We start from the raw sequence: 50064 nt of genomic DNA, 5'->3' as shown, positions 1-50064 counted from the left end.
GGCGCTGGATCGGCTGCTCATTGCAACTCGGCCGGGCTCGATGGCGGACACCCTGGCCGACGCGGGAGCCCAGCTGCGGCGCCTGTCGACCCAGGTGGATCGCCACATGCCGGACATCGGCCCGACGGAGGAAGTCGGGGCGCCCAGGCAGGCGCTTTTCGACGCCTTGACCGGTTTTTTGCGGCGCCTGGCCATCGATCGTCCAATCGCGTTGATCCTCGACGACCTGCACTGGGCGCAGCTGCCCACCCTCGTGATGCTCGAACGCGTCCTGATCGGCTGCGCCGATGTCCGGATGCTGGTGGTCGCCACCTTCCGGTCGACCGAACCGGACCGCTCCGACGAGCTCACCACCCGGCTGGCCGAGCTGCACCGCTTCGACGGGGTGCGGCGCCTGGACCTCGCCGGGCTGGACACCGAGGCGATCGCCGAGTTCGTGAGGCGAACCCAGCAGCTGGCTCCCGCGTCGGCGCGCACGGCCGCCGCCCTGCTGCGCGACAAGACCGGCGGCAATCCGTTCTTCCTGACCGAACTGGTCAGCGACCTCGAGGTCCGCGGCGGGCTGGCCACGCTGGGCGCGCAGCAGACCGTCCCGGCGTCCATCGGCGACGCCATCACCCGCCGCCTGAGCGGGCTGGGCGCCGGCGTCCGGGCCGTGATCGAGCAGGCGGCGGTCCTCGGCGAGACGTTCGACCTGCCCGCGCTAATCGCCGCCAGTGAAACCGATCTCGCCGCGACGCTGGCGGCGGTCGATTCGGCCGAAGGCGTCGGGCTGATCCGGCCGGTCCGCGACTCCGACGGCGAGTTCTCGTTCGTGCACGCCCTCACCCGCGAGGCCGTCGTCGGCGAAATGGCGGCGTCGCGGCTGCGGATCATGCACGCGCGGGCCGCCGAGGCGCTCGAGGCCCGGGCGGACCCGTCGGTCGTTCCCCGGCTGGCGAACCACTACCTGCGGGCCCACGTGCTCGGCTACCACGAGCAGGCGCTGCGCTACGCGCACCAGGCGGCGCGGATGGCCGAACAGAGCCTGGCGTACGAGGACGCCGCGAGATGGTTCGAGCGGGCGGCGTCGCTGCCGGAGATGAGCCGCGCCGATCGGGCGCGGCTGGACCTCGATGCGGCCGCCAACCACGTGCGCGCCGGCGATTTCGCGCGGTCGCGGGCGATCTACGAACGCCTCAGCGCGATGGACGATCCGCTGATCCGGCTGGGGGCGGCCGTGGGCTACGAGGAAGCGAATTGGCGTCGGGGACAGTCGGACTCGAAGGCGGCCGACCTGCTCGCGTCGGCGCTGGAATCCTGCGGACTGGACAGCGACGACCCGCGCTATCTGCAGGCACTCGGCAGCTTTGGGCGCGCCCTGGCCTTCGCCGGGGAGGCGGCGCGCGCGCGCGAGGTGGGCACCAACGCCATCGACCGCGCGCGGGCCACCGGCGATCAGGCCGTGCTGATGCACACGCTCAAGACGAGTTTGTGGCAGGGGCTGACGCCGGAGATGTGTGGCATCCAGGCGGAGCGATCGGCCGAGGTATCGCTGATGGCGCTTCAGCGCCGTGACTACGAGGTGCTGGGGGCTGCCGCGCATTTTCGCGCCATGGTCAGCTATCTGGCCGGCCGGCCCGACGACCTGGCGGCGTCGACCGCGGACATGCGGCGGGCGGGCCAGGCGTGCGGACAACCGGTCTTCGGCTTCGTCGGTGCCTGCGTCGAGCAGGCGCTGGCCTATCTGCGCGGGGACTTCACCGGCGCCGAGCGGTGGGCCGACATCGCTTTGCGCGCAGGCGATTTGTTCGACGCGGACGACACCGCGGGCTCGAACGGCGTCCAGATGTTCATGATCCGCCGCGAGACCGCGGGCCTGAAGAGATTCGCCGGGTTCATCGACGGCAGCGAGACATTCGCCGGGCGTTGGGTGCCGGGCCTGCTCGCGTTGTACACCGAGCTCAACTGCGAAGCGGGCATGACCCGCGCGCTCAACCATCTGCTCAACCGCAAACTCCGCGATCGCACCGACGAGGCGCAGTGGCCGATGGAGCTGGTGTTCATGGTCGAGGCGGCGTTGGAGCTGGGCAACCGCGAGGCGCTGCATTCGCTGCGCCCGTACATATCGCGCTATGCCGGCAAGAACCTCGTCGCCGGCCAGTTCGTCGCCCTCTTCGGTAGCGCCGACCGTTACCTCGCCCGGATCGCGGCACTCGACGGCGACACGGCCGCGGCCGAGCGGCATTTCGCCGTGGCGCTGGAGATGGACCGCCGGATGGGCTCGGTGGTTCACGTCGCCGAGACGCTGGCCCGGCACGCGCTGTTCGCGGCGTCGCGCGGGCACACCGAGGACGCGCGCCGGCTGGGCGACGAGGCGCGCGCCATTGCCACCTCGATCGGCCAGAATCGCGTGGTCGAGTTGGTGGACGCGGTGCTGACGACCGGCCCGGACGGCCTGACGGACCGGGAGGTCGAGGTGCTGCGGTTGCTCGCCGAGGGGCTGAGCAATCGGGCGATCGGCGAACGGCTCTACATCAGCACCAACACCGCCGCCAACCATGTGCGCAACATCCTGATCAAGACGGGCGCCGCGAACCGCACCCAGGCGGCGATGTACGCCGCCGATCACGAGCTGCTCGGTTGACAGTCCTCAGATATCGGAGAGCCCACCGTCGGGCATGACGCGATCGCGCACCTCGACGATGACGTCGGCGGGCAGGCCGGCCCGCGCCGCCGCGGTCCTGATGGCCTCGGGTGAGGGCGCCTCGTACAGGCAGTAGGTCTTTCGCTTGTCCGCCGACAGAAACGAGTACATCCAGCGAACGCCCTCATGGTCGTTGATCCGGTTGATGCCGTCGGCTATCTCGAAGCTCGGTTCCATTTCCTCGGCAAAGTTGCGCTCGACCATGAAGATGGGCACGACGGACTCCTGTCATTGTCTTGGGTCGAACCTAGCCCCGCGTGACGCTCTACACCAGCAAATTCGTGGCCGGTGTCAGTCGCCCGCCGTGTCCGCCTCGGCGGACAACAACATCTCCAGGGTGTCCCGCAACTCCCCCAACCGCCGGGGCCCGAGGAGCTCCGCCCAGCGGCTCTCCAAAGCGACTGCATTGGAACGCATCACGCGCAGCGCCTGCCGGCCGCGCGGCGTCAGCTCGATGATGCGGGCCCGGGCGTCGGCGGGATCGGTCACCCGCGTCACATACCCGTGCCGCTCCAGGCTGGCTATCCCCTGGGCCACCGCCTGGCGACTCACCTTGAGCCGGTCGGCCAGATCGGATGCGTGCAGGCCACCGGCCGCCAGCGGCACCAGCGCAACGGCCTGAGCCGGGCGGATCCCGTCGAGCCCGGCCGCGGCGAAGGCCGCCCTCAAATGCGGCGCCCCCGAGGCGGCCACCAAATTCACCAGCGCCGGGACGGTGGGCTTCCACCCGGCATCGGCAACGCGTCGCATGCAGATGAGTGTGCCACCCCGAGCATCTTTGACAAGTTACTTGTCAAATATCGCTGCCGGTGCCACGATGGCTTCATGCGATCGGTGCGGGCTCGGGTGTTCGGTGTCTGTCTCGTCGCGGCCCTGGCGGTCGCGCTCGGCGGTTGTGTCGGCGGTGGGCACGCGCTGGGATCGCCCGGCTCCCAATCGATTCCGATCGGGCAGTCCACCCAATCCATCGACTCCGGCGGAGTCAGCAGGACCTTTCACGTGTACCGGCCGCAGGGATTGCCCGACGCGGCGCCGCTGGTGGTGATGCTGCACGGCGGCTTTGGCAACGGCGCGCAGGCCGAGCGGTCCTACAACTGGGACGCCGAGGCGGACAACGGGCATTTTTTGGTCGCCTACCCCGACGGCCTCAACCGCGCCTGGAACGCCGGGACGTGCTGCGGCGAACCGCAGCGCGCCGACACCGACGACGTCGGTTTCCTCACCGCGATGGTGGGAGCCATCGAGCGGGAGATCCCGATCGATCGCGCGCGCGTCTACGCCACCGGCATGTCGAACGGGGCCATGATGGCGCTTCGACTGGGTTGCCAGAGCGACACCTTCGCCGCGATCGCCCCGGTCGCCGGGACGCTGCTCACCGACTGCTCCCAGGCGCGACCGACGTCGGTGCTGCAGATTCACGGCACCGCCGACGAGCGAGTGCCCTACAACGGCGGGCCCGGAAAAGCCTTCGCGATCAACGGGAATCCACGCGTCGACGGCCCGTCGGTCGAGTCGGTCAACGCCACCTGGCGATCCATCGACGGGTGCGGGCCCCCGACCTCGACCACCGCCGCCGGCGTAACCACGCAAACGGCCGGATGTCCCGACGGGCGCACCGTCGAGTTGATCTCGGTGGCCGGCGCCGGCCATCAATGGCCCGGCGGGCAACCCAGTCCCCTCGCGGAACTCGCCGGGATTCCCGAACCTTCGACGGCGCTCAACGCCACCGACGCCATCTGGCAATTCTTCGCCCAGAGCCATCGCTGACAATCCGGCGAGCGTCGACTTGTTTGGGCGATCGTCGCGTTTTCGCTGCAACAAGTCGACGCTCGCCGGTTTACTTGTCACGTGGAGCGCTTGCTGGAGCGCGACACCGTCCTGGCCAAGCTGGCTGCGCTGACGCGCGCAACGCGGCGCGGCAGGGGTCAGGCGGTGTTGCTGCGGGGAGAAGCCGGCGTGGGCAAGACCGCCGTGATCAGCCGGTTCACCGCCGGCCTCGACGCGGAGGTCCGGGTGCTGCGCGGGTGGTGCGACCCGCTGGCCGCGCCGCGACCGTTAGGGCCGCTACTGGACGCGCTGGGCGGGGTGGGCCCGAGGGCGGCCCGGGCCCTGGACGACGCCATCGAATCAGGCGACACCGGCGCGCTATACCGCAGGCTGCTGACGGTATTGCGCGACGGTCACCGCTGGGTCTGGGTGATCGAGGACGCCCATTGGGCCGACGGGGCGACCCTCGACCTCCTGCGTTTCTTGGCCCGGCGCATCGACTCCCTGCCGCTGCTGCTGGTGGTGTCGTACCGCGACGACCAGGTTGACCGGCAGCACCCGCTTTCGGTCGCGCTCGGGGATATCGCGACATGTGCCGGGGTCAGCCGCGTCGGATTGGAGCCACTGAGCCGCGAGGCGGTCGCGGTGCTCGCCGCCGGAAGCGGCGTCAACGCGGACCAATTGCACGAGCTGACCGGCGGCAACCCGTTCTACGCCACCGAGATCCTGGCGGCCGGCGCGCAAGCCCTGCAGCGAAATGCGTTGCCGCGCACGGTGACCGAGGCCGTCTGGGGCCGGCTGGGACGACTGTCGCCGGCCGCTCGGGAGACCGCCGACGCCGTCGCCGTCTGCGGCCCCCGGGTACACCCGGCGCTGTTGGACAAGGCGTGCCCGGCCGCGGTCGTCGGGCTGGCCGAATGCCTCGATGCCGGGGTGTTGCTCAGCGAGTGGGACGCGATCGGGTTTCGCCACGAGCTGGCCCGGCGAGCGACGCTGGACCAAATCCCCGACCATGAGCGCAAGGCCCTGCACTCCCGCGCGCTGGTCGCACTCGCCGAACCGCCGGTCGACCCGAACACGTTCGCGGCGTTGGCGTTTCACGCCGACCACGTCGACGACGCCGATGCCGTGATCCGCTACGGGGTGGCCGGGGCAGAGAGGGCCGCGGCCCTGGGAGCGCATCAACAGGCCGCCGACTTGTTCGCGCTGGCGCTGCGGCGCGCCGGGGCCGAGCCGGCCGAGCCGCGGGTCCAGTGGCTCGAGCAACACGCGGTGGCCTGCTACCTGTGCGGGCGCGGCGAGGCCGCGGTCTCGTCCTGGCGCGAGGCGATCACGCTGCGCCACGCGGCGGGCGATCGGCTCGGCGAGGGTGACGACTTGCGCTGGCTCTCCCACGGACTGTGGGGGCTGGGCCGTGTGGGCGAATCCGCCGACGCGGCGCGTGCTTCCCTGTGCCTGCTGGAGGGCGCCGACCCGTGCCCGCAGCTGGCCTGGTCGCTGGTGAACATGGCCGAGCAGGGCCTGTGGAACTTCGACCCTGCCTGCGCCGATTACGCGGCGCGGGCGATCGCGGTCGGCACCCAGCTCGGCGACGACGCGGTGGTGGTCCGCGCGCGTGGCTACACGGCGCTGGCCAACGTGGTCCGCACAGACTCCGGGTGGGAAGCCCTGGAGGAGGTCTGGCACGACGCGATGGCGGCCGACGCGCGCGGCGAGACCGCCGCGTTCTTCGGCGCGGTGAACAGCTACATCGCGGCGATGCACTACGACCCCGATCGGGCGGATCGCTACATCGCCGGCGCCGTCAGCTATTGCCGTGACCGGGGGATCTATCTCTTCGAGGGCATCGCCGCCAGCGCCGAGGCGCAGGCCTGCCTGCATCGCGGACACTGGACTCGCGCCAGTGCAATCTCGGAGGACATGCTCAGTCGCCCCGGGCTGACGCGGGTAACCCTGATCGCGGCGCGGCTCGTCCTGGCCCTCGTCAACGCCCGCCGCGGCGAACAACCCGTCGTCTCGCTCCTGGATGACATCGAAGCCAGTTCGGAGCTGAACCAACAGCGGTTCTTTCCCGTCTGGGCCGCGCGCGCGGAAGCCGCCTGGCTGGCCGGCGACGACGAACTAGCCCGCAGCCTGGCGGAGAGCGCGTTGATCAAGATGGGCACCGACCGCAATCCATGGCTGATCTGGCAGCTGCGCCGGTGGTCCCGACTTCCCGACGGCCCACCCGAGGACGTCGCCGGCGGTGGCCCATTCACCCCGTTCCAGCTGGAGCTTGGCGGCGACTGGCGGTCGGCCGCGGCGGCGTGGACGGACCGCGGCTGCCTTTACGACGCGGCCATCGCCCAACTGGGCGGCGACATCGCCGCGGTCGAGTCGGCGCTGGCGACGTTCCGCCGGCTCGGCGCCCGTGCGGCGGCCCGCCGCGCCCAGCAGCGCCTGGCAACGCTGCGCGGTGATGCCCGCCGCGGCAGGGGCGCGGGAACGGTGTCCGACCCCGACGGGCTGACCCGGCGGCAACGCGAAGTGCTCACCTTGATCGCCGCCGGGCACAGCGACGCCGAGGTGGCCACCAAACTGTCCATCAGCCCCAAGACCGTCGGCCACCACGTCGCCGCGATCCTGGCCAAACTCGGCGTCGACAACCGCACCCAGGCCGCTGCCCGTGCCCGAGGTCCCAGATCCTAGGGCCGCAAATATAGGGAAAATTCCCGATCCGCGAGGCATTCCCGCCGGCGCACACTTCGACGGTGACGTGATCATCGCGGCGCCCCAGTACACGGCACGCGCGCGCGGCGGCGGCGGGCGCTACGGCTAGGAAGGCATGGTAATGAGCTTTTTGACGTTGCCGCCCGAAATCAATTCTCTTCTGATGTTCACTGGCGCCGGTTCGACGCCGATGCTCGAGGCGGCCGCGGCCTGGGAAGGCTTGGCCGCCGAATTGGGCAGCGCTGCTTCCTCGTTCGGGTCGGTGACGTCGGGCCTGGCAGGTCAGGCGTGGCAGGGTCCGGCGTCCCAGGCGATGTCGGCCGCGGCCGCCCCGTATGCGGGATGGCTGAACGAGGCGGCGTCGCAGGCGGCGGCTGCGGCTGGGCAGGCCCGGGCTGTGGCGAGTGCGTTCGAGGCCGCGCAGGCCGCGACGGTGCAGCCGATGCTGGTGGACCTCAACCGGACTTCGTTGGTGCGGATGGCGATGTCGAACTGGTTCGGCCTCAACGCCCCGACGATTGCTCAGCTGGAGGGCGAATACGAGGAGATGTGGGCCCAGGACGTCTCGGCGATGTCCGGCTATTACTCGGGGGCCTCGGCGGCGGCCGCGCAGTTGACGCCGGCGCAGAGTCTGCAGCAGGTGCTGGCGAGCCTGCCCAATCTCGGCGTCGGCAACAAGGGCAACGCCAACGCGGGCAACGGCAACACCGGCAACGGCAACGTTGGCAACGGCAACACCGGCAGCTCCAACCTGGGCGGGGGCAACTTCGGCAACTCCAACATCGGCAGCGGCAACAACGGCAGCTCCAACTTCGGCGCGGGAAACGCCGGTTTCGGAAACATCGGCTTCGGAAACGCGGGCAGCACCCCAACCACCGGCCAGAACGTGGGCATGGGCAACACCGGCAACAGCAATGTCGGCTTGGGGAACAACGGCAACGGGAACTACGGCGGCGGAAACAACGGCAGCGGCAACATCGGCGGCGGCAACACCGGCGACGGCAACATCGGTTTCGGGCTTACGGGCAACGACGAGATCGGAATCGGGAACACGTTTTTCGACAGGGCAACCAACCAGTTCCACTTCGGCGGGCTGAACTCGGGCGGCGGCAACCTCGGCTTCGGCAACTCCGGCACCAACAACATCGGCTTCTTCAACTCGGGCAGCGGAAACGTCGGCATCTTCAACACCGGCAACAACGCGCTCGTGTCAGGGGCCCTCAACAACTTTGGCATCGGAAACTCCGGCATCGGAAACTTCGGCTTCGGAAACGCGGGAGCGGTGAATACCGGCATCGGGAATGCTGGCGAATTCAACACCGGTTTTGGGAATTCGGGCCAGTACGACACGGGCGCCGGAAACACGGGCTCCGCCGATACGGGCTTCGGGAACTCGGGCGGTTTCAATACGGGCAACGGGAATTCGGGCGACACGAACACGGGTTTTTGGAATTCGGGCGACGTGAACACGGGCTTCGGCTCCGCCACGAACACGGGGCTGGTGAACTCAGGCTTCGGCAACACCGGGACGGGGGACTCGGGCTTTTTCAACACGGGCGCGACGATGTCGGGCTTTGCCAACACGGCCACCGGTGGCCTTGAAAACGCTGCGATGTCGGGCTTCTTCAACACGGCCACCGGCGGTTCGGACATCGACGGCGCGACCTCGGGCTTCTTCAACATCGGCGTGCCCGCTCCCATCTCTGCCTTCCCGAGCGGCGCCTTCAGCGGGGCCAACTCGGGCTTGTTCAACATCGGCACCGGAATCGCCGGCCTGTTCAACCTCGCCCGCCTGTAACGGATCGGCTCACCAACGGCACAGCTTGTTTTCGCGATCTGGTGTTCGCGCTGATCGAGCCGCTTTACGGGAGTCCCAAGCGTGCCCGAAACGGGCGGTCGCGGTCGGCGGCGCCGGCGGCACGGGCAGCCCCAACGGCGTCACCGGACAGACCGGCGCCCTCGGGAGCACCGGCGCGAGCGGCACGGCCGGGCCCGACGGCAGCCCCGGCCACCGCTGATTGCCAACGCGCCGAAGGCTATTCGTGCAGCATCGCGTCGATCAGCCGGTGGAAAACCTCCCCGATCTCGCGGCGGGCGCGTTTCGGGTCGTCGGCGGTGGCGATGACCATGGCCGCCTCGTCGAGGGCGCCGATCAGGATGTGGGCCAGCGGCCGCATCGGTTGGTCGGCCAGCTGGCCGGCGCGGACGGCCTCGGTGAGCAGCTGTTCGGTCATGCCCAGGCTGTAGCGCTGGGCGACGTCGCGGAAGGCCGGCCACCCGAGCACGCTGGGCGCGTCCAGCAGGATCAGCTGGCGCACCTCGGGATCGCCGGAGACGTCGAGCCAGGCGTCGACGGCCGCCCGGATCGCCTCGGCGGGCGTCGTCGCCCCCGACTCGGCCACGATGGTGCCCATCCGGGACATCACATCCTGCTCCACGGCCTCGACGACCTCGGCGAAAAGCGCTGCCTTGTCGGCGAATTGGTGGTACATCGCGCCGCGGGTAACGCCCGCGGCCGCGGCGATCTCCGGCGTACCCACATCGGCGTACCCGCGGCGGCCCCACAGCTTGCGGGCGGCCGAGATCAGCGCGTCGCGGGTCGCCGCGGAGCGCTCCTCTTGAGTTCGTCTCTTGATTTCCATACAGCCTGTTGGTAACTTACGAACAGACAGCCTGTTTGTAAATGTACCCTTCCGAGTAGGAGCTAGCCATGTCGACGATCGACATTAGTGCCGGGACCATCCACTACGACGCAACCGGACCCGAGAACGGCAGGCCCGTTGTCTTCGTGCACGGGTACATGATGGGCAGCCAACTGTGGCGCCAGGTCAGCGAGCGCCTCGCCGACCGCGGGCTGCGCTGCATCGCCCCCACCTGGCCCCTGGGCGCCCACCCCCAACCGCTGCGGCCCGGTGCCGACCGAACCATCTACGGCGTGGCCGGCATCGTCGCGGAAACGCTCGCCGCCCTCGACCTCCAGGACGTGGTGCTCGTCGGCAACGACACCGGCGGGGTGGTCACCCAACTCGTCGCGGTGCACCATCCCGAGCGGCTCGGTGCACTCGTGCTGACGAGTTGCGATGCGTTCGAACACTTTCCGCCGCCGATCCTCAAGCCGGTGATCCTGGCGGCCAAGTCCAAGACGATGTTTCGGACCGTCGCCCAGGCCATGCGCGCGCCGGCCGCGCGCAAGCGCGCGTTCGACGGCCTGGCGCATCGCAACATCGACGACCTCACGGAGGCCTGGGTGCGCCCGGGTCTGTCCGACCCGGCGATCGCCGAGGACCTGCGCCAGTTCACCCTCTCGATGCGCACGGAGGTCACCACCGGTGTCGCCGCGCGGCTGCATGAGTTCGACAAGCCGGCGCTCATCGCCTGGTCGGCAGACGACGTGTTCTTCGAGCTCGGCGACGGCGAACGGCTGGCCGCCACGATTCCGAACGCCCGCATGGAGGTCATCGACGGGGCGCGGACCTTCTCGATGATCGACCAGCCGCAGCGGCTGGCCGACCTGTTGTCGTCGATTGCGGTGCGCACCTAGCGCGGGCCGGCGCCTGGTGGGCGCTACGCTCGCGGCATGCAAAACGTGCTGCAAGGCAGGCGGATCCTGGTAACCGGCGGAGCGACCGGTATCGGCGCGGCGGCCATCGGCGTCCTCACCGACGCCGGTGCCGAGGTCGTCGCCACCTATCACCAGACCCCGCCGCCAGCTGAACTCAAGGCCACCTGGCTGCAGTGCGACGCGCGGGATGCCGACGCCGTCCCGGCGATGACGCGCCGAGCCGCCGAGCACCTTGGTGGGCTCGACGTCCTGGTGAATGCCGCGGGGCTGTGGCAGGCCGGGATCCCGGGCTACATCGGCGTCGACGAGATTTCGTTCCTGTTGGACACCAACGTGAAAGCTACCATCCTGACCAACCAGGCGGCCTACACGGTGATGAAAGAGCAGAATCCCAAGGGCGGCAGGATCATCAACTTCGGGTCGTCCGAAGCCGTGCAGGGCAGCGCGATCTCGGCGGTCTACGCCGCAACGAAGGGCGCGGTGCAGGCCTGGACGCGATCGGCCGCGAAAGCCTGGGGCGCCGACCACGTCACCGTCAACGCGTTGGCTCCGGCGGTGCAGACACCGGGATCGGACCGCTTCCGGGATTTCCTCGGTCCCGATGCGAGCGCCCTCATCGATCAGCAGATGCAGCTGATGATCCCGATCGGCGGGAAACTCGGCGAGCCCGCGCGGGACGTCGGGCCGATGCTGGTCTTCCTGGCCGGACCCGGTTCGGGCTTCATCACCGGGCAACTCCTGGCCGTCGACGGCGGCCTGATGATGGTGGGCGGATAGGCACTCCGCCCACCGATCGGGATTCTGAGATCTCACGACGGAATTCGCGCGCTCGATTCCGGAGCAGGACGAGCGATCTGTGGAGCTCAAACAGCACAGGGCGATGATGGCCCTTGGATGCGAACGCACCGGTTATACACGCGGTCTGCAATAGGGAATCCTTGGCGACATAGGCATGAAAACTTCCACAACACACGGTGGTGCCCGGGCGCGATCCGTCAGAACTGCGAGCCGAGGCTCCCGCTACGATAAGACGGACCGTCTCGTCTCGTAACCGAAGGTGGACCGATCCGATGGCTGACGACACGATTCAGGCGCTGCTGCGCAAGCGCCTGTCCGACCCCGCGGTCGCCGTCAAATGCGGCCAGCTGCAATGGAGTTGGGATCGATACCTGACCGACGCGACGGCGCGGGCCGCGGCCCTCATCGCCGCCGCCGATCCGCGGCGACCGATGCATGTCGGCGCGCTGCTGGGAAACACCCCCGAGATGCTTGCCCAGATGGCGGCGGCCGGGCTCGGCGGCTACGTGCTGTGCGGGCTGAACACGACCCGGCGCGGCGAGGCCCTGGCCGCCGACATCCGGCGGGCCGACTGCCAATTCGTGGTCACCGATCCCGAGCATCGGCCGCTGCTCGACGGTCTGGACCTCGGGGGGACGCGAATCCTGGACACCTCGACGCCGCGGTGGGCCGAATTCCTCGGCGGCGCCGGCGAACTGGTCCCGCACCGCGAGGTCAGCGCGACGGACCCGTTCATGATGATCTTCACGTCGGGAACCAGCGGTAATCCCAAGGCGGTCCAAGTATCCCACCTGATGGCGGTGGTCGCCGGGCTCAGCCTGATGGGGCGCTTCGGGCTGACCGAGCGGGACACCTGCTACGTGTCCATGCCGCTGTTTCACTCCAACGCGGTCGTCGCCGGGTGGGCGCCCGCGGTGGCCTCCGGCGCCGCGATCGTGCCGGCGAAGTTCTCGGCGAGCCACTTCCTCGACGACATCCGCCGCTACGGGGCCACCTACATGAACTACGTCGGCAAGCCCCTCGCCTACATCCTCGCCACCCCCGAACGCGACGACGACGCCGACAACCCGCTGCGGGTGGCGTTCGGCAACGAGGCCAACGACAAGGACATCGAGGAGTTCGCGCGCCGCTTCGGCGTTCAGGTCGAAGACGGATTCGGCTCAACGGAGAATGCGGTCATCGTGATCCGCGAACCCGGGACGCCCAAGGGGTCGGTCGGCCGCGGGGTCGACGGGGTCGCGATCTACAACAGCGAGACCGTCACCGAATGCGCCGTCGCACGCTTCGACGCCAACGGGGCGCTGGCCAACGCCGACGAGGCGGTGGGCGAGTTGGTCAACACCGCGGGATCGGGTTTCTTCACCGGCTACTACAACGATCCCGAGGCCAACGCCGAACGCATGCGCCACGGCATGTACTGGTCCGGGGACCTCGCCTATCGCGACGCCGAGGGCTGGATCTACCTGGCCGGCCGCACCGCCGACTGGATGCGCGTCGACGGCGAGAACCTGGCCGCGGCGCCCATCGAACGGATCCTGTTGCGGCACAGCGCCATCAATCGCGCCGCGGTGTACGCCGTCCCGGACGAGCGGGTGGGAGATCAGGTGATGGCCGCGGTCGTCCTCAACGACGGCGCCGAACTCGACCCCGATTCGTTCGAAGCGTTCCTCCGCGCCCAACCCGACCTGTCGCCGAAGGCCTGGCCGCGCTACGTCCGGGTCGCCGCCGACCTGCCCAGCACCGCCACCCACAAGGTGCTCAAACGCCAGCTGATCGCCGAAGGGGCCGCGGCCGGCGAGGGCGAAATCCTTTGGGAGCGCGAAGCGCGCGGCACCGCCTACCGGCCCAGTGCGGCTAGCTCGGGTCCGCGCGTGCCCGGCGGCGGATCTGCCCCTTCGTCCGTCGCACCCGTTTGACGGGGTCTCGGCTGGTGCCGCGGGCGATCTCGTCGCGCAGCTGCGCGATGTTGGAGATCTCCGCATACAAACCGCGGATCGCGTAGTCGAGCACCGCGAACAAGCAGCGCTGGTCCGGGTCGTCGGCCAGCCCGAGGTCGTGGGAGCGCTGCCGCGACCACAGCGCCTCGTCCAGGCGGGCGCGGGTCGCCTCGAGGTGGCGGTCCAGGGTGTCGACCACGTGTTCCGGATCGTCGCCGCGCGCGAGCCAGGTCTTGAGGATGACGGGGTGTTTGATGACCACCCGTTCCTGAGCCGGAAAGTGCTGGACCCACCGGCGCAGCGCATCCAGCCCGGAGTCGGTCGTCTCGTACAGCGTGATCGACCGCTTGCCGGATTGGGCGCCGATCTCGCTGACCATCCCCCGCTCCAGCAACCTGTTCAGCTCGCGCCGCACGTGGCTCACCGACGGCGACCAATAGAAGTGGCCGACCGACAGTTCGGCACGCATCTTGATCTCGCCTGCGGTGAGTTGCTCGTCGTTGGCGGCCAGCACGCCCAGCACCAGGTAGGCCGTCACCGGCAGGTCGTCGCTGGATCGCGCGGGATTCATTGCGACCCGGTGAAATACGGCAGGGCCACGTCGGCGCCGACGCCATGGAATTGCACGCGAACGCGCATGCCGATGGCGAGGTCTTCCGGGGTCACACCGACGACGTTGGTCAGCATCTGGTAGCCCTCGTCCAGCGTGACGATCGCCGGCGCGTACGGCGGTGCGAACTCCGCCGTGACCGGGCGATGCACCACGGTCCAGCTGTAAATCTCGCCGACCCCGCCGCTGCGCTCCCACCGCAATTCGGCCGAAAGGCATTGGCGGCAATGCTCGGTCGGCGGAAAGTTCGACAGGCCGCAGGCCTCGCAGCGTTGGTAGCGCAGTTCGCCCGCCCCGCAGCCCTGCCAGAAGGGGACGCTGAGCTCACTGCTGGCGTGGGGCACCGGCCCGGCCTGGGGCCGCAGCGGTTCATGTGTCATCGCGGCTCGTCTCCCAGGATCAGGACGGTGGTGAACAGGGCGCCGGCTCCGCCGTTGCTGCAGAACGCGACGTGCGCGTCGGGCACCTGGAGGTCACCGGCCTCGCCGCGCAGCTGCTGAACGGCCCGGACGGCCCGCTGCATCATCTGTGGGTTGGAGCCGGCGTGGCTGAAGGACATGGTCCCCCCGTCGGTTGTGACCGGGTGGCTACCGTCGATCGCGATGTGGCCGTCGGCGACGAACGGCCCGCCCTCGCCGTCGCCGCAGAACCCGAAAGCCTCTAGCTGACGGATGATTTCGAAGGAGAACGGATCGTAGAGTTCCAGCACGTCGATGTCGTCGCGCCGCAGTCCGGCATGGGCGAACGCGCGTTCGGCCGCGCGCCTGCCGACCACGCCGTTCACGTGATCGCCGCGCCGGCCGGCGAGGTCCCACGCGGGTGGATGCTGATACGACGGGCCGTGAAAGTCCGCGCCGCTGCCCAACATGTAGATCGGTTGGCCGGCCACGTCCACTCGGTCGATGTTGGCCACGACGAGGGCGCAGCCGCCCTCGGACGTGGTCGCGCAGTCGAGGAGGTGAAACGGGTCGGCGATGGGCCGTGACGCGGTGATGTCCTCCGGGGCGAACGGTCCACGTTGGTAGTAAACGGCTTCGGGGTTTCGCGATCCGTTGTTGCGAATGGTCGCCGCGACGATCGACAGTTGTTCGCGCGTGGTGCCGTAGACGTGCATGTGGCGCCGGGCGATGAGCGCGAACTCGGCGGTGGTGAACATGCCCCAGGGCGCGACGAATTCGTTCTCGGGCCGGGTCCACGGCGCGGTGGCCTGGTGGTCGCGGTATTCACCGGCCTGGGCGGCGACCAGGACGACGACGTCGGCCATGCCGTGCTCGATCGCGGCTGCCGCCTCGGTGATCATGCCGACCCCGAACGCCAGGCCCTGCCAGGCCGGCCCGAGACGCAGGTCGTAGATCAACGTGGTGGAAAGCGGGCCCGCGCTGATCCCGTCGACGTCGTCGAGGCTCAGGCCGGCGTCGGCGAGCGCCCCGTGAATGGCGTTGAGCGCCAAACTTCGTGAGGTCTCGCCATCCAGTCGGCGGCCCTGCCGGGTGTTGTGCACCCCGACGATCGCCGCGGTTCGCTTCGCCGGACTAGTTCTCATCCGCGACAACTCCCAGGTAGGTGCCGATGACGTCGTATTCCCGCCCGTCACGGTCGATGGTGCCGATGGCAGTGGTCCGCGCTTCGGTGCGTGCGGCGCCTTTTTCGACCACTTCGATGCGCACGTCGATCGGCCTAGCCGTTTGCGGGTCGGTGATCTCGACGACCATCGCCACCGCGCGTTCGTTCCCGTCCCATTCGACTCCGGTGATGCGGTGGCGTGCGGTCAGTTCCATCACGACGGAATCCTCCCGCAACAGAAACCGGACCGGTGCGCACAACTCGCCGGCGCGCGGCGGGACGCACAGCGTGACCGGCACGTCACAGTCCCGCCGGCCGCGCGCTGGTGGCCCCCGAGGCTCGCAATTCCGACAGCTCCCGTTCGCTGCGCCCCAGAATTCCCGTCAGCACCTCGTCGGTGTGCTGGCCGTACAACGGCGCGATCCGTCGGATCCAGCGTCGTGGTTTCCCGAGGAATGCGAAGGGCATGCCGGTGCACAGGAACGAGCCGGCGACGGGATGGTCGACCGTTTCCCAGAATCCGCGGGCGAGCAGTTGCGGGTCGCTCAGCAGCTCCGCGGGCGCCGTGACGCGCGCCGCCGCAACGCCGCCCGCGCAAAGCGCATCCACCGCTTCGGTCGCGGAGAGTCGAGCGGTCCAGCCGGAGATCAGCTTGTCGATTTCGTCGGCCCCGTCCCGCCAAGCGGCGCCGTCCGGGCCGAGGTCGGGCCGGTCGATGAGCGCCGCCAGCGAGGCGCGCGCGGCATCTTCCATCGCGGCGAGCGCGACCCATTCGTCGTCGCCGCGGCACGGATAAAGGCCCTGCGGCGTTGCGCCGGGGCCCTTGTTCCCGTTGCGGCGCAGCTCGATTCCGTTGCGCGAGTACTCGACCACCATCTCGGCGGCCACGTTCAGCGCGGCCTCGACCATGGTCGACTCGACATGCATCCCGGTTCCGTCCCGGTCGCGGATCGCCAGCGCCGCAACCGCGGCGAACGCGGCATGTAGCCCCGCCATCGGATCGCACACCCCGCGTGGAATCACCGGCGGGCCGTCGGCATGCCCGGTCACCCAGGCCATGCCGGTCGCCTGCTCCATGGTCTGGGCGAAGCCGACGCGGTCGCGCCACGGGCCGTCGAGGCCAAACGCCGGCATCCGGACCATGATGGCGCGCGGATTGGCCGCCCTCACCGCAGCCCAGTCCAGGCCGAAATTCTCCATCACCCGCGGCGAGAAGTTCTCGATGACGAGATCGCTTGCCGCGATGAGCTCCAGCGCGATGGCGCGGCCGGCGTCGAGGCTGAGTTCGACGCTGACGGCGCGCTTGTTGTTGTTGCTGCACAAGAAAACCGGGCCCCACTCCCACCATTGGTCCCAGTCGGGAGGGCGGCCGGCGGAGAACCTCATGCCGTCGGGCCGGCGCACGCCCTCGAGCTTGATCACGTCGGCGCCGAGCGCGCCCAGGAACTGGGTGGCGACGGGCCCCGCCCAGAATGCGGTGAAGTCGGTTACCCGTATGTCGGACAACGGGAGTGCGCCCGCATCGGTAGCCCGCGGCGTTGGGGGCCGCGGCGGCCAGGCGACGCGGCCGTTGTCCGCGCCCAGCGCGGGAGGGGTTCCGGGCGGGCTGGTCGCCATCGCGTCGCTCCGATACGGCACCCGCGGCTGCAGCCCGCCGGGTTCGGATTCGACGAAGACGCCGCGTTCGACGAAGTGGTCGACCTTAGGCACCGTGGCGGGGGTTCCGATGGGGGCGACCGGGATGCGGAAGGCCACCGCGACGTCGATGATCTCCTGCGTGGTCCGGGTTTCCGTCCATTGCGTGACCATGCCGAGGAATTCGTCGCGGCGCTCGACCCGCCCGGCGAACGAGGCCAGCTCGGCGTCGTCGAGCAGGTCGGCGCGATCGATCATCACCAGAAAGTCCTGGAACTGCTGCGCGGTGATGGTGCAGAAGCCGACCAGGCCGTCGGCCGTGGGGACGATCGACGGCAGTTCCAGACTGCGTTGCTGTTGAAGGGAATCCGCGCCCAGCACGCTGGCCGACATCGCGGACAGGCCTCCCATCGCGATCGCCATGGCCTCGTAGGTCGAGACGTCGATGACCTCGCCGCCGCCTCCCCGGACGGCGCGCCGGGCCGTCGCGGCGGCGACGGGGGCCGCGAACGAGCCGGCCAGCCACTCGCCGAGGCGCCCGCCCGCCTGCACCGGTTCGTCGCCCGGCCAGCCGCGGCCGGCGATCGAGCCGCACAGCGCCTGCAGAATGAATTCGTTGGCGACCACCTGGTTTTCGACATAGGGCCCCGTGGTGCCGAATGGCGTCACCGCCACCACCACCGCCGACGGTCCGGTGTGGGCGGTGATGTCGTCGAGGGTCCAGCCGTCGGTCAGGTCGGTGAGCACGAGGTCGGCGCCGGCCAGTAGCGCCGCGGCCTGCCCTCGATCGTTGACCGACTTCTTGCCTGCGGCCAGGTAGCCGAACAGCGCCCCGGGGGGTCCGCCGGCCGACCAGCCCCGCATCGAATCGCCATGCGGCGATTCGATTTTCACGACCTCGGCGCCGGCATCAACGAACATCTTGCCGCAGTAGGACACCGCGATGCCGTTGGCCAACTCCAGCACCCGCCAGTCCGCGAACGGCGCCCGGGCGACCACGCTCAGTTGCCCAGCGTGGTGGCGCGCCCGGAAATGCCGGAAGCCTCCGCCGTGACCTGGGCCTGCTGCGCGAACTGGGTCATCCGGGTCCACGCGTCGATATCACGCTGGCTGGCCCGCCGGCCGACATGCGTGACGACGTCGACGTCGGTGGCCTGGGAGCGCAGGTACCCGGCGCGGGCGCGCTCCTTGGGGATGTACTTGAACGGGTCGAACGAGTATGCGGCCATGGCGTTTTCATGCGTGATCTTGTTGATGACCGAGTCGTCCAGGTGACCCATGGTCTCGAGGACGTCCTCGGGCGCGAACGGCCAGTTGCTGTCGGAATGCGGAAAGTCGGACTCCCAGCACAGCATGTCCTCGTTGAACCAGTCCATGTTGCGCACGCCGACCTTGTCGCTGATGAAGCACGTGTAGAAGTGCCGCTTGAACACGTCACTGGGTCCGGCGTAGCCGGGTGGGAACTTCGCCAGCGTCCAGCCCGAGTGGCGGTTGTAAACGTGCTCGGCGCGCCACAGGAAATACGGGATCCACCCGACGTCGCCCTCGGTGAGCGAGAACTTCAGTTGCGGGAAGTCGACCCAGAATTCGGCCCAGATCAGCTCGGTGAAGGTGAACATGCTCATCATCGACGAGGCCGTCATCTGCACGCTGGGCGGGGCATCCGTCGACACCTGCGGAGAGCGGGACGCCGAGCCGACATGGGTGCACAACACCGTCTTGTTCTCGCAGACGGCCTCGAACAGCGGATACCAATATCTAGTGTGAATACTGGGCATTTGCAACGCTTCCGGGTTCTCCGAAAACGTCACCGCGTGGCAGCCCTTGCCGGCCAGCCGCTTGACCTCCTTGGCCGCCTCAGCGACGTCGAACAGCGGCAGGATCCCGCACGGGATGAAGCGGCCCGGGTGGGCGGCGCACCACTCGTCGACGTGCCAGTCGTTGTACGCCTTGATCATCACCAGGTTGACGTCGCGATCGGGGCCCTGGTTGAGCACCTGGCCCGAGAACCCGGTGAAATTCGGGAAGTTCAAACCCGCCAGCTGGCCGCCGGCATTCATGTCGCGGACCCGCTCGTCGACGTTGAAGCAGCCCGGCCGCATCTCGTCGTAGCGCGAGGCATCGATGTTGTACATCTCGCGGGGTTTTCCGGCGACGGCGTTCAGGCCCATGTTCCGCCCGCGGACCTCGCCGTAGTACCACTGCTGGACACCATCGGGTTCCATCACCACCCGGGGCGCGAGCTCCTTGTACTTGGCGGGCACGTGCGCGTCGAACATGTCGGCCGGCTCGGCGATATGGTCGTCCACACTGATCAGGATCAGGTCGTCCTTGTTCATGCCGCGCTCCTCGCGTGCCGGTATAGCGACTAGTAGACAATGGCGTGAGTCACAGTGTCAACGGCGCTGCGTGCCGCGGACGTGCGGCAAATGCACGCTGGGACGCAGTAGATGGATCGGCAGCAAACGCGACCGGCTGCGGGTTCCCGTCGATTATGAGGGACTATTAGTCCGCATACTAGCGCCGCCGAGTGTGGGGGCTATGTACGAATTCGGGGCAGCTCACGTACGTAGGGCCCACACTCGGCTGCCACGCCATGATCACTGGATCGCGACGGCGGCCAGGCCCTGACGCACCCGCTCGGGTAGCGATCCGCCGTCGATCAGCCAGTCGTCCAGGGCGATGCGCACCACCGCCATCGCCAGCGCACCGATCAGCCGTGGCCTGGGATCCTGCGCTGTCAATCGCGGTATCCGTGGCGCGATGAGTTCGGCGATCGCCGATTCGTACCGGACATAGATGCGCAATGTCCAGGCATCCAGCGTCTCGGATGATCTTGTGAGCGTGGCTAATTCACGAACCTGGTCCTCAATTTCGGTGAAGCCGAGGGCGAGGTCACCGAAGGCGCCGGCGACGGCCTCGGTGGCGGTCAGGGCCGCCGGCTGGGCGGCCAGAGCGCTGGTGATGCGGTTCAGCCAAAGGGCGTTGACGCCCTCGGCCACGGCGTCCTCCTTCGAGTTGAAGTAGCGGAAGAACGTCGCTCGCCCGATGGCCGCCGCGTCGGCGATCCGGTCCACCGTCGCGCCCGCCAGCCCAACCCTGCCGACCAGCTGCGCCGCCGCCGCTGCGATGCGCTGACGCGTCGCGGCGCGCCGCCGTTCGGCGAGCGAGATCCGCTCACCGTCTGCCTGGGAAGCTGTTGCCAAAGGGTGAGACATAGTCTAAGCATAAGACTATGTCTCAGCTTACGGCGCCCGAGCCGGCCGCCGAGGTGGCCCCGAAGGCGCGTGCCGCGTGGCAGTTCTTCCAGCAGATGCTGGGCGATGTCACGAAGATCGTGACCGAGGACGCCAAATCGGAGCGGGAACTCCTCGAAGGGCTGCGCGTCATCGCCCGCGTCTCGTCGCTGTGTTCTCAGCTGTCCGTCGAGGCCGATCCCGACCGCCCGGCCTTCTTCGATATGTGTTCTCCGACAAGGATGATCGGGGGGCCCAACCCCGACGGCAACTACTACCTGGCGATGATCCGCGGCGACCGCCGCTACCGGATCACCGGCACCCGGGGCACCAGCGCCTACCTCGGGTTTCAGATCCTGGCCGGCACCGGCCTGACGCCACGCCGGATGGCCAACTACGTGAGCGACACCAACCTGACCCTGCGCGGCGACGAATTCGCGCTGGTGCTGTCTTCGGAAGAGCCTGCGGATCTCGCCGGCGCGCAGTGGGTGAAGATTCCCGAGGACGCGTCGTCGGTGGTCGTCCGGGAGTACATCGGCGATCCCGCCTCCGAGACGTTGGCCACGATGCGAATCGAAGCCCTGAACCCCGACCCCTTGACGCCGTTGACCGACGGCGAACTCGCCGACCAGTTCACCGCGATGGCGTGGTCGCTGATGAAACTAGTCACGATGCACCGGACCATCAAGCCCGAGCTCCTCGATACGCCCAACACGTTGCTGACCGCCGAGGCCGCCGATCTGGGCGCCGCCGACACCACGCCGGACAACCTCTACATGATGGGGACGTTCCGGCTCGATCCCGGCCAGGCGTTGGTGCTCGACATCGAGCCGCCCGACACCCGCTACTGGAACGTGACGCTGGAAAGCCTGTGGCACGAGTGCCTGGAGCCGCGCCGCCGGCACAGCTCGGTGACCAGTCGCGCGGTGCGGCCCGACGCGGACGGGCGGGTGCGGATCGCGATCTCGGCGGAGGACTTCGGTCTCGGCCACTGGCTCGACACCGGAGGTCGCCACCGCGGGTTCGTGGTGGTGCGCTGGCTGGACAACCCGAGCGCGCCCGACGTCTCGGTGTCGGTCCAGGAAGGAAAGGTCCGGGCATGACGCTGCAGGAGCGATTCGCCCCGGAGCGGCTCATCGCCGCCGCGTGTGAGGAATCGGGAAGTGACGATTTCGGCGACGACGGCTGGCAGGCCGGGCTGGAGCGGCTCGCCGACGGGCTGGTCAACGAGGCTCGCCTCTCGGCGATCGGCGTCGAGATCGCCTACCTCGACGTCATGCGCGCCCTGAAGAACCGGCTCGGCGTAATCGACTGGCGCAAGCGACATCCGGAGATCGCCCGCAAGCCGATCACGGCGCCGATCTTCATCGTCGGCCAGCCCCGCACCGGCACCACGATCCTCTACGACCTGCTCGCCCAGGACCCCGACCTGCGCGCGCCGCTGACCTGGGAGGTCGACGCGCCGTGTCCGGTCCCGCAGCCCGAGACCTATCACACCGATCCGCGGATCGCGCAGACGCAGGCCAGCATCGAGCTGTCCGAACAGATCATCCCGGGGTTTTTGGCATTTCACCCGATGGGGGCCCTCGTCGGGCAGGAGTGCGTCCGCATCACGGCCAGCGAGTTCACCAGCATGATCTTCTCGGTGCAGTACCGGCTGCCGAGCTACTACCGCTGGCTGCTGTACGAGGCCGACCATGGCGGTGCCTACCGCTTCCACCGAATCTTCCTGCAGCACCTACAGTCCGGCGTCCCCGGTCAGTGGCTCCTGAAATCGCCGGCGCACCTGTGGCACCTCGACACGCTGCTCGCCGAATACCCCGACGCGCTGATCGTGCAGACCCACCGCGATCCGCTCAACGTCATCTCGTCGATCGCCGCACTGACCCACCACCTGCGACGGATGGGCAGCGACGAATCGAACATCGCCGAATGCGCGGCCCAGTCCTACGAGGAGGTGGTCGTCGGCCTCGGCCGCGGGATGGCCCTGCGCGACAGCGGCGCGGTGCCCCCCGGCCGGGTGGTCGACGTGCTGTTCACCGATTTCGTGAGCGACCCCTGGACCACGATCAAGGACATCTACCAGAAACTGGGCCGCGAGCTGAAACCCGAGGCGGCCCAGCGGATGCGAGACTTTCTGGCCGCCCATCCCGGAGACGGCGGGGGCGGCCGATACACGTGGTCGGACACCGGCCTGGACGCCGCCGAGGTGCGCGAGCGGGTGAGCGCCTATCAGGAGCGTTACGGAGTACCGACCGAGCAGCTGCGCTAGCTGGTGGCCGAGTGTGCGGCCAGCCGCACGCTGGCGGCCGAGTGTGCGGCCAGCCGCACGTTCGGCGTGGACATCACTCGGCGGGCTCGTAGCGCAGCATCGTGACGTCGTGCCCGGGGTAGTCGCAGAACACCGGGCGCACCCGCATCCCGACCCGCAGGTCCGCCGGGTCGACGTTGACCATCTCGGTGGAAAACCTTGGGCCCTCGTCCCATTCGACGATGGCCAGCAGTTGCGGGACGGCGTCGGCGAAATGCGGGCCGACGGGCCGGCGGGCCACCGTGAACGAGTACAGCGTTCCCATCCCGGATATCTCGCGCCACTCCAGGTCGTCGGCCAGGGTGTGCGGGGCACGCACCCGCGGATAGAACACATAGCTCCGCGACGACGGCGAGTACTGGATGACGATGCGGTGCTGCGCCAGCGCGTCCCAAAACAGCGCGGTGGTGGGCGTTTTGACGGGCATCGGCCGATCGAAGTTCATCGTCAGTCTCCCTGCAGGACGAGCGTCGTCTGCTCGGACAGGATCCCCCCGTTGCCGGAGACGAAGGCGCGGTCGCAGTCGGCGACCTGAGCCGCGCCGGCGCGCCCCATGATCTGGCGGGCGGCGTCACACACGTGGTGCATCCCGCCCGCCAAACCCGCTTGGCCGAAACCCAATTGCCCGCCGGCGGTGTTGAGCGGGAAGTCGCCGCGGAAGGTCAGGTCGTGATCGGCGACGAACTCCATCCCCGTGCCCTTCTCGCAGAAACCGGCGTCCTCCAGCGAGAGCAGCACGGTGATGGTGTAGCAGTCGTAGATCGACACCATGTCCATGTCGTCGCGGCCCAACCCGGCCATCGCGAAGGCGGTGTCGGCGGCCGCCGCGATCGGGGTGTGCAAGAGGTCCTCGGCGTAGGTCGGGGTCTTGAACGGCACGTGTTCGCCGAACCCCTTGATCCACACCGGACGGTGGCGCGCCCGTTTGGCGATGTCGGCGTTCGCGACGACGACGGCGGCGCCCCCGACGCAGGGCATCACGATCTCCAGCATGTGCAGCGGGTCGGCGATCACCGGGCTGGCGAGGACGTCCTCCACGGTGAGCGGCTTGTCCTTCCAGATCGCGCCATCGGTGTGGTTGGCGTTGACCCGCTGGTCGACGACGATCTTGGCCATCGCCCGCTCGTCGTAGCCGTAGACCGCCCCATAGCGCGTCGCCACCTGGCCGTACGGGCCGTTCTGGCCCAGGTTTCCGTACGGGATCTCGAATTCAGCCTGCGGAGAGCCGTATTGGTTGCTCGACGAGCCGAAGAACATCGCGTCCACCGGACGCCGGGGCTTCTTCTTCGACGTCGGTGTGATGTATCGCGCCGGCAGCGCGCAGAGGACGGCGTCGCAGATGCCGAGCTCGATCACCGCGGCGGCGCGCCACACCATGGCCGCGGCGCTGGCTCCCCCGAGGTCCACCAGCTCGGCGAATCGCGCCCCGATTCCGAGGTATTCGGCGATGGTCGAGGGCACAAAGATTTCGGACTCCGCCAGGTGGGACGCCACGACCCCGTTGACGACTTCGCCCGACAGCCCGGCATCCTCGAGCGCGGCCGCGGACAGTTCGGCCCATTGCTCGAGGACGAACGGCGCGGGCGAGGCCTTGGCCATGCGCTCGGGCGGAAGCTCGACGTAGCCGACGATCGCGGCCTCTCCGCGTAATCCCATGTGGTGTCCTACTTTCGGGGTAAACCGAGAATCATCTGCGCGATGATGTTGAGCTGGATCTCCCTCGTCCCACCACCGAGCAGCTCGGCCGGCAAGTGCAGATAGGGTTCCACGACCGCGGCGTCGGTGTCGTCGACCATCGCCACCCGTCCGGTCAGCTGCAGCGTGGCCTCGAAGGTGCGGCGCAGCAGCACGTTCATCGCCACCTTGGCGATGCTCGACGCCGGACCGGACGCCTGCCCGTCGAGCAGGCGGATGGTTTCCCGCACGCCGAGCGCCCGGATGGCGTTGGTGTAGGCGTCGAGTTCGCCGAGCTCACGCAGCGCGTCGTCACGATCCGGTCCGGGTTGGGCGGCGAGGCGGCGGAGCGCGACGGCCCGGTCGAACTTGACGTATCCGCTGATGGCCGAACGCTCTTCGGCCATTGTGGCGATCGCCAGGCTCCAGCCGTCGGTGGGACCGCCCAGCAGCATCTCGTCGGGAACGAAGACGTCGTTGAGAAACACCTCGTTGAAGTGCGCCTGTCCGGTCGCCGTCTTGATGGGCTGGATCTCGATCCCGGGTGATCGCATGTCGATGAGGAAGTAACCGATGCCGCGATGCTTGCTGGCTTCGGGGTCGGTGCGCGCCAGCAGCGCGCCCAGGTCGGCGTACTGCGCCAACGACGTCCAGATCTTGTGGCCGTTGATCCGCCAGCCGCCGTCGACCTTGGTCGCCCGGGTGGCCAGCGACGCGAGGTCGGAGCCCGCTCCCGGCTCGCTGAACAGCTGGCACCAATGGATCTCGCCGCGTTGGGTAGCCGGGATCAGCTTCTCCTGCAGCTCTTTTGACGCGGCGGCCAGCACCGACGGCAGGATCCATTCGGCGATGTTCAGCGATGGCCGCACCAAGCCGGGCCGCTTGGCGAACTCCTCGTCGATGATGAGCTGTTTGAGTGGACCCGCATCGACGCCCCACGGCGCCGGCCAGTGCGGCGCCATCAGGCCGGCGTCCGCGAGCAACGTGCGCTGCGGCCCGGAGGCCTGGTCCGGGTAGTCGCCGTGCGGTGCGGGCGTGTCGTTGCGCAACTGCATTGCCGCGTCGAGGGTTTCGGCGACCCAGGCACGGAAGTCTGATTCCGCGTCACCCAGGTTGACCGACATGTCGCGCGTCTGGGTGCGGGTGAGCTCCCCCAGCCGCCGGGCCCAGCGATTGGCCGGACCGATCGAGCCCGCCAGGCTGATGGCCCGCCGCCAGTACAGATGGACGTCATGCTCCCAGGTGAAACCGATGGCACCGAGCATCGTCAGGGCGTCGAGCACCAGGTCCGGGATCGGCGAGACGGCGATCGTCGCCGCCCCGCCCGCGGCGAGGCGGTGCTGGTCGAGTGGTTCATCCACGGCGCGCACCGCGTCCCACGCCGCGGCGATGGCCAACTCCGTGTTGACCAACAGCATCGCCGCGCTGTGCTGCAGGGCCTGAAAGGTGCCGATCACCTTGCCGAACTGCTCGCGCGTGCGCAGGTGCGCGGTGACGGCGTCGACGCACCACTGCGCGATGCCGGCCGTCGTGCTCGCCACCAATCCGAGGGCGACGCACTCGGCGCGGCCGGCGTCGATCCCGTCGAGCACGTCGGATTCGGCGGCGTCGTACTCGTTCAGCCGCAGGACACCGACATCGGTCACCAGGTCGGTACCGCCCATGGATTCGACTGCCGCCGTGGGCTTTTTGGTGTCCACGACCACCCACACGGCCTCGCCGTCCGCGGTCCGGGCGCAAACCAGCACCACCCGCGCCGAACACATGCCCGCGGTGACGTCCGACGCGCCGCTGATCGCCAAGCGCTGGCCGTCGGCGCGCGCCTGGAAGTCACCGCCGGCCGGCAGGACGACCGCCGCGGGCAAGCCGGACGCCAGGTCGCGCAGCAGGGATTCCGCGGTTGGACTCGGATCGGCCAGCAGCGCAACGGCTCCCGCCGTCACCGTCGGCAGGAGCGGGCCCGGCAGCAACGCCTTGCCGGCCGATTCCAGCACACACGCCGCGTCGATCAGCCGTCCGCCCTGGCCGCCGAGGCGCTCGGGTAGGTGCACCGCGTGAAAGCCGTTGGCGACCAGCGTGTCCCACCATCCGGGAAGCCGTCCCACGGCCAGGTCGTCGAAGCTGTCGCGGGTCGCGGCGATCGGGGCGTGCCGGCCGGCGAACTGGGCGACGGCGTCGCTGAGAGCCTGCTGCTCCGGGGTCAGTCCCAGGGTCATGATCGCGACCCCGCGCGGCTGAGACGACACGCCATCGAAGACCGCTGCCCTTTCTTTACAAGACGAACCGTCTCGTCTTGTGGCAGACTACGGGGCGGGTCAGGATATGTAAAGCGGGCACAGGCCGGCGGGCGACCGGAGAGACCTGGGGAGATGAGGATCACTTAGATGCCAACCGATCTCACCCAGGCGAGCTATCCGAGGCGCCGCAGCGAGAAATCGCGCACGGCCATCGTCACCGCGACCCGGGAACTGCTTCTCGAACGCGGCTTCGACGGCTTGACCATCGAGGCGGTCGCCGCCCGGGCGGGCGTGGGCAAGCAGACCATCTATCGGTGGTGGCCCACCCGTCCCGCGCTGGTCGCCGACGTCATGCTGGAGGACGCCGACAAGATCCTCGCGTCGGTGGATCACACCCACGACCTGGCGGCCGACCTGGTGGGGTGGGTACGCAAGCTCGCGGCAACGCTGACCACAGCCCGGGGATCGGCCATGCTGCGGATCCTGACCGTCGCCGGCATGGAGCACGCGGAAACCGGCGCCAAATTGCGGGCCGGGTTCAGTCTGCCGCTGCACGAAAGCGTCCGCAGCCGGCTGCTCGCGGACGGTATCGACGAGGCGACCGCCGAGTCGGCCGCCGACGCCATCGTGGGAGGCGTGGTGTACCCGATTCTCTCTGACGCACAGTCATATTCACGACGCCGGGCCGAGCGCACCACCCGGATCATCGTCGAGGCGCTCGGGACGGCCCGCTGACCACGAGTGCAGCGGCCGCAACTAAGATCCCGCAAGGCGACGGGAGCGGGCGTGGACGAAGACTGTCTCAAGCTCAGTGCCTATATGGCGGAGCGCCGGCGGACCGGCGAGGGCTTCGTCTCGGACGTGCTACTCAATCTCTACGAACGGCACGGCATCGCCAGCAGCGTCGTGCTGCGCGGCATCGGCGGATTCGGCACGGGGCGCCACCTCAGAACCGATGAGTCGCTGACGCTATCCGAGGACCCACCCGTGGTGATCGTCGCCGTGGACACCCGCACAAAAATCGAGGCGCTGATCGACCCGGTGCTGGCGATCAAACAGCGCGGCCTGGTCACGCTGGAGCGTGCGCGGCTGCTACGCGACGTCGAGCTCCCGGAGCTTCCCGACGACTTGCGCGAGGCCGTCAAGCTGACGATCTACCTCGGCCGAAAGGCACGCGTCCGCGGGATGCCGGCCTACGTCGCGGTCTGCGATCTGCTGCACCGGCGCCGCATTGCCGGGGCATCCGTGTTTCTGGGTGTCGACGGCCTCATCCACGGGCATCGGCTACGGGGGCGCTTTTTCGGCCGCAACGCCGACGTCCCGATGATGATCGTCGCGGTCGGGTCCGGCGACCGCATCGCGCGGGTGTTACCCGAGCTCGGCGAGCTGCTCGGCCGGCCCATGTTCACGATCGAACGGGTCCGCGTGTGCAAGCGCGACGGCGAATTACTGGAACGGCCGCACGCCCTGCCGGGGGTCGACGAGCACGGCCTGCCCCTGTGGCAGAAGCTGATGGTCTACACCTCCGAATCGGCGCTGCACGACGGTGTGCCGATTCATCGCGCGATCGTCCAGCGGCTTCGTCAGCGTGAATCGCCGGACGGCGCGACCGTGGTGCGGGGCATCTGGGGTTACCACGGAGACCACCGGCCCCACGGGGACACGCTGCTGTCGCTGAGGCGTCGCGTCCCGGCGGTCACCATCGTCATCGATACCCCGGCCAACATCGCGGAATGTTTCGACGTCGTCGACGAACTCACTCGGCACGAGGGCCTGGTGACCAGCGAAATGGTGCCCGCGCTGGTGTCGGACGACGGCGATGCCGGCCGGGGCGGGCCGCCCATGGCCAACCACCGCTATTAAGAGGCAGGGCGTCAGCCGGCGACGGACGCGTCGTAGATCGACTGGATCGACTTGTCCAGCGTGGCGTTGAACTGCTCGTCGGACTGGTCGGCCGCGAGTCCCTCGGTCAGCGCGCGGCTGAAGCTGGCGATCAGCCCGGTGTTCTTCGCCAGCAGCTCGTTGGCCTCCTCGCGGGAGTAGCCGCCGGACAGCGCGACCACCCGCATCACCTTCGGGTGCTCGATCAGGGGACGGTAGAAGTTGACCTCGGTCGGCAGGCTCAGCTTGATCATCACGCGCTGCCCGTCGGGCACGGTTTCGAGTTGCTTGGTGATTTCGTCGCGCAGGATGCCCTCGGCCTCGGCCTTGTCCGGGATCGAGATGGTGACCTCGGGCTCGAGGATGGGCACCAGGCCGTGCGAAAGCACCTGATGGCCGACCTCGAACTGCTGGGCGACGATCGCGGCGATGCCCGCCGCGTTGGCCCCTCCGATCACCGACCGTTCCTTGGTGCCGAAGACGCCCTTGCTCACGGCCCGCTCCAACAGCTCGTCCAGGCCCGGCATCGGCTTCATCAGCTGGACGTCGTCGGACGCCTCCGCCAGGCCCTTGTCGATTTTCAGGATGGGCACCACGCCCTTGGTCTCCCAGAGGTAGGTGGTCGACGGCACACCCTCGATGTCGCGGTCCATGGTCTGTTCGAACAGGATCGCCGCCAGCACCCGGTCTCCGCTGAACGCCGGGGAGGTGATGATCCGCGAACGCATCTCGTGGATGAGGTCGAACATCTCCTTCTCGGAGGAATATGCGTCCTCTTGAATTCCGTAAAGGCGCAGCGCCTTGGGCGTCGAGCCGCCGCTCTGGTCGAGCGCTGCAATGAACCCCTTGCCCGACGTCATCCGGTCGGCTTGCTGCTGGTTCGGCATGGAACTTCCCCACTCCCTCGTGGCACTGTCGGGTGCCGATCATATTCGTCCGATCGGGGCGCGAGCAGGCAGGTCGTCAGTCGGTTGCCCCCGGCTCGCGTTGCCCGATCACCCCGCTGATACCCGCCGCGGCGTTATCTCAGTGCGTCGACAACTTCGTCCGCGGTCAGGATGGCGCTGGCGTAATTCGGGATATTGACCTCGAGCGCGGCGCGCATCTCGGTGTCCGAATAGCTCGCGGTCGCGTCGTTCACCACGGTGACGTCGTAGCCGAGTTCGGCACCGAACCGGACGGTGGCCTCGAGGCAGGTGTGCGCGATGAGTCCCATCATGATGAGCCGACGGATGCCGTGCCTCTTGAGCAGGAGATCCAGGTCGGTGTTCGCGAAACCGCTTGAACACCAATGCTCTTGGGCGACGATATCGCCCGGCTGGGGCTCGAACCCTGGGTGGAGCTCACCGCCCCAGGTTCCGTATTCGAAGGTCTTGCGCGACCACGCGGCCCGCTGGATGGGCGCGATGTACGTCCACGTCTCGTAGTCGCCGGGCCGGTAGCGGTGGTGCAGCGCGTAGAAAACGCGGACATCGGCCGACCGTGCGGCATCGAGCACTTGCCGCATGTGCGGGACGCACTGGTTGGCCTCCGCGATGCCCTTCAAGCGGTCCCACACCTTGCCGCCCTCGGAGATGAAGTCGTTGTAGGGGTCGATGACCACCAGGCCGGTCAGGTCCTTCTCGTACGTCACGTCGGTCATGTTCGCACGACGCGGCCGTCACGCCATGGTGTCGTCCCGCTGCGGGGCCGGGCGTTTGGTGGGCCAAAGCGCCATGCGATCGAGCAGCCCGTCGCGCAGCCCCAGCGTGTGAAACAGCACCGCGCAAACGTGGGCGGTGAACGTCAGAAACAGCAGGAGGGCTAAAACGTTGTGGGCCTGCCGGAGCACCCCGTACAGGTCGAGGTTGTGCGGTGCGATGCCGGGCAGGGCCAGCGGACCCGCCAGGGTGATCGGGAATCGCGCCGCCGAGAGCATGGCCCACCCGACCAGGGGCTGGAGCAGCAACAGCGCGTAAAGCAGGTACTCCGACCACGACGCGACGCGGCGTTCGACGGGGCTCATCGTGGACAGGAAGGGTGGCAGGCGGTGGGTGAGCCGGTTCGCCAGGCGCACCACGGCGAACGCGAGGATCAATATCCCCAGCGGGCGATGGATCGCCAGCAGCAGCGGGTAGTAGCTCAGCGAGGCGATCATGGTCACCCCGATCAGCAGCTGGACGATGACCATCGGCGCCATCAGCCAGTGCAGGATCCGGGAGGGGAGGGCGAATCGCGTTGGTGCGCTGGTGGTTTCGCTTGCGGTGCCGGTCATGACAGGACCCGGGCCACGTTGACCTCGCTGGGTGACTTGGGCTCCTCGGCGCGGCGGGTGAAGGAGCGGGCGTAGACGGCCGATCTGGCCGGGGGTATCGGGTCGTCCGCTGCGGTGATGCCGTCCGGCAGCACCAGGGGGTCGAAGTTGATATCGCGCGCGTTGCCCGGTCCCTCTGTCTGCACCGCGGTGATGGTGATGGTGCCGGCGTCGATGGTCCGCCGTGACTGCGGCCACGGCTTGGTGGCGTCGTGGGTCGGATCGCCGGGTTCGCCGATCGTGAGAACCAGTCGCCACGTCAGCGGCCGTTGGGCCACCACACGGATCAGGTCGTCGAACAGGTAGTCCTTGCCGCGCGGCGGCTGCGGGCCACCGGCCCCGCCGGCGTCCTGCGGCACCACCGACCAGCGCACCGGAACGGTGGCGCCGGCTCCGTTGGTGAACCGGAAAGCGTTCAGCCCGTAAAAGGTGCTGTCCGCGAATCCCGCGCTGGGCGGGGACTGCTTGATGATTTTCATCGCGGCGACGGTTTCGGGATGGCGATCGAGGAACGCGGCCATCTTCTGCGGGTCGGGCTTGCCGGTCTCGGGGAGCGGCTTGGACGCGAGCAGGCGCTCATAAAACCCCTGCGGGGTGCTGTCGGTGAAGACGGGGACGTTGACCATGGCCGTGCGCCACTGCTGGCCGCCGGCCTCGAACAGCAGCCCGAGGCCCCGGACGGTCTCGGGCTTGTCGGTCTGATCCGGCAGGCCGCCGCCCAACGAAAACCGGCCGAGGACGGGAACGGTGCCGGGCCGGAAGACCGCGGCCCGGCAGACGGCCGCGCCCGCCCCGTTGCTCGTGAACGACCCGGTGGCGCTGAGTCCTTTGGCATGGTTTCGGCGAAAACCGTCGTGGCGGCCGTAGATGTGTTCGAAACGATCGGCGAACCGGGGTGGCGTGAGCGTGCCAGGCCGCAGCCAGCCGCCGGCGTAGGCAAAACCGCCCACGTCCACCGCCGCGAAACCGGCGACGGCGCCCATGCCGAGCAGCGCGGTCCGCCGATTCAGCGCGACGCGACTGCGACGACGTTCGGGCTCGCTTGCGTCAACTCCGTCGTCCGGGACGCCATCCTGATCACCGGGCTCCATGCGCACCGTCCTTTCCCGCCTTCCGGGCCATGCCGCGCAGCCTGGGAAACAAAGTCGGTGGACGCAATTCATCCAGCCGGGGCTGCCGTGCGCAACATTTGCGGCGGCCATCGCGCACATTGCGACCACGTCGGGTCGCCGGAATTCGTTCAGTGCCCGCCTACTGACAACGTATGTTGGCAACGCACCGCCGGAGACCGCAGCGGCGACGTTGTTTGCCGTGGCTTAGGATCGAATGATCACGCACGGCTGCGCCTCCGCCTAGCGGCGCAGGATCGATGGAGTTTTTGTCCTCTAGAAGGCGTGTTACGCGGGTTGAGTCGACAGCCCCGGCCTGGCAATAGCTGTTGATTTCTTGGCCCCGCACCGGGCGAATGTGAGTGATACATGATCGAACAATCCGGCGATTCGGCCGATCCGATCGCCTTCGAGGTAGGAAAGCGCCAGGTAGACCAGACGGTCGTGCTCACCGTCACGGGTGAAGTCGACATGCTCAGCGCGCCGCAACTCGCCGAGGCGATACACACCGAGCTGGCCACCGGGCCCGCGGGCCTGGTCGTTGACCTGTCGAAAGTGGATTTTCTGGCCTCGGCCGGGATGACCGTCCTGGTGTCCGCGCAGAACGACGTCGCGCCGCCCACTCGATTCGCGGTCGTCGCGAATGGGCCCGCCACCAGCAGGCCGATCAAGCTCATGGGGCTGGACAACGTTTTGTCGCTGTACAGCACGCTCGACAGCGCGCTGTGCCGCGTCGCCGACGGTTCGGCTTAGGGAAGTCACGCCCGACGCGCGCTACGTGGTGGGCGTCAGGACCTGCTGGATGCGTTCGTCGCGCGGCAGGACGGGACCGTCGTCGAGGGGTTCGTCGATGCCCAGCTCGGTGAGGCCGGCTGTGGTCAAGAGCGAGGTGCCGTAGGCGGCCAGCGCGAGCTTTTGGTCGTCGCTGTGGCCATCCTCGATCAGCATCGCGCCGATCAGGCAGATGACGGCCATCTTGTAGGCGTTGAACGCGCGATACCACGCGCGGTTGCGGACCGTGATCCCGCTGGCCGACTCGTAATGCGCGAGCAGGGCGTCGATGTCCAGCGCGGCCGGATGGGTGTTGATGCCGACGGGCTGCATCCACAACATCTCCAGCCAGCCGATGTCGGTCAGCGGATCGCCGACGGTCGTCATCTCCCAGTCGAACACCGCGCTGACCTCGCCGTCACGGAAGGCGAAGTTGCCCGGTTTGGCATCGCCGTGCACCAACGTGACCTTCGGGCACGGCTGCGGCATGCCGCCGCGCAGCGCCCGGTGGAGCCGTTCCAGGGCGGGCAGGCGGTCGCGCTTGACCCGGTTCATCTCCGCCGCCCAGTGGTCGAGTTCGCGGTCGAGATGACCGCCACCGTCGTCCAGTGCGCCGAGCCCGGTCTGCGCGAGGTCGACGGTGTGGATCGCGGCGAGTTGTTCGACCAGGCTCTGACACATCCGCACCACGGTTGAGTCCGCGACACCCGCCGGCGCCTCCATCTCATAAACCTGGCCGGCCGCCCGCTCCATCACGAAGAAGGGTCGTCCGAGCACGTCGCCGGTTTCTTCGAGCCACAGCGCCCGGGGAACACGGACCTCGGAGTCGGCCAAGGCCCGCAGGATCGCGAACTGGCGCGCGAGATCGTAGGGCTCGAGCAGCGCCGGTGGGCTGGGCCGCAGACGCAGCACCGCGTCTTGGTGGGTGTCGCGGTCACCACGCCGGGTGACGACACTCAGCATCATCATCTCGGCCGAATGTCCGAAGTTCACCCGGTCCAGCCCTTCGATCCGGACGTCGTCGGCGTCGGGCACCTGCGTGCGCAGCCAGGCCGCCAGTCGCTGTTCCATACTGCCGTGCGGCCTCATTGGCGGACTCGATCGTCTTCTGCGGGAAGCCGGTCCACGGGCGTCTTGTCCTGGGTGAACGCCGACATGTCCATCGCGGCCCAGTTCGGATAACGGCGGTAGCCCTGCCCGCCGAGCAGCAATTCGAATACGCCCCAACCGATGTCGCCGTCGATCTCGAACCGCATCAGCTGGTCGAGCGCCATCGATTTGCCCTCGGTCTCGGCCAGCTGCTCGGAATTGGTGCTGTCCCAGAGGAAATGGATGAAATACGCCCCGGCGCCCAGATCCTCGTAGTGGCAATGCGCCATCGGCAGCCCATAGTAGGCGTTGACTTCCTGATGGGCGGCGTCGGCGAAGACGCGGTACGCCTTGCCATCCGCGTCGGTGAAGACCAGTGTCGCCCGGGCGGGCCGCTTGCGGTCGCCGTCGAATTGCACCTCGTGCTCGATCTTGACGAATCGCTTCGACAGCGTCCCGTCGGCGTGCGTGATTCCTCCGTCAACGTAATTGACTGTGCCATCGGATGATTCGATGACCCAGGCTTCGATGGCGCGGTCGTCGAAGCCGGCGTCGAGCCACAGCCAGAAGTCGATCTTGTCCGAGACACGCACGCCGAACGTGCGGTCGCGGCCGCCGTGGAACCCGTCCACGCTGATGCGCTGACCGTCGATCGAGACCCAGCCGCTCCATCGCCCGGGTTCCTTCATGTGATACATGTCGGCCAGCATCTGGCCGTCTTCGCCGTGAACCTTCATCGGCAGCAGCTCCCACATCGGGGCGGTGGGCTCGTAGTAGAGCTCCCACTCGATGCCGGACTTGTTCGGTTCGACGTCGAGTCTCCACTTCTTCAGCGGCTCGACGCAGGTCCAGCTCATCGGCCCGGCGCGCAGGTCGGCGCGGTCGGCGCCGGTCACGGGCCGCCCCGACAGGAGGTCCCAGTGCCGGCCGTCGGCGAGGCTGACCTTGACGTACCCCAATGCGGTTCCGGTGTTCGGGTTGTTGCCGTAGCCGCTGGCCAGCAGCATGGTGCCGTCCGGCGAAGCGGCGAAGAAGTAGCACCGGTCCGACCACGTCGGGTCGGGATCGTGCACCCGGTCGAAGGTCGTCGGGAGCTGGTGGGTGAACCACTCGTCGGCGGCGGAGTAACCCATCATTGCCCTCTCTGCCCGGTTAATGATCTGGGCCGCAACGGGATTCGGTACCGCCCGACCCAACCGCGGTTGCCTGCGGTATCAGATACCGAAGCCGCACAACGTATCCCGTACCATCGGCGCCATGGAACCGAGCCGGTGGTGGGGCGACGACCGGGCGATCCTCGACGACGAGGAGGCCCGCAGGCGGATCCTCGATGCCGCGGGGCGCTGCATCGTCCGCCGTGGGAACTCTCAGTTCCGGATGGCCGAGGTGGCCGACGAGGCCGGGGTGTCACGGTCGACGGTGTACCGATACTTCCCCGGGCGCGACGACGTGTTGCTCGGCCTGATGTTGATGCGGGTCGACAACGCGCTTGGTGATCTGGTGCGCTCGCTGCCCGCTCCCGACGACCCGGTCCGGTCGGTGCCCGAGATGGTGCTGGCGCGCGTCGAGTCGGTGGCCGGCAATCCGCTGAACGAGGCGATGTTCGCCGCGGAGAGCACCGCGGTGGCCGCGGCCCTCGAGAAGGGCTCGGAACCCTTTGTGGAGCTGCTGCTGCGGCACTACGAACCGTTGCTGAACCGATGGAAGCGGGCGGGACGCCTCTACGACGACCTGGACTTTCGCTCGATCGTCCAGTGGTTGCACACCACCACGCTGTTCCTGCTGGGCCCGTCGTGGCGGTATCGCCCCGTCTCCGACAAACGCCAATTCGTCGAGCAGTTCGTGGTGCGGGCCCTGGTGCCACAAATCAGACAATAATCGTGTATTGTCTGATGTCCAGACGTTCAGCTATTTTTGTCTGACGGGACCCCGCACCGGTTGAGTGACCCCTCCCGCCGGTACGGGGCTCCCGAACCAGGACGGATGCACATGAAAAACTTCGCGGAACAGGCTTTTTCCCTCGTCGGGTTGGCCGCTCACCTGGGCCAGGGGGTCCGTCGGGTGACCGCAGACGCCGTGGTGGGCGCCCGCCTCGGGTTGCCCCGCACGGTCGCCGACATCGACGCCGGGGTCCTGTCCAAGCTGATGGGAACCACCGTCAGGTCGGTCCGCGTGCTCGACCGGGACGCGGGGACCTCGTCGCGGGCCCGGCTGGTGCTGACCGGCAAGAACGTACCCGAGTCGGTGTTCGTCAAGGTCGCCGCCGAGACGACCGCGACGCGGCTGATGGGCGAACTGGGCCGCCTCGGACACACCGAGGTGCGCTTCTACAGCGAACTGGCGCCGCAGCTACACGGCGTGCCGCAGGCCTACGGCGCGGCGTTCGACAGCTGGACGGGCCGTTACCTGCTGGTCCTGGAAGACCTGCCCGCCGACTCGTGCGAATTTCCCGACACCCTGCACCCGCTCTCCCCCGACCAGGCCAGCCTCATCGTCGAATTGCTGGCCGATCTGCACGCCACCTTCTGGGACCGCCTCCCGCGCGACCGCCGCGGCCCGCTGGGCTGGCTGTACACCCCCTCGGGCGACGTCACCTCCCTGTTGACCGGTTCGCTGATGCACGCCTCGATCAAGCGGCTGGCGGGGCGCACCGAAATTCCCGTCGAGAACGGGGCCTTCATCGCCGACAACTACCGGGCCGTCGCCGCGCTCATCGACACGCCCCCGCACACCGTCATGCACGGCGACGCGCACCCCGGCAACATGTATTTCGACGGTGGCAAGGCGGGGCTGCTGGACTGGCAGGCGGTGCGGCGCGGACACCCCTCGCGCGAGCTGGCCTACACCCTGATCACCAGCCTGACCCCGGAAGACCGCCGGGCGACCCAGCGGGACCTGCTCGACGACTACCGGCGCGCGCTGGCGGCGGCCGGCGGACCGGACCTGGACCGCGACGAGCTGTGGCGGCGATACCGGCAGGGCGCGCTCTACGCGTATGTGGCCCCGCTGATCACCGCGGGGATGGGCGGAATGCAGGTCGAAGGCATCGCCATGGAGGGCCTGCGGCGCGGTGTGGCGGCGCTCGACGACCTGGAAACCATTGCGGCACTGAAGAGTTGTTTGTAGCGCCGGCGCAGACGCGAAGTTCGCAAGATTCATTGACTGGGTGTGCCGGGAGGAATATCGTCAGTACTTACGCTACGCAGCGTAGCGTAATGCGGCGGAGAGGCCCTCATGTTCGACCTGAAGATCACCGGTGGCACTGTCGTCGACGGCACCGGAGCGGAGCGTTATCGCGCTGACGTCGGCATCAAGGACGGCGTGATCGTCGACGTCGTCCGGCGCGGCGCAGACGACCCCGAGATGAACGGTGAAGCCGCCGAAACCATCGATGCGACAGGGCATCTGGTGGCACCCGGGTTCGTCGACATCCACACGCATTACGACGGCCAGGTCAGCTGGGACGGCCTGCTGGAGCCGTCGAGCGGCCACGGCGTCACGACGATCGTGACCGGCAACTGCGGCGTCGGCTTCGCTCCGGTGCGGCCCGGCAGTGAGCAGTGGTTGATCGAGTTGATGGAGGGCGTCGAGGACATTCCCGGCACCGCGCTCACCGAGGGCATCACCTGGGGCTGGGAGACCTACCCCGAATACCTCGACGCGATCGGCAAGCAGAAGTATTCGATCGACGTGGGCAGCCAGGTCGCCCACGGCGCCATCCGCGCCTACGCGATGGGCGAGCGGGGCGCCCGCAACGAGCCGGCCACGCCCGACGACATCGCGGCCATGTCGCGGCTGGTCACCGAGGCGATCGAGGCCGGCGCGCTGGGGTTTTCGACGTCGCGCACGATGGGCCACCGCGCGATGGACGGCGAGCCGGTGCCCGGCACGTTCGCCGCCGAGGAGGAGCTGTTCGGTCTGGGCCGCGCCATGGCCGCCGGCGGTCAGGCGGTGTTCGAGCTGGCCCCCCAGGGGGCCGCGGGCGAGGACATCATCGGCCCGAAGAAGGAACTGGACTGGATGCGCCGGCTCAGCCGGGAGATCGACCGGCCGGTGTCGTTCGCGCTCATCCAGGTGGACGCCGACCCGAAGCTCTGGCGCGAGATGCTCGACCTCTCCGCGGACGCGCACGCGGCGGGCGCCCGGCTGCATCCGCAGATCGCGGCGCGCCCGTTCGGCATGATGATCGGTTTCCAAGGGCATCACGGCTTCAGCCATCGCCCGACCTATCGCAGGCTCGCGGCCGAATGCAGCCGCGGCGAGCTCGCACAGCGCCTCGCCGACCCGGCGGTGAAGGCCGCGATCCTTTCCGAGGACGACCTGCCGGTCGATCCGACACTGCTGTTCGACGGGATGTTCGCCCTGGTGCAGCACTCCCTGCACCGCCTCTACGCGCTCGGCAACCCGCCCGACTACGAGCCGACGCCCGACCGCACCGTCGCCGCGATCGCGAAGGAGCGCGGCGAGGATCCCCTGGCCACCCTGTATGACCTCATGCTCGAGTCGAACGCGACCAACATGCTGATGCTGCCGCTGTTCAACTACGCCGACGGCAACTGCGACGCGATCCGGGAGATGATGCTGCACCCCGCGGGCGTGCTGGGACTCTCCGACGGCGGCGCCCACTGCGGAATGATCTGTGACGCTTCCTATCCCACCTTCCTGCTGACGCACTGGGCGCGGGACCGTCGCCGGGGCGAGAAGTTGCCGCTCGAGTACGTGATCCGCAAGCAGTCCCGCGACACCGCGCACCTGTTCGGCCTCACCGACCGCGGCACCATCGAAGCCGGCAAGAAGGCCGACATCAACGTGATCGACATGGACGCGCTGCGCTTGCACCCGGCGGCGATGGCCTTCGACCTGCCGGCCGGCGGGCATCGGATCCTGCAGGGCGCCAGCGGCTACGCCGCCACGATCGTCAGCGGGACGGTGACCCGCCGTAACGACGTCGATACCGGGGCCCGCCCCGGCCGCCTGGTGCGCGGAGCGCGTTAGGGGCGCCGCCCGTGAAGGCTCCCGCCGGCAACCCGACTCGCACCCGCGACGAGGACGCGATCGGCACCCCGCCCGCCTGCCCCACCCTGGTGCCGGCCGAGCGCTATTACTCGCCGGCGTTCGCGCAACTCGAGGTCGAGCGGATGTGGCCGAAGGTGTGGCAGCTGGCTTGCATGGTCGATCACGTCGCCGAGCCGGGCGACTATTTCGATTACCGCTGCGGTCCGTACGGGGTGCTGATCGTGCGCGGCGACGACGGCGTCTTGCGGGCATTCCAGAACGCGTGCCGCCATCGGGGCAACTCGCTGTGCGTCGGCTCGGGTTCCGGGCTGCGCGAGCTCAAGTGCGGCTATCACGGCTGGACCTGGGACCTCGCCGGCACGCTCAAGCGGGTGCCTGACCGCAAGGGCTTCGGCTCGCTGCGGTTGTCCGACTTCCCGCTGATACCCGCCCGGGTGGACACCTGGGAGGGATTGGTCTTCGTCAATCTCGACGTCGGCGCGATGCCGTTGCTCGAGTACCTGGAGGCGGTGCCGGACGACATCGCCTGGTGCCACCTGAGCGACTTCCGCTGCTATGCGACGCTCACCATCGAGGTCGACGCCAACTGGAAGACGATCGCCGATGGCTACAGCGAGACCTATCACATTCAGACGCTGCATCCCGAGCTGCTGCGCTGCGTCGACGACATCCATGCGCCCCAGCAGATCTGGGGTCACACCGGCAAGTCCGACCAGCCCTACGGTGTGCAAAGCCCTCGCTTCGAGGGCGCGCTGAGCGACGAAGAGGTGTGGGACGCCTACGTCTACACGCAGGGCGCGCTGATGGGTGCGGCCGAGGGCACGCCGTTTCCCGCGGACGAACGCCGGCCGGGACAGACCGTTCAGGATTTGATCGCCGACCGCACGCGGGCCTTCGCGGCCAGCCGCGGGGTGGACCTCGAGTGGGCCGACACCGACCGGGTCACCCGGTTGCACCAGTACAACGTGTTTCCCAACATGACCTTCCTGGCGAACGCCGACCACCTGACCGTCATGTGCTCGAGGCCCGGCGCCGATCCCGATCACGGCGAAATGGTCATCTTTTTGATGACCCGGATGGCGCCGGGCGCACCGCGCAGCAAGCCGGCGGACGTCCGAAGCACCGCCGGGGAGGCCGAACCGGGCCTGGTGCTCACCCAGGACATCCAGCTGCTGGCGGGCCTACAGCGCGGCCTGCACCAGCCGGGCTTCACCCACTTGGCGCTCTCCAGCGAAGAACGGCGCGTGATCAACATGCATCGCAACCTCGAGCGCTACCTCGACCTGCCCCAATCCGAGCGGATAACCGGCGGTTAAAAGGTGCCGGCGGAATCGGCTTAGACCTCCCGAAAGCGGGTATTTGCGCGTTAGACTCCCGGCTTGTGACGGTTCCGTCCGATGCCTGGGGCTACGAACGGCGGCAGCTCATGCATCAGGTACAGATGCGATGTCAGGCACTCGGCCGCAGGCGGGCGCGACGGCTGTGTCACCGCTTCGAGCGCGTCGGAGTTCACACCGCCCCCGAACGCTTGCGCCAGATGGTGGCCGGTGTGCCCGTGGCGGACGACGAAGTCACGGACGTCAATTTCGCGTTGATCGCGATGCAGCTCAACCGCGAGGCCCGCGGCGCGCGGGTCAAGCGCCTCAAGCGGCAGGGCACCCGTTCGCTGCTGTTCATGGGCCTGGTCCTGGTGGTCCTCAACTTCCTTTTCTGCGTCGCCTACGTATTGCTGAACCTGGCCCAGCAGGCCACCCCGATGTGACCGTGCGGCTGGCCGCACGCTCGAAGCCGAATGTGCGGCTGGCCGCACGTTCGCCGCACCTTTTGACGTGTCAGCGCGGCGCGACGATCCCGTTGTCGTAGGCGTAGACGATCGCCGCGGCGCGGTCGCGCAGGTCGAGCTTCCCGAAGATCCGGCCGATGTGGCTTTTGACCGTGACACCCGAGATGCAGAGTTCGTCGGCGATCTCGCTGTTGGACAGGCCCTTTCCGATCAACGTCAACACGTCCAACTCGCGGCTGGTCAGCTGGGCGATCTCGTTGCCCTGTTTTTCGCTCGCGCCGTTGGCGGCCTTGCGGTAGGTGGTGAGCACGCGCGAAGTGACGGCGGGATCCAGGTAGCTGTCTCCCCTGGCCACCGTCCGCACGGCGCGGATCAACTCCTCGGCCGACGAGTCCTTGAGCACGAATCCGGCTGCGCCGGCCCGCAGCGCCCCGGACAGCAGGTCGTCCTCGTTGAATGTGGTCAACGCGAGCACCGGCGGGCCCCCGGCCAGCCTGCGCGTCGCCTCGATGCCGTCGACCCGTCGCATCCGCAGGTCCATCACGACGACGTCGGGTCGGTGCTCGGCGACGGCGGCGGGCACCTCGTCCCCGTCGGCGCACTCGGCGACCACATTGAATCCGTCCTTGCGGCGCAGGATCCGGCGCAACCCGGACCGCACCAAGTCCTGGTCGTCGACCAGCAGCACGGCGATCTCGGCCGATTCGGCGATATTGGGGATCACAACTTGCACCACGGCGGCCGCCAGCCAGTGTCGCCACCTTCGAGCGGGATCTCGGCGCGCACCGCCCACCCTTCGCGGGTGGGGCCGACCTCGATCGCGCCGCCCAGCAGCTCCACGCGCTGGCGCATGCCGCTCACGCCGCGCCCCTCCGCGCACGGGGCCGCGGCCACCGCGGCCGGCAGGCGATTGTCGACCTCGAGGATCGCCGATGCCGCCGAAACACGAAGCGCCACAGCTGATTTCGAGTCCGGTGCGTGTTTGGCGATGTTGGCCAGCGATTCCTGGGTGATGCGGTATAGCGCGTGGCCGACCGCCGCCGACGCGTGGTCGGTGGACCCTTCGACGCGCAACGTGACGGCCAGCCCGGCCCGCCGAAAGTCCTCGACGAGCATCGTGATGTCGTCGACGCCGGGCTCGGGCGCCAGCTTCATCGGGGAATCGTCGAGAAGCCCGACGGTCCGGCGGATGTCGGCCATCGCCTGCCGGCCCAGCCGCTCGGCCTGCTCGAGCGCCTCGACCGCGTCGTCGACGTCGCGATCCTGCTGCAGCACCCGCCGCGCACCGGTCACGTGCAACAGGGTGACGCTGAGCGAATGGGCGATGACGTCGTGCACCTCGCGGGCGATGCGGCGTCGCTCGTCGGCGGCCGCGTGCTCGGCCAGCGCCTCCTGTGCCCGGATTTGTTCGGCCAGCAGCAGGCGTTGGGTACGCATCAGGTATCCGATCAGCCAAGCCACCGCGACCATCCCTAGGTACAGGGCCACCGCCTCGAGGCGGTGCAACGCGGATGCGGCAAGCAGCAGCGCGGCCGCCGACGCGGCGGCCAGGAAGCCGCCGATAGGAGATGTCAATGTCCCAACGCCCCCGACCATCAGCACCAGCAATCCCGGCGCGAAGTCGCCGTGAACGGGCGTTGAAGTGGCGAACAGCATCACTGCGGTGGACACCGACCACGTCAGCCACAAGGGAACGGCAGTGAGCTTTACGTTGAAGAAGAAAAACATCATCGCCGGTGACAGGGCGATGACGAGCGCGGCCAAGGCGATGGGCACGTCGGCGGCAGGTCGCTGCAGCGTCGATATGAGGGAGCCGAGTATCACGACGCCATCCGTGACGATCAGGAAAGACCACGTGATCCCGACCGGGAGGAGTTCACCTCGGCGGCGAAGCCGTTCCCGCAGGTACCCCGCCGCGGCACGCAACATCAAACAATCGTAGAACCGCGTCCCGCCGCCCACATCATGCCGAGGTCGGCACCCGTCTCCGCCCGTGGTAGGAGACGAAGACCGAACCGCGGCACGACGCGCGGCGGGGGCCGGCGTTCCTAACGTCGAGGCATGACATGGACACTGCTGCACGAGCGGATGGCCTTCATGGCCAACGTGATCAAGGCCGCCGAGACCGATCCCGAGGCGGCGCTCGCCCTGGCCGACGGTTCGTCCGAGGTGTCTCGGTTGTTCGGCGGCGAGGAGGGGCTACTGCTGTCGCTGCGACAGCGCTGGATGACGATGCTCGTCGCCAAGCTGGATCAGGCGGCGCACGACGGCGTTGCGGCCGAGCGGGTGCTGGCCGACCTCGCGGCCGCCGAGCCCGGGCTGCACGCCCTGCTGGAAATCGCATCCCGGCGGTCGCTGCGGCTGCGCTCCCTGTCCGGCGGCGAGCGGCGGGCCATGGAGTTGCTGGGCGGACCGGGCGATCGGCAGACCGTTGCATGACGGAAGGGGAATTCTCGCCCGCCTCACCGGCCGATACGCGATCCTGATCGTCGGCCTGTGGGTCCTGGCGGCGGCCGGCGCCAATCTCGCCGTCCCGCAACTGGAACGGGTGGTGGACACCCATGCCCGCACGTTCATGCCGGCGGACGCACCGAGTTCGGTCGCCGCATCCCGTGCGGCCCGGCTGTTCGGCCAAAAGCCGAGCAACAACTTCGTTTACGTTGTGCTGGAACGGGATCAGCGGCTTACGCCGCGCGACCGGCAGTTCTACGACGCGCTGACCGCGGCGCTTTCCTCCGATCGCGGCCACGTGGATGCGGTGACCGACTTGTGGTCACAGCCCGCCACGGCCGCGGGTGCCGAGAGTTCCGATGGGCGGGCCGTCAGCCTGATGGTGCGGCTCGCCGGAATGCTCGGCACGTCCGCGGCCCGCGATTCGGTGAATTTCGTGCGCGGCGAGGTGGCCAAACTGTCACCGCCGCCGGGCCTGCGCGTCCTCGTCACGGGACCCGGCGCCACCATCGTCGACGAATTCTCCGCGATCGACCGGCAAATGCTCACGATCACCGCCGCCACGGTCGGTGTCATCCTGCTGTTGCTGCTGTTGGTGTACCGATCACCGATCGCCGCGGCGATCCCGCTGACCTCAGTCGGCATCGCGCTGGCCCTGGGCCGCGCCGTCGCCGCGTCGTTCGGCCAAGCCAATGTCGTTGAGGTATCGCTGTTCTCGGCGGCGCTCATGGCGGCGATGACGCTGGGTGCCGGCACCGACTACGCGATTTTCCTCATCGGCCGCTACCACGAGGGGCGGCGCCGGCGCGTCGCGCCGATGCAGGCGCTGCTCGAGGCCTACCGCGCCGTCGCGCCGGTGGTGATCGGGTCGGCGCTGACGATATCGGTTGCGCTGGGATGCCTTGGCTTCGCCAAGGTGGGAATGTTCCGCAGCGCCGGGATACCCTGCGCCATAGGGATTCTGGTTACCATGGCTGCGGCGTTGACGCTGACGCCCGCGCTGATGGGTTTGGCGCTGCGCCGCGGGTTTCTCGAGCCGCGACCCTCGAAGACGTCGCGGCGCTGGCGGCGTGTTGGAGCCGTGGTGGCGCGCTGGCCCGGTCCCGTGCTGATCACCGCGGGCGGGTTGACCCTGCTGGCGGCGCTGCCGCTGGCCGGCCTGCGGGTCGGCTGGAACGAGCCGGCCGCCACCCCGTCCGCCGCCGAATCCAGCCGCGGCTACGCGGCCAGCGACCGGCACTTCGCATCGAATTCTCTGCTGCCCGACGTCGTCACCATTCAGGCCGACCACGACCTGCGCACCCCGGCGGGGCTGATTGCCGTCGAGCGGATCTCGCGCCAGATCATGGCGATCCCGGGGGTGCGCGCGGTGCAGTCCGCGAGCCGCCCCGACGGCAGGGTGCCCGATCAGGCGACTTTGACATATCAGACCGGAGTGCTCGGCCGCCAACTCGGGGACACGATCGACACACTGACCCAACGGCTGAATCGGGTCTCCGAACTCGACAACGCTCTCGCGCAGACACAAACCGCTGTGGACCAGCTCGGCGGTGGATTGCGCAGCGGCAGTGTGGGATTGGCCGACGTGTCCGCGGCCGCGGACGACATGCGCAGCGGCATGGACGGCGTGCAGCGGACCGTGACGACGGTGTCAGGTTACCTCGACCCACTGCGAGATTTCGTCGAGCGGACGCCGGGCTGCGATGCCAACCCGGTCTGCTCGACGGTGGATCGTGTTATCCAGCCCGTCGACAGCCTGGTGCAGACCTCGACGCGGCTAGGCGACGGCGCCGCCAAGCTGACCAGGGGGTCAAGCACCGCCGCGACGGCCATGTCGGACCTGCCGCAAACCGTTGTGTCGATGAAAGACGCTCTGGCACAGGCGCGCTCGGCCACCCGCGAGTTGTCGAGCCTGAGCGAGACGTTGGGGCCACAGCTGCACCAGTTGACCGACTACCTGACGGAGATCGCCACCCAATTCCAGGGCAGCGCCGCGTCCGGCTTCTACCTGCCGCAGCGAGCGCTGAGCGACCCGCGCTATGTCGAGGTGCTGCATCAGCTGATTTCCGCCGACGGTCGCGCTACCTACCTCCTGGTCTACGGCGACGGCAACGAATGGGGCGCCGAGGGCGCGTCGCGGGCGGGCCAGGTGCGAACGGCGGTCAAGGAGGCCACCAAGGAGGGAACGCTGACGCCGACGGGAGTCGACCTGGCCGGCGTCGGCCCGGTGACCGGCGACCTGCAACGTTTCGTCGCCCGCGACAGCGCATTGCTCGTCGGTGCGGCGCTGGTGCTCATCTTCCTGATCGTCACGGCGATGCTGCGCAGCCCGGTGGCCGGGCTGGTCGTCGTCGGCACGGTCGCCGCCTCCTACGCATCGGCGCTGGGAATCAGCGCGCTGATCTGGCAGCGCCTGCTTCATCACGAGCTGCACTGGGCCGTCGGGCCCATCGCCTTCATCGCGCTGATCGCCGTCGGCGCGGACTACAACCTGCTACTGGCGCTGCGGATCAAGCACGAGGCGACCGCGGGAATCCGAACGGGCATCATTCGCGCGTTCGGCGGCACCGGCGGGGTGGTCACCACGGCCGGGATTGTCTTCGGGCTCACCATGCTCGCACTGCTGGGCAGCAGCGTGCTCAGCATCGCCCAGATCGGCACGACCATCGCGGTCGGGCTGATGATGGACACCCTGGTGGTGCGGGCGCTCGTGGTGCCCTCCATCGTCGCGCTGATGGGTAGGTGGTTCTTCTGGCCGCGCTTCGTGCGCAGGGGTCAGGATGCCGGTACGACGTCGAGCCGGAACACCGCGCATCGGCCGGCGAGGGCCTCGAATTCGTCGGCGGTTCCTTGCTCCACCAGCCCCGAGCGCTTATAGAATCCGACGCCGCGCGGCACTTTGTCGGGGAAAGCGCGCAGCACCGGCCGGGCTTGCTCGGCGGAGAGCTCGGCAAACGCCACCCGCTCAGACTTTCGGCCCCGGATGATGGTGCCGGTGCTCGCGGCGCGGGCGTTGAGCACCCAATCGGCGCGCTGATATCCGACGACGTAGCGGCTGTCATGAAGCACGAAGGGGGTCACCGGCGTGCTGCGTAGTTGCCCCGACTTGCGGCCGGGCACGGTGAGCACCCGGACCGGCCCGGCGACGATGCCAAGCTTCTGCAACCGCATCATCACCTTGTTCATCGCCTTCAGCCAGGCTGGCGGTTTGGGATCGGTCATCTCGTCCCCCGGTCACTCGTCGGCGAATCGGCGTGGCAGCACCTTCCCAGTGATATCAACCTGCCTGATCTATGTCAAGGCACCTGATACCCGGCCGCATCAGTCGCGGCCGTGGTTGACTCCGTGCCGGCCTAACGTCGCATCACGCCGGCCCGCGCCCGTCGCCGGCCAGTCGGAGCAGCAGGCGCGTGCCGCCCAACGGACTGGAGTGCAGCGACGCGCTTCCGCCGTGCAGTTCGGCCTGCTGGGCGACGAGGGCCAGCCCCAGTCCCGACCCGGAACGGGAGGCGGTGGATCCGCGCGAGAAGCGTTCGAAGACCGCGGTGCGTTCGGACTCGGGCACCCCGGTGCCGTTGTCGTCGACGGCGATTTCCACACCTTCGCCGGAACTGGTTACGTAGAGCCGGATTTCGGTGGCGCCGCCGTGCTTGACGGCGTTGGCGATGGCATTGTCGATCACCAGCCGAAGCCCGGTGGGCAGCCCCACCATCAACACCGTGGGTGACGGCACCAGCGACACGTGCACACCTGGGTAAATCCGAAGCGCGTCGTGCGCGGCACGATCCAGAAGCTCGGTGATGTCGAAGGGGACGAAATCATCGACGGTGGTCAGTTCACCCTGTGCGAGCCGCTCCAGCGCCGTCAGCGTCGCTTCGATCCGGCTCTGCGTGCGTATGACGTCGCCGATCACCTCTTGGCGTTGTTCCCGCGGTATTTCCAAGGTGGACAACACTTCCAGGTTGGTGCGCATGGCGGTGAGCGGGGTGCGCAGCTCGTGCGACGCGACGGCGGCGAAGTCGCGGGCCGACTCGAGCGCCGCCCTGGTGCGCTGTTGCTCGTTGCCGATGCGCGCCAGCATTCCTTCGACCGCTTCGGCGATCTCCACGGCCTCCCGCACGCCGCGAACCTGGACCTCGTCCGGGCTGGATTGGGCATTGATGGCGCGGGCCTGCTGCGCCAGCAGCAGGAACGGATTCACCATAATCAACGAGATCACCCAGCCGACGAGGATCGTGCCGCCGATGACGCTGCCGCAGATCAGCAACACCCGCAGGTGCAGTTCGTTGATCCGGTGTTGAGCTTCGGCCAGCGGGGCGGCGAGCGCGATCGAGGCGGGGCCCGCGCTGAAGGTGCGGACGCGGTATTGGACGCCGTCGATGGTGGTGTTGGCGTATCCGTTCGGCAGTTGCGGCAGAACGATATTGCCCGGGACGGACACCGTCACACCGGCGATGCGCGCGGTGCGCACCAGGTTGCCGTCCGGCGTGGGCCCAGCGGGAGTAGCGAGCTGTCCGCTGTTGATCAGCGTGTTGATGTCGCCCAAACTGCTCACCGAATCCAGCCGCCGGTCGAGCTGGCTGTACTGATCGTTGGTGACGCCGATCCACACCCAGGCGGCTAAAAGGACTGCGAAGGCGATCACCCCTAGCGCCGCGACGACGACGATGGTGCGCAGCGAGAGCACCTTCATCGGCAAGTGCAGGTGGTGAGACGTGGGCGTATGAGTCGCCATCACTCATACCGTCCGCGGCAGCGGCCGAAGTTCTCGTGACATCTTGCCTTCCGTACTTCGCCCCCGGCTTGGCCAACGAGCTCAGGATATAGGCGCGATGTTCGAGGTTAGCGGTTCACACGCGCGGCGCTACGGGCGGCGGCGCGGCGGTCAGCTCACCTCTGAGGTTGCCGGCTCGGTGTGGACCAAGGTCAGCTGGGCACCGCCACGTTCGACGTTTGCGGCCGTGCCGTCGGACGGGCCCGACCCGCCCGGATCGCTCATGCCGTGGACCCGCACCGCACCGCCGGTGTGCCGATGGTGTCGTAGCCAGTCGCTAATCGCCTGGTGCGCGGCGTGATCGAGGTAGTTGGCCACGACGTCGACGGTCACCGTCGCGCCTTGGGGAACGGACGCCAGCACCCTGGTCAGCCTGGGCAGGGCGAGAAAGGTGCACGCGCCACCCACCTCGACCCTCCATTCATCACCCACCCGCTCTGCCTCGACCCTGGCCCGGATCACCCGCCAGCCGGTCAGCGCGACGGCCACCGCAAGGCCGATCATGACGCCATGCAGGAGATTGAGGAAGACCACCGCGACCGCCGTGACGACGTAGACGGCGAGATCTCCGCTGCGCTGCGCGGTCTTGATATGCGCCGGCTTGAGCAGCTGAATTCCGACGACGATCAGCAGGCCGGCGAGCGCGGCGGTCGGAATCTGCTCGACCAGCTCGGCGAAGGGGAGGGTGAACAGCAGGATCCACACGCCGTGCATGATCGACGAGGCCCGGGATTTCGCACCCGCGTTGACATTAGCCGCGCTGCGCACGATGACACCGCTGATCGGCAGGCCACCGATGGCGCCCGACACGATGTTCGCGGTGCCCTGGCCGATCAGCTCGCGATCGAAGTCGGTCCGCGCCCCGTTGTGCATCCTGTCGATGGACACCGCGGTCAGCAGGCTCTGCACGCTGGTGACAAGCGCGACCGTCAGTACGCCCACCGCGACAGCGCCCCAACCGCCGTCGGGTAGTCCCGGCAGCCGCAGCGCATCCAAAACCGAGCCCTCGAGTTCGATCCGCGGCACGTCGAACGGGAAGACCAGCGAAATCACCGTCACGGCAACGATCGCGACGAGCGCGCCGGGTACGCGGGCGACTTTGGCGGGCGCCCAACGCCATCCGATCAGGATCAGTACCACCAGCACGCCCAGGATCACCCCGGGTCGGTCCGCGCCGAGAACCTGTTCCGGAAGTCCGATAACGTTTTGCCAGGCAGTGCTTTTGGACTTTCCGCCCAACAACACGTGGACCTGCTGAAGTGCGATGGTCAGTCCGATTCCGGCCAGCATGGCGTGCACGACGACGGGTGAGATCGCCAGGGCTGACCGCGCGACACGGCTCATGCCCAGCAATACCTGCAGCAAGCCGGCGCCGACGGTAATCAAACATGTCACGGCCCAACCGAAGTCGGACACCAAGTCGGCGACGATGACGGTCAGCCCGGCGGCGGGACCGCTCACCTGCAGCGGCGATCCCCCGATGCACCCGGCGACGATCCCCCCGACGATCGCGGCGATCAGGCCGGCGAGCACGGGAGCGTTCGACGCGATGGCGATTCCGAGCGACAACGGGAGCGCGACCAGGAAAACCACCAAGGACGCCGGCAGGTCGCTGCGAATCACGGAGCGCAGCCGGTCATTTCGTGAATCCGGTCCGCGATCGGCGGATTGGTTGCGGGGTACTCCGACGTGCTGCATTGCTCGCTTTCTCATTGCGTAATGCCAGGGCTTTATGCATCCGTGGCACGGATGTCTCCGTAACCCTTTGGCGTTCCGGCATTTACACGGCGCTGGGTTTCGTCGTTCGGCTGATATTTCCCGGCCCCTGTGGTGAAAGGTAATTAAGGAATTCGGTTGCGGGCAACCTGACGGGCCGGGCGCATATCGAACCCAAATCTTCGCCGCGCCCTCGCGCCGCCCCCAGCGGCGGTCTCCATCGGCGGTTCGCCCCTGCCATCGGCGGGCCTACCAGCGCTTCACCCGGCGGCGTGTGAACTTGGCAACAGTGATGTGGCCGCGGCGCGGGTGAGTGAGTACTCTCTCACCTATGCAACCTTCGGGACGCGACCGGCTGTTGGGCGAAGCGCTGCGGCTATTCGCCGACAAGGGGTACGCGGCCACGTCGGTTGCGGACATTCAGCGGGCGTCCGGCCTGGCGCCGGGGTCGGGCGC

Annotated in this window: 44 protein-coding genes (1 of these 44 running past the window's edge); 20 read left to right on the top strand and 24 right to left on the bottom strand. The window is 68.4% G+C overall.

From position 1 onward, the window contains the following. Positions 1-2626, top strand: a 2626-nt coding sequence (locus tag A5655_RS29290) for a helix-turn-helix transcriptional regulator (RefSeq protein WP_304441667.1), incomplete at its 5' end; no start/stop codon positions are given. Positions 2627-2632: 6 nt separating this feature from the next. Here A5655_RS29290 and A5655_RS21135 read toward each other — a convergent pair. Together A5655_RS21135 and A5655_RS21130 are read right to left on the bottom strand one after the other, a co-directional pair. Next, a complete protein-coding gene (locus A5655_RS21135; protein ID WP_067013372.1) occupies positions 2633-2902 on the bottom strand; it encodes a DUF4242 domain-containing protein in 270 nt (89 codons plus the stop codon). Positions 2903-2977: 75 nt separating this feature from the next. Further along, a complete protein-coding gene (locus A5655_RS21130) occupies positions 2978-3436 on the bottom strand; it encodes a MarR family winged helix-turn-helix transcriptional regulator (RefSeq protein WP_067013370.1) in 459 nt (152 codons plus the stop codon). Between the two features lie 75 nt (positions 3437-3511). On the opposite strand from A5655_RS21130, the gene A5655_RS21125 reads away from it, so the two are divergent. From A5655_RS21125 to A5655_RS21115, 3 genes are all read left to right on the top strand, one after another. Beyond that, complete coding sequence (locus A5655_RS21125) at positions 3512-4453, top strand: PHB depolymerase family esterase (RefSeq protein WP_067013367.1); 942 nt, start codon at positions 3512-3514, stop codon at positions 4451-4453. An 81-nt stretch (positions 4454-4534) separates the two neighbouring features. Continuing rightward, complete coding sequence (locus A5655_RS21120) at positions 4535-7141, top strand: AAA family ATPase (protein WP_082978784.1); 2607 nt, start codon at positions 4535-4537, stop codon at positions 7139-7141. Between the two features lie 142 nt (positions 7142-7283). Beyond that, the gene (locus A5655_RS21115; RefSeq protein ID WP_067013365.1) at positions 7284-8960 is read left to right on the top strand and encodes a PPE family protein; all 1677 of its coding nucleotides are present in this window, start codon (positions 7284-7286) and stop codon (positions 8958-8960) included. 238 nt (positions 8961-9198) lie between these two features. Here the strand turns inward: A5655_RS21115 and A5655_RS21110 are convergent, their stop codons facing one another. Continuing rightward, positions 9199-9804, bottom strand: coding sequence for a TetR/AcrR family transcriptional regulator (locus A5655_RS21110; RefSeq protein WP_067013363.1), 606 nt, complete (start codon positions 9802-9804; stop codon positions 9199-9201). Between the two features lie 68 nt (positions 9805-9872). Between A5655_RS21110 and A5655_RS21105 the strand changes: the two genes are divergently transcribed. The 3 genes from A5655_RS21105 (at position 9873) to fadD1 (ending at position 13438) form a co-directional block, all read left to right on the top strand. Next, on the top strand, positions 9873-10703 hold the full coding sequence (locus tag A5655_RS21105) for an alpha/beta fold hydrolase (RefSeq protein ID WP_067013361.1): 831 nt from the start codon (positions 9873-9875) through the stop codon (positions 10701-10703). A gap of 36 nt (positions 10704-10739) precedes the next feature. Beyond that, positions 10740-11501 carry an SDR family NAD(P)-dependent oxidoreductase gene (locus A5655_RS21100; protein ID WP_067013359.1) on the top strand — a complete coding sequence of 254 codons (762 nt, stop codon included), beginning with the start codon at positions 10740-10742 and terminating at the stop codon, positions 11499-11501. Positions 11502-11794: 293 nt separating this feature from the next. Beyond that, positions 11795-13438, top strand: a complete 1644-nt coding sequence (gene fadD1, locus A5655_RS21095) for a fatty-acid--CoA ligase FadD1 (RefSeq protein ID WP_067013357.1) — start codon at positions 11795-11797, stop codon at positions 13436-13438. On the opposite strand, the gene A5655_RS21090 is transcribed toward fadD1, so the two are convergent. The 7 genes from A5655_RS21090 to A5655_RS21060 form a co-directional block, all read right to left on the bottom strand. After that, positions 13377-14030: a PadR family transcriptional regulator gene (locus tag A5655_RS21090; RefSeq protein ID WP_067013355.1), complete on the bottom strand. Its 654-nt coding sequence runs from the start codon at positions 14028-14030 to the stop codon at positions 13377-13379. The genes fadD1 and A5655_RS21090 overlap by 62 nt on opposite strands. Next, positions 14027-14449, bottom strand: coding sequence for a Zn-ribbon domain-containing OB-fold protein (locus tag A5655_RS21085; protein ID WP_067013353.1), 423 nt, complete (start codon positions 14447-14449; stop codon positions 14027-14029). The genes A5655_RS21090 and A5655_RS21085 overlap by 4 nt, the downstream gene beginning before the upstream one ends. Then, positions 14446-15612 (bottom strand): thiolase family protein, encoded by a 1167-nt coding sequence (locus A5655_RS21080; protein WP_067013350.1) that lies wholly within the window; start codon positions 15610-15612, stop codon positions 14446-14448. Before A5655_RS21080 ends, A5655_RS21085 begins: the two co-directional genes overlap by 4 nt. Then, positions 15602-15931 carry a hypothetical protein gene (locus A5655_RS21075; protein WP_067013348.1) on the bottom strand — a complete coding sequence of 110 codons (330 nt, stop codon included), beginning with the start codon at positions 15929-15931 and terminating at the stop codon, positions 15602-15604. Before A5655_RS21075 ends, A5655_RS21080 begins: the two co-directional genes overlap by 11 nt. A gap of 1 nt (position 15932) precedes the next feature. Then, complete coding sequence (locus A5655_RS21070) at positions 15933-18266, bottom strand: CoA transferase (RefSeq protein WP_067013346.1); 2334 nt, start codon at positions 18264-18266, stop codon at positions 15933-15935. Positions 18267-18268: 2 nt separating this feature from the next. Beyond that, a complete protein-coding gene (locus tag A5655_RS21065; RefSeq protein ID WP_067013344.1) occupies positions 18269-19606 on the bottom strand; it encodes an amidohydrolase family protein in 1338 nt (445 codons plus the stop codon). 261 nt (positions 19607-19867) lie between these two features. Next, entirely contained in the window at positions 19868-20485 is a 618-nt protein-coding gene (locus A5655_RS21060; protein WP_067013342.1) for a TetR family transcriptional regulator, read from the bottom strand. 17 nt (positions 20486-20502) lie between these two features. Between A5655_RS21060 and A5655_RS21055 the strand changes: the two genes are divergently transcribed. Both A5655_RS21055 and A5655_RS21050 read left to right on the top strand, forming a co-directional pair. Next, complete coding sequence (locus A5655_RS21055; protein ID WP_067013340.1) at positions 20503-21606, top strand: DUF1214 domain-containing protein; 1104 nt, start codon at positions 20503-20505, stop codon at positions 21604-21606. Then, positions 21603-22775 carry a sulfotransferase gene (locus A5655_RS21050; protein ID WP_067013338.1) on the top strand — a complete coding sequence of 391 codons (1173 nt, stop codon included), beginning with the start codon at positions 21603-21605 and terminating at the stop codon, positions 22773-22775. The genes A5655_RS21055 and A5655_RS21050 overlap by 4 nt, the downstream gene beginning before the upstream one ends. A gap of 73 nt (positions 22776-22848) precedes the next feature. On the opposite strand, the gene A5655_RS21045 is transcribed toward A5655_RS21050, so the two are convergent. The 3 genes from A5655_RS21045 to A5655_RS21035 are packed head-to-tail and all read right to left on the bottom strand — an operon-like array spanning position 22849 to position 26704. Further along, positions 22849-23259: a Zn-ribbon domain-containing OB-fold protein gene (locus A5655_RS21045; protein ID WP_067013336.1), complete on the bottom strand. Its 411-nt coding sequence runs from the start codon at positions 23257-23259 to the stop codon at positions 22849-22851. Between the two features lie 2 nt (positions 23260-23261). Further along, positions 23262-24470 carry a thiolase family protein gene (locus A5655_RS21040; protein ID WP_067013334.1) on the bottom strand — a complete coding sequence of 403 codons (1209 nt, stop codon included), beginning with the start codon at positions 24468-24470 and terminating at the stop codon, positions 23262-23264. An 8-nt stretch (positions 24471-24478) separates the two neighbouring features. Then, positions 24479-26704, bottom strand: a complete 2226-nt coding sequence (locus A5655_RS21035; RefSeq protein ID WP_067013396.1) for an acyl-CoA dehydrogenase — start codon at positions 26702-26704, stop codon at positions 24479-24481. 168 nt (positions 26705-26872) lie between these two features. Between A5655_RS21035 and A5655_RS21030 the strand changes: the two genes are divergently transcribed. Continuing rightward, entirely contained in the window at positions 26873-27460 is a 588-nt protein-coding gene (locus tag A5655_RS21030; protein WP_067013332.1) for a TetR/AcrR family transcriptional regulator, read from the top strand. A gap of 51 nt (positions 27461-27511) precedes the next feature. Next, positions 27512-28588, top strand: coding sequence for a DUF190 domain-containing protein (locus A5655_RS21025; protein ID WP_067013330.1), 1077 nt, complete (start codon positions 27512-27514; stop codon positions 28586-28588). Between the two features lie 11 nt (positions 28589-28599). Here the strand turns inward: A5655_RS21025 and A5655_RS21020 are convergent, their stop codons facing one another. The 4 genes from A5655_RS21020 to A5655_RS21005 all read right to left on the bottom strand — a co-directional run bounded on the left by A5655_RS21020 (position 28600) and on the right by A5655_RS21005 (position 31990). Next, a complete protein-coding gene (locus A5655_RS21020; RefSeq protein ID WP_067013328.1) occupies positions 28600-29493 on the bottom strand; it encodes a fructose bisphosphate aldolase in 894 nt (297 codons plus the stop codon). A 134-nt stretch (positions 29494-29627) separates the two neighbouring features. Further along, positions 29628-30248: a cysteine hydrolase family protein gene (locus A5655_RS21015; RefSeq protein ID WP_067013326.1), complete on the bottom strand. Its 621-nt coding sequence runs from the start codon at positions 30246-30248 to the stop codon at positions 29628-29630. Positions 30249-30266: 18 nt separating this feature from the next. Then, a complete protein-coding gene (locus A5655_RS21010) occupies positions 30267-30860 on the bottom strand; it encodes a cytochrome b (RefSeq protein WP_067013324.1) in 594 nt (197 codons plus the stop codon). Beyond that, positions 30857-31990 (bottom strand): catalase family peroxidase, encoded by a 1134-nt coding sequence (locus A5655_RS21005; RefSeq protein WP_304441666.1) that lies wholly within the window; start codon positions 31988-31990, stop codon positions 30857-30859. Before A5655_RS21005 ends, A5655_RS21010 begins: the two co-directional genes overlap by 4 nt. Before the next feature lie 387 nt (positions 31991-32377). Between A5655_RS21005 and A5655_RS21000 the strand changes: the two genes are divergently transcribed. After that, on the top strand, positions 32378-32761 hold the full coding sequence (locus A5655_RS21000) for an STAS domain-containing protein (protein WP_067013320.1): 384 nt from the start codon (positions 32378-32380) through the stop codon (positions 32759-32761). 21 nt (positions 32762-32782) lie between these two features. Here the strand turns inward: A5655_RS21000 and A5655_RS20995 are convergent, their stop codons facing one another. Both A5655_RS20995 and A5655_RS20990 read right to left on the bottom strand, forming a co-directional pair. Further along, entirely contained in the window at positions 32783-33868 is a 1086-nt protein-coding gene (locus A5655_RS20995; protein ID WP_067013318.1) for a phosphotransferase family protein, read from the bottom strand. Then, positions 33865-35001, bottom strand: coding sequence for a hypothetical protein (locus A5655_RS20990; protein ID WP_197508756.1), 1137 nt, complete (start codon positions 34999-35001; stop codon positions 33865-33867). The genes A5655_RS20995 and A5655_RS20990 overlap by 4 nt, the downstream gene beginning before the upstream one ends. A 124-nt stretch (positions 35002-35125) precedes the next feature. Here A5655_RS20990 and A5655_RS20985 point away from each other — a divergent pair, with 124 nt between their 5' ends. The 5 genes from A5655_RS20985 (at position 35126) to A5655_RS20965 (ending at position 40646) form a co-directional block, all read left to right on the top strand. Continuing rightward, the gene (locus tag A5655_RS20985; protein WP_067013394.1) at positions 35126-35746 is read left to right on the top strand and encodes a TetR/AcrR family transcriptional regulator; all 621 of its coding nucleotides are present in this window, start codon (positions 35126-35128) and stop codon (positions 35744-35746) included. 111 nt (positions 35747-35857) lie between these two features. Continuing rightward, positions 35858-36994, top strand: a complete 1137-nt coding sequence (locus A5655_RS20980) for a phosphotransferase (RefSeq protein ID WP_197508755.1) — start codon at positions 35858-35860, stop codon at positions 36992-36994. Positions 36995-37102: 108 nt separating this feature from the next. Further along, complete coding sequence (locus tag A5655_RS20975; RefSeq protein ID WP_067013311.1) at positions 37103-38863, top strand: amidohydrolase family protein; 1761 nt, start codon at positions 37103-37105, stop codon at positions 38861-38863. Between the two features lie 11 nt (positions 38864-38874). Then, positions 38875-40200, top strand: a complete 1326-nt coding sequence (locus A5655_RS20970; RefSeq protein WP_067013310.1) for an SRPBCC family protein — start codon at positions 38875-38877, stop codon at positions 40198-40200. Positions 40201-40265: 65 nt separating this feature from the next. Then, entirely contained in the window at positions 40266-40646 is a 381-nt protein-coding gene (locus A5655_RS20965; RefSeq protein ID WP_231999225.1) for a hypothetical protein, read from the top strand. Positions 40647-40716: 70 nt separating this feature from the next. Here A5655_RS20965 and A5655_RS20960 read toward each other — a convergent pair whose 3' ends face one another. Then, positions 40717-41388 carry a response regulator gene (locus A5655_RS20960; protein WP_369807238.1) on the bottom strand — a complete coding sequence of 224 codons (672 nt, stop codon included), beginning with the start codon at positions 41386-41388 and terminating at the stop codon, positions 40717-40719. Continuing rightward, positions 41388-42596, bottom strand: a complete 1209-nt coding sequence (locus A5655_RS20955; RefSeq protein WP_067013308.1) for a sensor histidine kinase — start codon at positions 42594-42596, stop codon at positions 41388-41390. The genes A5655_RS20960 and A5655_RS20955 overlap by 1 nt, the downstream gene beginning before the upstream one ends. A gap of 132 nt (positions 42597-42728) precedes the next feature. On the opposite strand from A5655_RS20955, the gene A5655_RS20950 reads away from it, so the two are divergent. Together A5655_RS20950 and A5655_RS20945 are read left to right on the top strand one after the other, a co-directional pair. Then, entirely contained in the window at positions 42729-43106 is a 378-nt protein-coding gene (locus A5655_RS20950) for a hypothetical protein (RefSeq protein WP_067013306.1), read from the top strand. Further along, a complete protein-coding gene (locus A5655_RS20945) occupies positions 43099-45996 on the top strand; it encodes an RND family transporter (RefSeq protein ID WP_082978783.1) in 2898 nt (965 codons plus the stop codon). The genes A5655_RS20950 and A5655_RS20945 overlap by 8 nt, the downstream gene beginning before the upstream one ends. Here A5655_RS20945 and A5655_RS20940 read toward each other — a convergent pair. The 3 genes from A5655_RS20940 to A5655_RS20930 form a co-directional block, all read right to left on the bottom strand. Next, positions 45894-46340 (bottom strand): nitroreductase/quinone reductase family protein, encoded by a 447-nt coding sequence (locus tag A5655_RS20940; protein WP_067013304.1) that lies wholly within the window; start codon positions 46338-46340, stop codon positions 45894-45896. The two genes, A5655_RS20945 and A5655_RS20940, sit on opposite strands and share 103 nt — an antisense overlap. A gap of 142 nt (positions 46341-46482) precedes the next feature. Beyond that, positions 46483-47811 (bottom strand): sensor histidine kinase KdpD, encoded by a 1329-nt coding sequence (locus A5655_RS20935; RefSeq protein WP_067013302.1) that lies wholly within the window; start codon positions 47809-47811, stop codon positions 46483-46485. A 192-nt stretch (positions 47812-48003) separates the two neighbouring features. After that, positions 48004-49590, bottom strand: a complete 1587-nt coding sequence (locus A5655_RS20930) for a SulP family inorganic anion transporter (protein WP_082978782.1) — start codon at positions 49588-49590, stop codon at positions 48004-48006. Positions 49591-49939: 349 nt separating this feature from the next. Between A5655_RS20930 and A5655_RS20925 the strand changes: the two genes are divergently transcribed. Further along, positions 49940-50064 carry the start of a TetR/AcrR family transcriptional regulator gene (locus A5655_RS20925; protein WP_067013300.1) on the top strand. Its footprint extends 487 nt past the window's final position, so the window shows 125 of its 612 coding nt (coding positions 1-125); it begins with the start codon at positions 49940-49942; its stop codon lies off the right edge, out of view.

The sequence above is a fragment of the Mycobacterium sp. 1081908.1 genome (genome assembly GCF_001673535.1).
Classification (GTDB): Bacteria; Actinomycetota; Actinomycetes; order Mycobacteriales; family Mycobacteriaceae; genus Mycobacterium.
This window is presented reverse-complemented; position numbering and strand designations above follow the sequence as displayed.

Coding starts and splice junctions, on each gene's coding strand:
- A5655_RS21130 (WP_067013370.1), bottom strand. CDS start 3,436: ATGCGACGCGTTGCCGATGCCGGGTGGAAGCCCACCGTCCCGGCGCTG.
- A5655_RS21125 (WP_067013367.1), top strand. CDS start 3,512: ATGCGATCGGTGCGGGCTCGGGTGTTCGGTGTCTGTCTCGTCGCGGCC.
- A5655_RS21115 (WP_067013365.1), top strand. CDS start 7,284: ATGAGCTTTTTGACGTTGCCGCCCGAAATCAATTCTCTTCTGATGTTC.
- A5655_RS21110 (WP_067013363.1), bottom strand. CDS start 9,804: ATGGAAATCAAGAGACGAACTCAAGAGGAGCGCTCCGCGGCGACCCGC.
- A5655_RS21105 (WP_067013361.1), top strand. CDS start 9,873: ATGTCGACGATCGACATTAGTGCCGGGACCATCCACTACGACGCAACC.
- A5655_RS21100 (WP_067013359.1), top strand. CDS start 10,740: ATGCAAAACGTGCTGCAAGGCAGGCGGATCCTGGTAACCGGCGGAGCG.
- fadD1 (WP_067013357.1), top strand. CDS start 11,795: ATGGCTGACGACACGATTCAGGCGCTGCTGCGCAAGCGCCTGTCCGAC.
- A5655_RS21090 (WP_067013355.1), bottom strand. CDS start 14,030: ATGAATCCCGCGCGATCCAGCGACGACCTGCCGGTGACGGCCTACCTG.
- A5655_RS21085 (WP_067013353.1), bottom strand. CDS start 14,449: ATGACACATGAACCGCTGCGGCCCCAGGCCGGGCCGGTGCCCCACGCC.
- A5655_RS21080 (WP_067013350.1), bottom strand. CDS start 15,612: ATGAGAACTAGTCCGGCGAAGCGAACCGCGGCGATCGTCGGGGTGCAC.
- A5655_RS21065 (WP_067013344.1), bottom strand. CDS start 19,606: ATGAACAAGGACGACCTGATCCTGATCAGTGTGGACGACCATATCGCC.
- A5655_RS21060 (WP_067013342.1), bottom strand. CDS start 20,485: ATGTCTCACCCTTTGGCAACAGCTTCCCAGGCAGACGGTGAGCGGATC.
- A5655_RS21055 (WP_067013340.1), top strand. CDS start 20,503: ATGTCTCAGCTTACGGCGCCCGAGCCGGCCGCCGAGGTGGCCCCGAAG.
- A5655_RS21050 (WP_067013338.1), top strand. CDS start 21,603: ATGACGCTGCAGGAGCGATTCGCCCCGGAGCGGCTCATCGCCGCCGCG.
- A5655_RS21045 (WP_067013336.1), bottom strand. CDS start 23,259: ATGAACTTCGATCGGCCGATGCCCGTCAAAACGCCCACCACCGCGCTG.
- A5655_RS21040 (WP_067013334.1), bottom strand. CDS start 24,470: ATGGGATTACGCGGAGAGGCCGCGATCGTCGGCTACGTCGAGCTTCCG.
- A5655_RS21035 (WP_067013396.1), bottom strand. CDS start 26,704: ATGACCCTGGGACTGACCCCGGAGCAGCAGGCTCTCAGCGACGCCGTC.
- A5655_RS21030 (WP_067013332.1), top strand. CDS start 26,873: ATGCCAACCGATCTCACCCAGGCGAGCTATCCGAGGCGCCGCAGCGAG.
- A5655_RS21020 (WP_067013328.1), bottom strand. CDS start 29,493: ATGCCGAACCAGCAGCAAGCCGACCGGATGACGTCGGGCAAGGGGTTC.
- A5655_RS21015 (WP_067013326.1), bottom strand. CDS start 30,248: ATGACCGACGTGACGTACGAGAAGGACCTGACCGGCCTGGTGGTCATC.
- A5655_RS21010 (WP_067013324.1), bottom strand. CDS start 30,860: ATGACCGGCACCGCAAGCGAAACCACCAGCGCACCAACGCGATTCGCC.
- A5655_RS21005 (WP_304441666.1), bottom strand. CDS start 31,990: ATGGAGCCCGGTGATCAGGATGGCGTCCCGGACGACGGAGTTGACGCA.
- A5655_RS21000 (WP_067013320.1), top strand. CDS start 32,378: ATGATCGAACAATCCGGCGATTCGGCCGATCCGATCGCCTTCGAGGTA.
- A5655_RS20995 (WP_067013318.1), bottom strand. CDS start 33,868: ATGAGGCCGCACGGCAGTATGGAACAGCGACTGGCGGCCTGGCTGCGC.
- A5655_RS20990 (WP_197508756.1), bottom strand. CDS start 35,001: ATGGGTTACTCCGCCGCCGACGAGTGGTTCACCCACCAGCTCCCGACG.
- A5655_RS20985 (WP_067013394.1), top strand. CDS start 35,126: ATGGAACCGAGCCGGTGGTGGGGCGACGACCGGGCGATCCTCGACGAC.
- A5655_RS20980 (WP_197508755.1), top strand. CDS start 35,858: ATGAAAAACTTCGCGGAACAGGCTTTTTCCCTCGTCGGGTTGGCCGCT.
- A5655_RS20975 (WP_067013311.1), top strand. CDS start 37,103: ATGTTCGACCTGAAGATCACCGGTGGCACTGTCGTCGACGGCACCGGA.
- A5655_RS20955 (WP_067013308.1), bottom strand. CDS start 42,596: ATGTTGCGTGCCGCGGCGGGGTACCTGCGGGAACGGCTTCGCCGCCGA.
- A5655_RS20950 (WP_067013306.1), top strand. CDS start 42,729: ATGACATGGACACTGCTGCACGAGCGGATGGCCTTCATGGCCAACGTG.
- A5655_RS20940 (WP_067013304.1), bottom strand. CDS start 46,340: ATGACCGATCCCAAACCGCCAGCCTGGCTGAAGGCGATGAACAAGGTG.
- A5655_RS20935 (WP_067013302.1), bottom strand. CDS start 47,811: ATGAAGGTGCTCTCGCTGCGCACCATCGTCGTCGTCGCGGCGCTAGGG.
- A5655_RS20930 (WP_082978782.1), bottom strand. CDS start 49,590: ATGCAGCACGTCGGAGTACCCCGCAACCAATCCGCCGATCGCGGACCG.